This window comes from Streptomyces sp. 135 (assembly GCF_020026305.1).
GTDB lineage: Bacteria > Actinomycetota > Actinomycetes > Streptomycetales > Streptomycetaceae > Streptomyces.
Genome location: NZ_CP075691.1, coordinates 6,650,983 through 6,708,653, shown reverse-complemented (window position 1 = coordinate 6,708,653; position 57,671 = coordinate 6,650,983). Strand labels below are relative to the sequence as shown.

Annotated in this window: 45 protein-coding genes and 5 pseudogenes (2 of these 50 only partly in view); 15 read left to right on the top strand and 35 right to left on the bottom strand. The window is 71.5% G+C overall.

Translation table 11 applies throughout. The features are described from left to right. The 11 genes and pseudogenes from KKZ08_RS30185 to KKZ08_RS30140 form a co-directional block, all read right to left on the bottom strand. Window positions 1-2,146: the 5' portion of a CHAT domain-containing protein gene (locus KKZ08_RS30185; RefSeq protein ID WP_223777430.1), read on the bottom strand. Its footprint begins 1,028 nt before the window's first position; the window shows 2,146 of its 3,174 coding nt (coding positions 1-2,146); its start codon is at window positions 2,144-2,146; the stop codon falls past the left edge of the window. A 796-nt stretch (window positions 2,147-2,942) separates the two neighbouring features. Next, a complete protein-coding gene (locus KKZ08_RS30180; RefSeq protein ID WP_223777429.1) occupies window positions 2,943-3,431 on the bottom strand; it encodes a hypothetical protein in 489 nt (162 codons plus the stop codon). Window positions 3,432-3,487: 56 nt separating this feature from the next. Beyond that, window positions 3,488-4,369: a carbohydrate ABC transporter permease gene (locus KKZ08_RS30175; RefSeq protein WP_223777428.1), complete on the bottom strand. Its 882-nt coding sequence runs from the start codon at window positions 4,367-4,369 to the stop codon at window positions 3,488-3,490. Further along, window positions 4,369-5,247: a sugar ABC transporter permease gene (locus KKZ08_RS30170; RefSeq protein WP_223777427.1), complete on the bottom strand. Its 879-nt coding sequence runs from the start codon at window positions 5,245-5,247 to the stop codon at window positions 4,369-4,371. The genes KKZ08_RS30175 and KKZ08_RS30170 overlap by 1 nt, the downstream gene beginning before the upstream one ends. 113 nt (window positions 5,248-5,360) lie before the next feature. Next, window positions 5,361-6,368, bottom strand: coding sequence for an extracellular solute-binding protein (locus KKZ08_RS30165; RefSeq protein ID WP_223777426.1), 1,008 nt, complete (start codon window positions 6,366-6,368; stop codon window positions 5,361-5,363). 373 nt (window positions 6,369-6,741) lie between these two features. Further along, window positions 6,742-6,876: a hypothetical protein gene (locus KKZ08_RS38745; protein ID WP_263303366.1), complete on the bottom strand. Its 135-nt coding sequence runs from the start codon at window positions 6,874-6,876 to the stop codon at window positions 6,742-6,744. A gap of 91 nt (window positions 6,877-6,967) precedes the next feature. Further along, window positions 6,968-7,252 (bottom strand): hypothetical protein, encoded by a 285-nt coding sequence (locus KKZ08_RS30160; RefSeq protein WP_223777425.1) that lies wholly within the window; start codon window positions 7,250-7,252, stop codon window positions 6,968-6,970. A 96-nt stretch (window positions 7,253-7,348) separates the two neighbouring features. After that, a complete protein-coding gene (locus KKZ08_RS30155) occupies window positions 7,349-8,233 on the bottom strand; it encodes an ABC transporter substrate-binding protein (protein WP_223777424.1) in 885 nt (294 codons plus the stop codon). 148 nt (window positions 8,234-8,381) lie between these two features. After that, window positions 8,382-9,275 carry a carbohydrate ABC transporter permease gene (locus KKZ08_RS30150; RefSeq protein WP_223777423.1) on the bottom strand — a complete coding sequence of 298 codons (894 nt, stop codon included), beginning with the start codon at window positions 9,273-9,275 and terminating at the stop codon, window positions 8,382-8,384. A gap of 21 nt (window positions 9,276-9,296) precedes the next feature. Next, window positions 9,297-10,238, bottom strand: a complete 942-nt coding sequence (locus KKZ08_RS30145) for a sugar ABC transporter permease (RefSeq protein WP_223779247.1) — start codon at window positions 10,236-10,238, stop codon at window positions 9,297-9,299. Between the two features lie 564 nt (window positions 10,239-10,802). Continuing rightward, window positions 10,803-12,263, bottom strand: a pseudogene (locus KKZ08_RS30140) (ribonuclease J); the annotation flags it as partial. Window positions 12,264-12,545: 282 nt separating this feature from the next. Here KKZ08_RS30140 and KKZ08_RS30135 point away from each other — a divergent pair. Next, complete coding sequence (locus tag KKZ08_RS30135; protein WP_223779246.1) at window positions 12,546-16,364, top strand: GH92 family glycosyl hydrolase; 3,819 nt, start codon at window positions 12,546-12,548, stop codon at window positions 16,362-16,364. An 82-nt stretch (window positions 16,365-16,446) separates the two neighbouring features. On the opposite strand, the gene KKZ08_RS30130 is transcribed toward KKZ08_RS30135, so the two are convergent. Then, complete coding sequence (locus KKZ08_RS30130) at window positions 16,447-16,875, bottom strand: ATP-binding protein (protein ID WP_223777422.1); 429 nt, start codon at window positions 16,873-16,875, stop codon at window positions 16,447-16,449. 111 nt (window positions 16,876-16,986) lie between these two features. On the opposite strand from KKZ08_RS30130, the gene KKZ08_RS30125 reads away from it, so the two are divergent. Next, the gene (locus KKZ08_RS30125) at window positions 16,987-17,814 is read left to right on the top strand and encodes a helix-turn-helix transcriptional regulator (protein WP_223777421.1); all 828 of its coding nucleotides are present in this window, start codon (window positions 16,987-16,989) and stop codon (window positions 17,812-17,814) included. Beyond that, window positions 17,811-18,065, top strand: coding sequence for a DUF397 domain-containing protein (locus KKZ08_RS30120; RefSeq protein ID WP_223777420.1), 255 nt, complete (start codon window positions 17,811-17,813; stop codon window positions 18,063-18,065). Before KKZ08_RS30125 ends, KKZ08_RS30120 begins: the two co-directional genes overlap by 4 nt. A gap of 10 nt (window positions 18,066-18,075) precedes the next feature. Here the strand turns inward: KKZ08_RS30120 and KKZ08_RS30115 are convergent, their stop codons facing one another. Further along, window positions 18,076-19,227, bottom strand: a complete 1,152-nt coding sequence (locus KKZ08_RS30115; RefSeq protein WP_223777419.1) for a S1 family peptidase — start codon at window positions 19,225-19,227, stop codon at window positions 18,076-18,078. Window positions 19,228-19,433: 206 nt separating this feature from the next. On the opposite strand from KKZ08_RS30115, the gene KKZ08_RS30110 reads away from it, so the two are divergent. Continuing rightward, window positions 19,434-20,393, top strand: a complete 960-nt coding sequence (locus KKZ08_RS30110; protein WP_223777418.1) for an EamA family transporter — start codon at window positions 19,434-19,436, stop codon at window positions 20,391-20,393. A gap of 32 nt (window positions 20,394-20,425) precedes the next feature. Beyond that, a complete protein-coding gene (locus KKZ08_RS30105; RefSeq protein WP_223777417.1) occupies window positions 20,426-21,292 on the top strand; it encodes an NmrA/HSCARG family protein in 867 nt (288 codons plus the stop codon). Here KKZ08_RS30105 and KKZ08_RS30100 read toward each other — a convergent pair whose 3' ends face one another. Then, complete coding sequence (locus KKZ08_RS30100; protein ID WP_263303411.1) at window positions 21,293-22,606, bottom strand: MFS transporter; 1,314 nt, start codon at window positions 22,604-22,606, stop codon at window positions 21,293-21,295. It lies immediately after the preceding gene. 250 nt (window positions 22,607-22,856) lie between these two features. Here KKZ08_RS30100 and KKZ08_RS30095 point away from each other — a divergent pair, with 250 nt between their 5' ends. The 4 genes from KKZ08_RS30095 (at window position 22,857) to KKZ08_RS30080 (ending at window position 26,109) form a co-directional block, all read left to right on the top strand. Then, a complete protein-coding gene (locus KKZ08_RS30095; protein WP_223777415.1) occupies window positions 22,857-23,165 on the top strand; it encodes a helix-turn-helix domain-containing protein in 309 nt (102 codons plus the stop codon). A 162-nt stretch (window positions 23,166-23,327) separates the two neighbouring features. Beyond that, complete coding sequence (locus KKZ08_RS30090; protein WP_223777414.1) at window positions 23,328-24,677, top strand: MFS transporter; 1,350 nt, start codon at window positions 23,328-23,330, stop codon at window positions 24,675-24,677. Window positions 24,678-24,786: 109 nt separating this feature from the next. Then, entirely contained in the window at window positions 24,787-25,167 is a 381-nt protein-coding gene (locus KKZ08_RS30085) for a VOC family protein (protein WP_223777413.1), read from the top strand. A 75-nt stretch (window positions 25,168-25,242) separates the two neighbouring features. Next, window positions 25,243-26,109, top strand: coding sequence for a GNAT family N-acetyltransferase (locus KKZ08_RS30080; protein WP_223777412.1), 867 nt, complete (start codon window positions 25,243-25,245; stop codon window positions 26,107-26,109). A 136-nt stretch (window positions 26,110-26,245) separates the two neighbouring features. Here KKZ08_RS30080 and acnA read toward each other — a convergent pair whose 3' ends face one another. Then, complete coding sequence (gene acnA / locus KKZ08_RS30075; protein ID WP_223777411.1) at window positions 26,246-28,960, bottom strand: aconitate hydratase AcnA; 2,715 nt, start codon at window positions 28,958-28,960, stop codon at window positions 26,246-26,248. Between the two features lie 149 nt (window positions 28,961-29,109). After that, window positions 29,110-30,111 (bottom strand): sigma-70 family RNA polymerase sigma factor, encoded by a 1,002-nt coding sequence (locus tag KKZ08_RS30070; RefSeq protein ID WP_223777410.1) that lies wholly within the window; start codon window positions 30,109-30,111, stop codon window positions 29,110-29,112. An 86-nt stretch (window positions 30,112-30,197) separates the two neighbouring features. Here KKZ08_RS30070 and KKZ08_RS30065 point away from each other — a divergent pair, with 86 nt between their 5' ends. Both KKZ08_RS30065 and KKZ08_RS30060 read left to right on the top strand, forming a co-directional pair. Next, a complete protein-coding gene (locus KKZ08_RS30065) occupies window positions 30,198-31,304 on the top strand; it encodes an alkene reductase (protein WP_223777409.1) in 1,107 nt (368 codons plus the stop codon). A 250-nt stretch (window positions 31,305-31,554) separates the two neighbouring features. Then, window positions 31,555-33,084: a UDP-N-acetylglucosamine 1-carboxyvinyltransferase gene (locus tag KKZ08_RS30060; RefSeq protein ID WP_223777408.1), complete on the top strand. Its 1,530-nt coding sequence runs from the start codon at window positions 31,555-31,557 to the stop codon at window positions 33,082-33,084. Window positions 33,085-33,380: 296 nt separating this feature from the next. Here KKZ08_RS30060 and KKZ08_RS30055 read toward each other — a convergent pair whose 3' ends face one another. From KKZ08_RS30055 to KKZ08_RS30045, 3 genes are all read right to left on the bottom strand, one after another. Next, complete coding sequence (locus tag KKZ08_RS30055) at window positions 33,381-34,127, bottom strand: hypothetical protein (RefSeq protein WP_223777407.1); 747 nt, start codon at window positions 34,125-34,127, stop codon at window positions 33,381-33,383. A 116-nt stretch (window positions 34,128-34,243) separates the two neighbouring features. Continuing rightward, window positions 34,244-34,642 (bottom strand): RidA family protein, encoded by a 399-nt coding sequence (locus tag KKZ08_RS30050; RefSeq protein WP_223777406.1) that lies wholly within the window; start codon window positions 34,640-34,642, stop codon window positions 34,244-34,246. Window positions 34,643-34,681: 39 nt separating this feature from the next. Continuing rightward, a complete protein-coding gene (locus KKZ08_RS30045) occupies window positions 34,682-35,815 on the bottom strand; it encodes an acyl-CoA dehydrogenase family protein (protein ID WP_263303365.1) in 1,134 nt (377 codons plus the stop codon). Here KKZ08_RS30045 and KKZ08_RS30040 point away from each other — a divergent pair. Together KKZ08_RS30040 and KKZ08_RS30035 are read left to right on the top strand one after the other, a co-directional pair. Beyond that, window positions 35,789-37,228 (top strand): annotated as a pseudogene (locus KKZ08_RS30040) (AMP-binding protein); the annotation flags it as partial. The gene KKZ08_RS30045 and the pseudogene KKZ08_RS30040 overlap by 27 nt on opposite strands. Before the next feature lie 4 nt (window positions 37,229-37,232). Beyond that, window positions 37,233-38,060, top strand: a complete 828-nt coding sequence (locus KKZ08_RS30035; protein ID WP_223777404.1) for a PaaX family transcriptional regulator C-terminal domain-containing protein — start codon at window positions 37,233-37,235, stop codon at window positions 38,058-38,060. Window positions 38,061-38,080: 20 nt separating this feature from the next. Here KKZ08_RS30035 and KKZ08_RS30030 read toward each other — a convergent pair whose 3' ends face one another. Further along, the gene (locus tag KKZ08_RS30030) at window positions 38,081-40,351 is read right to left on the bottom strand and encodes a bifunctional salicylyl-CoA 5-hydroxylase/oxidoreductase (RefSeq protein ID WP_223779245.1); all 2,271 of its coding nucleotides are present in this window, start codon (window positions 40,349-40,351) and stop codon (window positions 38,081-38,083) included. Window positions 40,352-41,076: 725 nt separating this feature from the next. Further along, window positions 41,077-41,904 (bottom strand): enoyl-CoA hydratase family protein, encoded by an 828-nt coding sequence (locus KKZ08_RS30025; RefSeq protein ID WP_223777403.1) that lies wholly within the window; start codon window positions 41,902-41,904, stop codon window positions 41,077-41,079. A 237-nt stretch (window positions 41,905-42,141) separates the two neighbouring features. Here KKZ08_RS30025 and KKZ08_RS30020 point away from each other — a divergent pair, with 237 nt between their 5' ends. After that, on the top strand, window positions 42,142-42,576 hold the full coding sequence (locus KKZ08_RS30020) for an ATP-binding protein (protein WP_223777402.1): 435 nt from the start codon (window positions 42,142-42,144) through the stop codon (window positions 42,574-42,576). Here KKZ08_RS30020 and KKZ08_RS30015 read toward each other — a convergent pair. The 14 genes and pseudogenes from KKZ08_RS30015 to KKZ08_RS29950 form a co-directional block, all read right to left on the bottom strand. Beyond that, a complete protein-coding gene (locus KKZ08_RS30015; RefSeq protein ID WP_223777401.1) occupies window positions 42,570-43,805 on the bottom strand; it encodes a lytic transglycosylase domain-containing protein in 1,236 nt (411 codons plus the stop codon). The genes KKZ08_RS30020 and KKZ08_RS30015 overlap by 7 nt on opposite strands. Window positions 43,806-44,472: 667 nt before the next feature. Then, window positions 44,473-45,183, bottom strand: a complete 711-nt coding sequence (locus KKZ08_RS30010) for a hypothetical protein (RefSeq protein ID WP_223777400.1) — start codon at window positions 45,181-45,183, stop codon at window positions 44,473-44,475. 48 nt (window positions 45,184-45,231) lie between these two features. Beyond that, on the bottom strand, window positions 45,232-45,780 hold the full coding sequence (locus KKZ08_RS30005; protein ID WP_223777399.1) for a hypothetical protein: 549 nt from the start codon (window positions 45,778-45,780) through the stop codon (window positions 45,232-45,234). Between the two features lie 26 nt (window positions 45,781-45,806). Further along, window positions 45,807-46,469, bottom strand: a complete 663-nt coding sequence (locus KKZ08_RS30000; protein ID WP_223777398.1) for a hypothetical protein — start codon at window positions 46,467-46,469, stop codon at window positions 45,807-45,809. Next, window positions 46,466-46,984 carry a hypothetical protein gene (locus KKZ08_RS29995; RefSeq protein WP_223777397.1) on the bottom strand — a complete coding sequence of 173 codons (519 nt, stop codon included), beginning with the start codon at window positions 46,982-46,984 and terminating at the stop codon, window positions 46,466-46,468. The genes KKZ08_RS30000 and KKZ08_RS29995 overlap by 4 nt, the downstream gene beginning before the upstream one ends. Next, window positions 46,981-48,272 (bottom strand): annotated as a pseudogene (locus KKZ08_RS29990) (MlaD family protein). The gene KKZ08_RS29995 and the pseudogene KKZ08_RS29990 overlap by 4 nt, the downstream one beginning before the upstream one ends. Then, window positions 48,269-49,480, bottom strand: a complete 1,212-nt coding sequence (locus KKZ08_RS29985) for an MCE family protein (RefSeq protein WP_223777396.1) — start codon at window positions 49,478-49,480, stop codon at window positions 48,269-48,271. Before KKZ08_RS29985 ends, KKZ08_RS29990 begins: the two are co-directional and overlap by 4 nt. Beyond that, the gene (locus KKZ08_RS29980; protein ID WP_223777395.1) at window positions 49,477-50,556 is read right to left on the bottom strand and encodes an MCE family protein; all 1,080 of its coding nucleotides are present in this window, start codon (window positions 50,554-50,556) and stop codon (window positions 49,477-49,479) included. Before KKZ08_RS29980 ends, KKZ08_RS29985 begins: the two co-directional genes overlap by 4 nt. Window positions 50,557-50,672: 116 nt before the next feature. Continuing rightward, on the bottom strand, window positions 50,673-51,776 hold the full coding sequence (locus KKZ08_RS29975) for an MCE family protein (protein ID WP_223777394.1): 1,104 nt from the start codon (window positions 51,774-51,776) through the stop codon (window positions 50,673-50,675). Then, entirely contained in the window at window positions 51,773-52,849 is a 1,077-nt protein-coding gene (locus KKZ08_RS29970; protein ID WP_223777393.1) for an MCE family protein, read from the bottom strand. The genes KKZ08_RS29975 and KKZ08_RS29970 overlap by 4 nt, the downstream gene beginning before the upstream one ends. Then, complete coding sequence (locus tag KKZ08_RS29965; protein WP_223779244.1) at window positions 52,846-54,099, bottom strand: MCE family protein; 1,254 nt, start codon at window positions 54,097-54,099, stop codon at window positions 52,846-52,848. Before KKZ08_RS29965 ends, KKZ08_RS29970 begins: the two co-directional genes overlap by 4 nt. 10 nt (window positions 54,100-54,109) lie before the next feature. Then, window positions 54,110-54,916, bottom strand: a complete 807-nt coding sequence (locus tag KKZ08_RS29960; RefSeq protein ID WP_223779243.1) for an ABC transporter permease — start codon at window positions 54,914-54,916, stop codon at window positions 54,110-54,112. Between the two features lie 5 nt (window positions 54,917-54,921). Then, window positions 54,922-55,792 (bottom strand): annotated as a pseudogene (locus KKZ08_RS29955) (ABC transporter permease). Between the two features lie 34 nt (window positions 55,793-55,826). Next, window positions 55,827-56,168 (bottom strand): annotated as a pseudogene (locus KKZ08_RS29950) (ABC transporter ATP-binding protein); the annotation flags it as partial. A 214-nt stretch (window positions 56,169-56,382) separates the two neighbouring features. Here KKZ08_RS29950 and KKZ08_RS29945 point away from each other — a divergent pair. After that, on the top strand, window positions 56,383-57,671 hold the 5' portion of the coding sequence (locus tag KKZ08_RS29945; RefSeq protein WP_223777392.1) for a DUF6801 domain-containing protein. 238 nt of this gene lie beyond the right edge of the window; the window shows 1,289 of its 1,527 coding nt (coding positions 1-1,289); the start codon lies at window positions 56,383-56,385; its stop codon lies beyond the right edge, outside the window.

Below are 57,671 nucleotides of genomic sequence, written 5' to 3'. Positions count from 1 at the left end.
CGGGGACGTGCACGGCCCGCACCGCGGGTTCGGCGCCGGTGACCACGAGGACGTAGCTGCCCCAGGGCGCGTTGACCAGGTACGCGAGCGGTCTGCCGCCCGCGGCCTTGACGATGTCGCGCAGTTCGGTGGTGCGCAGGAAGTCCTCGAAGCCGGGGATGGCGCGGATCTCCTCGACCACGGTGCGCAGGGCGCGTTCGGCGTCCGCCTGTGCGCGCGTCGCGGAGGCGGGGCCGCCGGGTGCCGTCGCGGTCGGTTCCGTGGCGCGGGCGCTGTAGCGGGCCCGTGCGGTGCGGTAGCGGCGGGCGACGACGGGGTCGACGCGGTCGAGTTCCGCGAGGTCGGCCGCTCCCCGCCCCGCCACCACCGAGAGCTCGCAGGCGAGGCCGCGTTCCAGCGCTTCCACCGCGCGCTCGGGCCGGCCCGCGCGGGCCAGCAGGAAGGCGGTCCAGCGGGCGAGCCGGTCCACCTGCACCAGGACGCCCCGGCGGCTCTCGACGGTCACTTGGGCGTCGTACAGCACGTTCACGGCGGTCAGCATGCCGGACGCGATGTCGGCCGCCTCCTCCCAATGTCCGGCGTCCGCGCATCTGTCGACCAGCTCGCGGGCGATGCCGAGGTGCAGGGAGGGCGCCAGGGCGGGTGGTACGGCGGCCAGGGCCGCGCGGCGCAACCGGAGGCTCTGGGCACTGTCCGGCCCGTCGATGAGGTCACTGGACCGGGCCAGCAGCCAGGTGACGCGGCCGGTGTCGAGAGGGCCGGGGTGCTCCGTGGCCAGGTCGAGCACGGCCGAGGCGGCGGCCCGGGCGCCGTACGGGTCCGGGGGGTCGCGGGTGAGGAGCAGGTCGGCGAGGTTGTACTGGGCCTGTGCCCAGAGGGCGGGGTCGTCGCCTGGTGCGAGGTGGCTCAGGGTGTCCCGGTAGCAGCGTTCGGCCTCGCCCAGGTCGTCCGGCTCGGCGCGGCGCTGGAGGAGCAGGCCGAGATTGACCATGGAGTAGGCCCAGTTGACGGTGGAGCGCTCCGGGGAGCGTTCTTCGAGACCGGCCCTGATGTGGCGGATGCCGAGGCCGAGGTCCGTGGCGTCGCCGCCCGGCCGCTCCGACAGGAGCAGGCCGTAGTTGGTCTGGATGCGCGCCCAGAACTCGGGGTGTGCGCGCCGGTCGAGCTCGCCGGCGCGGGCGAGCAGGTCGCAGGCGGTCAGCCAGACCTCCAGGCGGTCGCCGTCGTCGCGCGCGTAGTGGGCGCTGGCGAGGTTGTTCGCCGTGTGCACCCACTCCAGGCTGCCTTCGGGGAGCCGGGCCAGGGCGTGTTCGAGCAGCGTGACCGCTTCGGACAGGTCGGCGTCGGGCCCGGCGTGGGCGGCGGCCACCAGGCGCTCGCCGAGCAGGGCGGCGATCTCGGCCTCCAGCTCCTCTTCGCCGAGGTCGGCGGCGAGGGCCAGCGCCTCGCGGGCCGGTGCGATGGACGCGGTTCCCTCGGCGGTGCGGGCCGTCTCGTACAGCGCGTACAGCTGTTCCCGCAGGTCGCCGCCGAGGGCGCGCAGGGAGTCGAAGTAGCGCTGGAGCGCCTCCTCCTGCGGGGTACGGCCGTCGCTGAGGTCTTCCAGGAGCCGCTGGCGCCGGCGCAGATCCGGTTCGAACGGGGCGCCCGCGGCCGCCTCCAGTTCCGCGCGCCCGGCGTCTCGCACCTTTGTGTCGCGGGTCAACTCCGGCCGCGTACGCAGGAGTTCTCTCAGCTGGTCCGGGAGGCTGGTCAGTACGGCGTACAGCAGGCCGTTCACCTCGGTCTGCTCCCGGTCCTCCGCGAGGTAGTGCAGGAAGGTCGCGTAGTTGTCGACCGTCGGCTCCCCCTGCGGCGCCAGCTCGGCGCGGGCCGCCGCCGGGTCGGCCAGGTCCCGGTCGAGGTCACGGGTGAGGACGACCGGCAGCAGCCTGCGGGGCAGCGGGATCACCTGCCCGTGGAAGACGGTGTCGCGGAAGGCTCCGGCCCGCCCGGCCTCCCCGAGCAGGACGGGCGCGGACGGCAGGGCCCCCGACCGGAGCTCCGTGAGGGAGAGCGCGAGCAACAGGGGTGCCGTCACGCCCGGCCGCAGGACGAGCAGCGGCGCGTCGATGGCCGTCCGCGCACCGCATCCGGGACAGTCCACCCACGCCAGGCCGGGGCTCTCCCCGCTCAGGGCATCGGCGCGCTCACGAGCATCGAGGACACGCCAGACGACGGCCGCACTCTCCCGCTCACACCCCTCGCACCGCCACGAGTAGGTTCCCCTCGCCGAGACCGCCATCCTGCCTCCGTAGGTATGCCTGCCGGGCCTGGGGGTTGCCGGGCCTGGGTGCCGGGCTTTGCGCCCGGGCCTGGCCGCCGAGCCTGGGTGCCGGATCTGGCCATCGGACGGACCTGACCGCCGGGCCTGAGTCTCGGGCCTGACCGCCGGGCCTGGGCGCGGGACCTGGTCACCGCGCCCGGGCGCCGGATCTGGGTCCCGGACCTGACCGCCCGACCTGGCCGGCGAGCCCGGGTGCCGGACCCTGCCACCGGACCCCAACACCGGGACCTCACCACCGAACCCGACCACTGGGCCCGGGTGCCGGGCCTGGCTGCCGGACCCTGCCACCGGACCCCAACACCGGGACCTCACCACCGAACCCGACCACTGGGCCCGGGTGCCGGGCCTGGCTGCCGGACCCTGCCACCGGACCCCAACACCGGGGCCGCACCACCGAACCCGACCACCGAACCCGGGTGCCGGACCCTGCCACCGGACCCCAACACCGGGACCTCACCACCGAACCCGACCACTGGGCCCGGGTGCCGGATCTGGCCCCCGGACCTGACCACCAGACCTGGATGCCGGACCTGACCACCAGGCCTGCCACCCAACCTGAATGCCGGACCTGGCCACCGGACCTGCCCCCGACCCCGACCGCCAAATCCCGTACCCCCTACTTCCCCCCACTGATCCGCGAAAGCAGCGCCGTGAAGACCCGGCCAAGCGCCGCCTCCTTCATGGCCCGCTTGTGGATGGTCAGGCTCCATTTCCCTTCCGTGTCCCGCCTCACGCGGACCTCGGTCTGGAGGAGGACGACGACGAGCACGGTGACCGAGAGGCCGACGGGGTCGAAGCGCTGCATCGGTGAGCGCGCGTAGTCGACGGCCTCGCCGACCGTGCGTGACAGGTCTCCGCCCTGGGAGGCCGCGTACTCGAGGGTGGCGCGGGCCAGCTCCCCCTCGGTGACCTCGGGCCGGTCCGGCCCCACGTACTCCGCGACGTCCTCGCTCTCCAGCGTCTCGGCCAGCTCCCCGCCGTCCCAGTCGGCGGCGTGGGCCCGGGGCAGGAGCCCCCGCTCCTCGACCACGGCCGCGAGGGCGCGCACGGCGGCCTCGTCGGAGAGTTCCCGGATGTCCCGCTCCAGTTGTTCTCGCGTCTGCATGTCTCGATTCTCGCCGGAGCGGCGGCCGTTGGGGGGTCGCTTCACCGACCCCGCCGCTACTTCACCGACCCCGCCGTGAGCCCCGACACGACATGCCGCTCGATGAAGGCGAACAGCACGACGACCGGGATGATCGCGACCACCGACGCGGCGAAGAGGTAGTTCCACTGCACCGTGTAGTTGCCGATGAAGTTGCTGATGCCGACCGTCAGCGGCTGCTTGTCCGGTTCCGTGGTGAGGGTCAGGCCCATCACGAACTCGTTCCAGGACGTGATGAAGGTGAAGATCACCGCCGTGACCACGCCCGGCAGCGCCAGCGGCAGCGTCACCTTGATCATGGCGCCGAAGCGGCTGGTGCCGTCCACCATGGCGGCCTCCTCCAGCTCCGGGGGGATGGAGGAGATGTACGCCGTCAGGATCCAGACCGCGAAGGCGAGGTTGAACGCCGCGTTGGTGAGGATCAGGGTCCAGACCGAGTTCAGCATGTCCAGCTGGTGGAACTCACGGTAGAGGCCGACCAGCAGGGCCGTGGGCTGGAACATCTGGGTGACCAGGACCAGGAGCAGGAAGAGCTTGCGGCCCCGGTAGCGCATGCGGGCCGTGTAGTACGCCGCCGGGAGGGAGACCAGGAGGACCAGGAGCGTCGCGCCGCCGGCCACCAGCAGGGTGACCTGGAGGTTCTGGCCGAGTTCGGACTCCTTCCATACGTCGACGAAGTTCGCCCACTCCAGGTTCTGCGGCAGGTAGGTGCGGTCCCGCAGCTCCTCCTTGGGGCGCAGGGCGGTGACGATCATCTCCAGGTACGGCGCGAGGAAGACGGCCGCGAGGAGCCAGGCGCAGGCCGTGATGACCAGGGTGCGGGGCCGGAAGGCACGCCGGGGCTTCTTGCGCCCGCCGGGTCCGGTGGGCGCGGGGCGGGTCGCCGTCGCCGTGGCCATCAGTCCTCCTCGTTCCACCGGCTGACCTTCAGGAAGATCAGCACGAGCACCACGACCATCAGGAAGTTGACGACCGACATGGCCGCGGACTCACCGATGTCGGTCTCCTTCAGCTTGTACATGAACACCATCGACGTGGAGGTGTCGTAACCCGGCCCGCCCTGGGTCATGGCCCAGATGATCGGGAAGGAGTTGAAGACGTTGATGAGGTTGATGACGACGCCGACGAGGAAGGCGGGCCGCAGCATCGGCAGCGTGATGTGGCGGTACGTCTGCCAGGGCCCCGCCCCGTCGATGCGCGAGGCCTCGTAGACCTCCTGGGGGATGGTCTGGAGCCCGGCGAGCAGCGTGTACGTGGTGAAGGGGAGCGAGACGAAGACGGCCACGGCCATCATCCAGGGCCAGGCGGTCTCCGGTCTGCCCAGCCAGTCCTTGGAGCTGTCGATGAGGCCGAGGTCGAGCATCAGGGTGTTGAGGACGCCGGCGGTCTGGTTGAGCATCCACTTGAAGCCGATGGCGGTCATCAGGACGGAGGCGGCCCAGGGGGCGATGAGCGCCCAGCGGGTGATGCGGCGGCCGGGGAACTTCTGGTCGAAGAGCTGCGCGAGGGCCAGGGAGAGCACCATCGTGACGGTGACGACGACGAGCGTCCACACGACGGTCCAGAGCAGGACGGCCCCGAAGTCGCTCTCCTCGAAGAGCTTCTTGAACTTGTCGGTCCCGGCGCTGCCGCGCACCTTGCCGGCGATGGAGATGTTGAGGAACGAGGTGCGGATCAGCTCGATGACGGGCCAGACGACCACGGCGAGGATCAGCAGGATGACGGGCGCTATCCAGGGCAGCGGGCCGAGCCGGGCGATTCCGCCGCGGCGGCTCACCGGCCGGGGTGCGCGCCCGCTCCGTCCCCGGCCGGAGCCGGCCGGGGACGGAGGGGCCTTCAGTGACACAAGGTCTCCTTGCGGACGGGGGGCGGACTAAGGGGAGGGGGCCGCTACTTGGCTTCCGCCGCCGCCGTCTCCGCCTTCTTCTGGAGGTCGCCGAGGACCTGCTTCGGGTCGTCGACGACGGCCTTGCCACCGGTCTTCTTGATCTCGGCGGAGACGAGGTCCCAGGTGGTGTCGCCCAGCGGGTAGAACTTGGCGCTCGGCAGCACCTCGAAGAACGGCTCCAGGTCCTTGTGCTTGCCGTTGGTCTGCATTTCCTCCAGGGCGTCCTGGGTGACCGGCATGAGGTTGTACATCTCGTCGAACGCCAGCATCTTCTTGGAGTACGTGAAGTCCAGGAACTTCTTCACGCCTTCCTTCTCCGCGCCGCCGTCCTTGAACGCCATCATCCAGTCGGCCACGCCGAGGGTGCTCTTCAGCGGGCCTTCCTTGCCGGGGATGGGCGCGACGCCGTAGTCGACCTTGCCGCCCTTGGCCATCTGGATGAGGCTCGGGTGGCCGTTGAGCATGCCGACCTTGCCGGCCGCGAAGTCGGCGAAGGCCGTCTTGCGGTCGGTGGAGGCGGGGTTGGCGTAGGTGAGGCCCGGCTTGACCAGCTCGGTCTTGAGCCACTCGAACGTCTCGACGTTCTGGGGGCTGTCGATGGTGTATTTGCCGTCGCCGTCGGTGTAGCCGCCGCCGTTGCCGAGCTCCCACATCATCGTCTCGCCCTGGGTCTCCTCGGGGCCGAGCGGCAGGGCGTAGGGGGTCTCGGCGGCCTTCTTGTCCTTGATCTTCTTCGCGGCGGCGGCGAGTTCGTCCCAGGTCTTCGGCGGGGCCTTCACGCCGGCCTTCTTGAAGACGTCCTTGTTGTAGAACATGACGCGGCTGGAGGAGACCCAGGGGATGCCGTACTGGGTGCCGTCGACCTCCCCGGCCTCGGCGAAGGTGGGGATGAGGTTGTCGCGGGTCTTGGCGGACATGACCTCGTCCGCCTTGTAGAGGAGGTCGTCGGCGACCTTGTCGGCGTAGCCGCCGGTCTGGAGCAGGTCGGGTTCGTCGCCCGCCTGGATCATGTTCTTGACGGACTTCGTCGATCTCTCCAGTTGGACCGGACGTCGTACCTGTGGCCCTTGTTGGCCTTCTCTGGAGGCGTCTCCTTCTTGCCCAGCCAGTACACCTTGGAGGCGTCGGAGGCCGAGTCGAGCGATCGAGCTTGTCGTCTTGGTCACCGCTGTCTGTCCCCGCCGATGGCGGTCATCCGGAGGCGGCCCAGGCGAGAGCGCCCAGCGGGTGATGCGGCGGCCGATTCTGGTCGAAGAGCTGCGCGAACCCGCACCATCGTGACGGTGAGCGACGACGAGCGTCCACGACGCCGTCAGAGCGGACGGCCCCAGTCGCTCTCCTCGAAGAGCTTCTTGAACTTTCGGTGGCGCTGAAATCACCGCTTCACCAGGCGATGGAGATGTTGAGGAACGAGGTGCGGATCAGCTCGATGACGGGCCAGACGACCACGGCGAGGATCAGCAGGATGACGGGCGCTATCCCGCGGCCGAGCCGGGCGATTCCGCCGCGGCGGCTCACCGGCCTGCGCGCCCGCTCTTCTCCCGGCCGGTTGTAAGCGGGGACGGAGGGGCCTTCAGTGACACAAGGTCTCCTTGCGGACGGGGGCGGACTAAGGGAGGGGCCGCTGCTTGGCTTCCGCCGCCGCCGTCTCCGCCTTCTTCTGGAGGTCGCCGGGACCTGCTTCGGGTCGTCGACGACGGCCTTGCCACCGGTCTTCTTGATCTCGGCGGAGACGAGGTCCCAGGTGGTGAAGGTCGCCCAGCGGGTAGAACTTGGCGCTCGGCAGCACCTCGAAGAACGGCTCCAGGTCCTTGTGCTTGCCGTTGGTCTGCATTTCCTCCAGGGCGTCCTGGGTGACCGGCATGAGGTTGTACATCTCGTCGAACGCCAGCATCTTCTTGGGTACGTGAAGTCCAGGAACTTCTTCACGCCTTCCTTCTGCCGCCGTCCTTGAACGCCATCATCCAGTCAGCCACGCCAGAGGTGCTCTTCAGCGGGCCTTCCTTGCCGGGGATGGGCGCGACGCCGTAGTCGACCTTGCCGCCCTTGGCCATCTGGATGAGGCTCGGGTGGCCGTTGAGCATGCCGACCTTAAGCCGCGAAGTCGGCGAAGGCCGTCTTGCGGTCGGTGGAGGCGGGTTGGCGTAGGTGAGGCCCGGCAGCCAGCTCGGTCTTGAGCCACTCGAACGTCTCGACGTTCTGGGGCTGTCGATGGTGTATTGCCGTCGCCGTCGGTGTAGCCGCCGCCGTTGCCGAGCTCCCACATCATCGTCTCGCCCTGGGTCTCCTCGGGGCCGAGCGGCAGGGCGCGGGGTCTCGGCGGCCTTCTTGTCCTTGATCTTCTTCGCGCGGCGGCGAGTTCGTCCCAGGTCTTCGGCGGGGCCTTCACGTAAGCCTTCTTGAAGACGTCCTTGTTGTAGAACATGACGCGGCTGGAGGAGACCCAGGGGATGCCGTACTGGGTGCCGTCGACCTCCCCGGCCTCGGCGAAGGTGGGGATGAGGTTGTCGCGGGTCTTGGCGGACATGACCTCGTCCGCCTTGTAGAGGAGGTCGTCGGCGACCTTGTCGGCGTAGCCGCCGGTCTGGAGCAGGTCGGGTTCGTCGCCCGCCTGGATCATGTTCTTGACGGACTTGTCGATCTCGTTCCAGTTGATGACCTGGACGTCGACCTCGTAGCCCTTGTTGGCCTTCTCGAATTCCTTCTTGACCTGGTTCCAGTACACCTTGGAGGCGTTGGAGGCCTTGTCGCCGTAGTCGGCGGCGACGAGCTTGATCGTCTTGCCGTCACCGCTGTCGCTGTCCCCGCCGCAGGCGGTAAGTCCGAGCGCCAGGCAGAGCGTTGCCGCACCGGTGGCGACCATTCGATTCCTCATGCTGTTCAACCCTTCGACATCGGTGTCGACTTGAGCGCGTACAGTCGCCCCCCGCGGCGCCGTCGCGCCGACCCTACTCACGTCAGGTTTTGGCCCGACAGGCCTAGACCACTTTCGTGGCCAAGCTGAAATCACCTGCTTCACCAGGTCACTTGAGCGCTCCGGAGGCCAGACCGGCCTGTACCTGTCGCTGGAAGACGGCGTACACGACGAGCACCGGGAGCATGGCGATGGTCAGGCCCGCGAAGAGCGCGCCCCAGTCCCCGCGGTAGCCCTGGGAGACCGCGAGCGAGGCGAGTCCCTGCGGCAGCACGTAGTTCTTCTCCTCCTCGTTGTTGAGCAGCAGCGGAAGCAGGTACTGGTTCCACTGGCCGAGGAAGTTGAAGATGCCGATGCTGACCAGGCCCGGCTTGGCCATCGGGAGCATGATCTGGAAGAACGTGCGGGTGTGCGAGGCCCCGTCGACCATCGCCGCCTCCTGCACGCCGGTCGGCAGCGTGCGGAAGAAGGAGGTCAGGAAGAAGGTGGTGAAGGGCAGCGAGTAGGCGATGTACGCGATCATCAGGCCCGGCCGGGTGTCGAGGAGCCCGAAGTTCTCCATGACGGCGAAGAGCGGGACGAGCGCGAGGATGACCGGGAACATCATGCCGCCCGCGAACAGCATGAAGATGAAGCGGTTGCCGGGGAAGGTGAAGCGGGCGATGACGTAGGCCGCCATGGAGCCGAGCAGCATGGTGCCGGTCAGCGAACCGCAGAGGATGACCAGCGAATTGACGGTGTACCGGCCGATGTCGGCTTTGCTCCAGGCGTTGGTGAAGTTCTCCCAGTGGAACGCGGCCGGCCAGCCCATCGGGTCGCTGAGGATCTCGGCCGAGGGCCGGAACGCGGTGAGCGCGACCCAGATCAGGGGCCCGGCCGCCAGGACCACCCACAGGACGAGGAAGGCGTGCGAGAAGACGTTGAGGGTGCCGCCCGACTCCTTCTCGCCGCGGGGTGCGGCGGCGCTGTCGGGGCGGGGCGCGGCGGTGGCGGTCGTGGTCATGATGCAGTGGCTCCCGCGGTGTCAGTATTCGATCCGGTCGCGGTTCCCGACCCGCATGACGATCAGGGAGAACGCCACGCTCAGGACGAGGAGGACGACGCCGATGGACGTGGCGTAGCCGTACTGGCCGTCACGGAAGCGTTCGTAGAGGAAGACCGGGGTCACCTTGAGGACGTGCGGCGGCACCATCACGAGGCAGATCGCGAAGGTGTCGAGCGCCTGGATGCCCATGTAGATCCAGCCGGTGCGCACCGTGTCCCAGATCAGCGGGAGCGTGACGCCGAAGAAGCTGCGGGCGCGGCCCGCGCCGTCCAGGAGCGCGGCCTCGTGGATGTCCTTGGGGATGGCCCCCATCGCCGCGGAGAACAGCACGACGTAGAAGCCGACGAAGCTCCAGCTGATGACGGTGAGCAGCGCGATCAGGGCGAGGGTCTCGTCGCCGCCGAGCCAGGCGGGCCCGTCGATGCCGGCCTTCTCCAGACCGCCGTTGATCAGGCCGCTGTTGGTGTTGAAGACGCGCCCCCACACCACGGCGATGATGGAGACGGACAGCACCTGCGGGAAGAAGTAGACGACCTTGTAGAAGGACGAGCCGGCGACGCCCGCGATGGCCTTGCCCCTGCGGTGCCGGCCGCCCGCGGTGATCATGTAGGCGAAGAACATGCCGAGTACGAGCGTCAGGAGGGGTGCGACGACCAGCAGGAGCGCGCTGACCTGGAGCGAGTCCCAGAAACGGACGTCGTCCCACATCTTCCGGTAGTTGTCGAACCCGATGAAGTTCGCGACCGGGCCGCCGGACCAGTCGGTGAAGGAGTAGTAGATCGCCTGGAGGAACGGCGAGACGACGAACAGCGCGTAGAAGGCGAGCGGCACGGCCAGGAAGCCCACGATGAAGCGGTACTTGTCGAGCGTGCGGTAGCGCCGGTCGTAGCGGACGCGCCTCGGGGTGAGGCCGGGCGGCAGCAGTACCGTGAACAGCTCGTTGTACCAGCCGACGCACGCTGCTCATGGTCGCCGCTCAGGCCTTCTTGCAGGGGGTCCTTCAGGGCGCCTTCTGCGTCCATCGCTCTTGGGGCCGATCTGGCTGCATCTGTCATCATCCTGGGCTGGACGGCTCGTGCCCCTCGGTCTCATCGACGGCATCAGCGCCCGCCGCTACATCGGCCCGCGGGTGGTGTCGTCGTCCGCTCCGCCTTTCGTTCTGACCGTTGGCGACTCAGGGTCCCTCCGGCCCAGGCCTCGGAGCCCGTTCGCAGGTCGTCCATGAGCCTGCGGGCCGATCTGGCCCTCGCATCGACGTTTCCGACAGGTTGTTGGTCCTCGCGGAGACAGCGTGCCGTCGTCGTGGAACTCGGGCGACTTGTGACGATGTTGCTCCGCCTGTGAACGCCGCCCTTGGACGGCCGCGCTGGGCGCTCGGGACGCGTGTCCCGACGCCTTCAGGCGCGGTCGATGGCGCCTCTCGCACAGGGCCATCCGAGGCCGACCTGCAGGACCAGGGTCGTGGACGAAGCCGCGGGCCAGGGCGCCGGTGTCGGCGTCGACGATCGCCACCACCGTCACCACGCCCTCCTCGGCGAGGGTCCGGCGGTCCTTGAGGGAGGCTTCCGTGGCGCCGCCGACCTCCATGCCGTCCACGTAGACGTAGCCCGCCGGGACCTTCCCGGTGATCTTGGCGCGTCCGTCGAGGAGGTCGACGACGACGCCGTCCTCGGCGATGACCACCCGGTCGGGGTCGACCCCGGTACGGATGGCCAGGTCGGCGTTGGCCTTCAGGTGCTTGAACTCGCCGTGGACCGGCATGACGTTGCGGGGCTTGACGATGTTGTAGCAGTACACGAGTTCGCCGGCGCTGGCGTGCCCGGAGACGTGCACCTTGGCGTTGCCCTTGTGGACGACGTTCGCTCCCCAGCGCGTCAGGCCGTTGATGACGCGGTAGATGGCGCTCTCGTTGCCCGGGATGAGGGAGCTGGCGAGCAGGACCGTGTCGCCCTTGCCGATGCGGATCTGGTGGTCGCGGTTGGCCATCCGGGACAGCGCGGCCATCGGTTCGCCCTGGGAGCCGGTGCACACCAGGGTGACCTTGTGGTCGGGCAGGTTCTCCAGTTCCTTGACGTTGACCACCAGGTTGGCGGGGACCTTCAGGTAGCCGAGGTCACGGGCGATGCCCATGTTGCGGACCATCGAGCGGCCCACGAAGGCGACCTTGCGGCCGTGTTGGTGGGCGGCGTCCAGGATCTGCTGGATACGGTGCACATGGCTGGCGAAGCTGGAGACGATCACGCGGCGCGGCGCGGTCCGCATGACCTGCTCGATCGCGGGGTTCAGCTCCCGCTCGGAGGTGGTGAAGCCGGGCACCTCGGCGTTGGTGGAGTCGGTCAGGAACAGGTCCACGCCCTCCTCGCCGAGCCGGGCGAAGGCGCGCAGGTCGGTGATGCGGTCGTCCAGCGGGAACTGGTCCATCTTGAAGTCCCCGGTGTGCAGGACCAGTCCGGCGCTGGTACGGATCGCGACCGCGAGGCTGTCCGGGATGGAGTGGTTGACCGCCACGAACTCGCATTCGAAGGGACCGAAACCGCGCCGGTCGCCCTCGCGCACGCGCACCGTACGCGGCCGGATGCCGTGCTCCTTGAGCTTGGCCTCCAAGAACGCCAGCGTCAGCTTCGAACCGATGACGGGGATGTCGGACCGCTCGCGCAGCAGGTAGGGCACGCCTCCGATGTGGTCCTCGTGGCCGTGGGTCAGCACGATCGCCGCCACGTCGTCGAGGCGGTCCCGGATGGAGGTGAAGTCCGGCAGGATCACATCCACCCCGGGCTGGGTCTCCTCGGGGAACAGCACACCGCAGTCGACGATCAGCAGCTTGCCCGCATGTTCGAAGACGGTCATGTTGCGGCCGATCTCACCCAGACCGCCGAGGGCGACGATCCTCAGCCCACGCTTGTTCAGTGGAGGGGCGGCTTTCAATTCTGGATGTGGATGACTCATGCCCCGACGCTACCGGAGAGGCGCGCGGGTGATCCTTTACCGGTGCCGGACCCGTTCCGCCGACCACCCGATCTGCCCCGGGGCGTCCCGCCCGGCCTCGTACGTGGCATCAACCCCGCGAATAGCGCCAACAGCCTTGACACCCTCTGTCACTTGACTCCCTACTAGACCTTGCGCAGCGATCGTGACAACGTTGTCCAACTCGCAGGGAGGGGCTCGGGGATGCCACACATGGCACGCAGATCTCGTCATGGACACCATCGTCCGCCGGTGGCCATCGGCATGCTGGCGCTCGCGCTCGTCGTGGCCGCGCAGGGGGCCGCCGTCGCGGGGCCCGAGAAACCGCCGCGCGCCGAGAAGGAGTTCGCATCCTCGTTCGAGGGGGGCGAGGCGCAGCCCGACTGGCTGAACACCGTGGAGACGGCCCCCGGCGGCGGCAAGAAGGCCTCGGGCGTCAACGGCGCGTTCAGTTCCGGCCTGCCCGGCAGCGTGATGGACCACGTCACCGAGGTCCGGGCCAGCGGCGAGAACGCGGGCTCGGGCGAGGTCGCGGAGAACCTCGTCGACGGCGAGGCCACCAGCAAATGGCTGACGTTCGCGACGTCCGGTTGGGTCGAGTTCGACCTGAAGGAGCCGGCCGAGGTGGTGACGTACGCGCTGACGTCCGCCAACGACCACGCCCCGCGCGACCCCAAGGACTGGACCCTGAAGGGCTCCGCCGACGGCAAGGAGTGGAAGGTCCTCGACGAGCGCGAGGGCGAGGCCTTCGACGGCCGGCACAAGACGAAGAAGTACGACTTCGCCAACGCCACGGCGTACCGCCACTACCGCCTGGACGTCACGGCCAACAACGGCGCGCCCGACATAGTGCAACTGGCCGATGTGCAGCTGTCGGTGGGCGGCGCCGAGGCACCCGCCCCCGAGGACATGCTGAGCCTGGTGGACCGGGGCCCCAGCGGTTCGCCCACCGCCAAGTCGCGGGCCGGGTTCACGGGCAGGCACGCGCTGCGCTATGCGGGCACCCACAAGGCCGACGGCCGCGGGTACTCGTACAACAAGGTCTTCGACGTGAACGTGCCGGTGCGGCGGAACACCGAGCTGGGCTACCGCGTCTTCCCCTCGATGGCCGAGGGCGACCTCGACTACGCGGCGACGCACGTCTCCGTGGACCTGGCGTTCACCGACGGCACCTATCTGAGTGACCTCAAGGCCACGGACCAGCACGGCTTCCCGCTGGACCCGCGCGGCCAGGGCGCCGCCAAGGTGCTCTACGTCAACCAGTGGAACAACGTCGTCTCGCGGATCGGCGAGGTCGCGCGCGGCAAGACGGTCGACCGGATCCTCGTCGCGTACGACGCGCCGAAGGGCCCGGCGAAGTTCCGCGGCTGGCTGGACGACGTGTCGTTGAAGGAGAAGGCCCCGCCGAGGCCCAAGGCGCACCCCTCCGACTACGCGGACACCACCCGTGGCACCCACTCCAGCGGCGGCTTCTCGCGCGGCAACACCTTCCCGGCGACGGCGGTCCCGCACGGCTTCAACTTCTGGACGCCGGTGACCAGCGCGGGCTCCCTGAGCTGGCTGTACGACTACGCGCGCGGCAACAACGACGACAACCTGCCGACGATGCAGGCGTTCGGCGCGAGTCACGAGCCTAGCCCGTGGATGGGCGACCGGCAGACGTTCCAGCTGATGCCGTCCGTCGACAAGGACACCCCGAACGCCTCGCGGACCAAGCGGGCGCTGCCCTTCCGGCACGAGAAGGAGACGGCGCGCCCGCACTACTACGGCGTGACGTTCGAGAACGGCCTCAAGGCCGAGATGGCGCCGACCGACCACGCCGCGATGATGCGGTTCACCTATCCGGGTGACGACGCGAGCGTGATCTTCGACAACGTCTCGGAGAAGGGCGGTCTCACCCTCGACAAGGAGAAGGGGATCGTCTCCGGTTTCTCGGACGTCAAGTCCGGCCTGTCGACGGGCGCCACGCGCATGTTCGTGTACGGGACCTTCGACGCGCCGGTCACCGCGGGCGGCAAGCCGGCGGGCGGCGGTGGCGGTGACGTCACCGGCTACCTGCGTTTCGCCCCCGGCAAGGACCGCACGGTCACCCTCCGTCTCGCCACGTCCCTGATCAGTGTGGACCAGGCGAAGGCCAACCTCGGCCAGGAGATCCCCGCGGGCACCTCCTTCGACCGCGTCAAGGACCGCGCCCAGAAGCAGTGGGACGCGATCCTCGGCAAGGTGGAGGTGGAGGGCGCGAGCCAGGGTCAGCTGACGACGCTGTACTCGTCGCTGTACCGGCTGTACCTGTACCCCAACTCGGGCTTCGAGAAGGTCGCTTCAGCGGGCGGCAGGTACACGTACAAGTACGCCTCGCCCTTCTCCCCGCAGACCGGCCCGGACACCCCGACGCACACCGGCGCGAAGATCGTCGAGGGCAAGCCGTACGTCAACAACGGCTTCTGGGACACCTACCGGACGACGTGGCCCGCGTACTCCCTCCTCACGCCGAAGAAGGCGGGCGAGCTGGTCGACGGGTTCGTGCAGCAGTACAAGGACGGCGGCTGGACCTCGCGCTGGTCGTCGCCGGGCTACGCGGACCTGATGACGGGCACCTCCTCGGACGTCGCGTTCGCCGACGCGTACGTCAAGGGCGTGAAGTTCGACGCGAAGGCCGCGTACGAGGCCGCGCTGAAGAACGCGACGGTGGTGCCGCCGAGCGCGGGCGTCGGCCGCAAGGGCATGAAGACCTCGCCGTTCCTCGGCTACACGAGCAGCGAGACGCACGAGGGCCTGTCGTGGGCGCTGGAGGGCTACCTCAACGACTACGGCATCTCCCGCATGGGCGAGGCGCTCTACAAGAAGACGGGCGTCAAGCGCTACAAGGAGGAGTCGCGGTACTTCCTCGACCGCGCCCGGGAGTACGTGAACCTCTTCGACGAGAAGGCGGCGGGCGCCGGCACGGCCCCCGGCTTCTTCCAGGGCAAGGACGCCAAGGGCAAGTGGCGCGTCCCCTCCGACAAGTTCGACCCGCGCGTGTGGGGTCACGACTACACGGAGACCAACGCCTGGGGCTACGCCTTCACGGCCCCGCAGGACTCGCGCGGCCTCGCCAACCTCTACGGCGGCCGCGAGAAGCTGGGCGAGAAGCTGGACACGTACTTCGCGACGCCCGAGACCGGCTCCGCCGAGTTCGCGGGCTCGTACGGGGGCGTCATCCACGAGATGACGGAGGCACGCGACGTCCGCATGGGCATGTACGGCCACTCCAACCAGGTCGCCCACCACGTGGCGTACATGTATGACGCGGCCGGGCAGCCGGCCAAGACGCAGGAGAAGGTCCGCGAGGTCCTCGCCCGCCTCTACACCGGCAGCGAGATCGGCCAGGGCTACCACGGCGACGAGGACAACGGCGAGCAGTCCGCCTGGTACCTCTTCTCCTCGCTCGGCTTCTACCCGCTGGTGATGGGCAGCGGTGAATACGCCGTCGGCTCACCGCAGTTCAAGAAGATGACCGTGCACCTGGACAACGGCCGCGACCTGGTCGTCAAGGCGCCGAGGAACAGCGCGGAGAACGTGTACGTGCAGGGGCTCAAGGTCAACGGCAAGGCCTGGACGTCGACCGCGCTCCCCCACAAGCTGATCGCGCGCGGCGGGGTCCTGGAGTTCGACATGGGCCCGAAGCCGTCGGCGTGGGGTTCCGGCAAGAACGCCCAGCCGGTGTCGATCACCCAGGACGACGAGGTGCCGTCGCCGAGGCGGGACGTCCTCAAGGGCGACGGCGCGCTCTTCGACGACTCCTCGGCCACGGCGGCCTCTTCGGAGTCGGGAGCCGTGGAGCTCCCGGTCGGCAAGGCGACCAAGGCGGTGCAGTACACGCTGACGTCGTCCACCGACAGGGCGAAGGCGCCGCGCGGCTGGGTGCTGGAAGGCTCCGCCGACGGCCGCACGTGGAAGCGGCTGGACGAGCGCTCCGGTGAATCCTTCGCCTGGGACCAGCAGACGCGGGTGTTCACGGTGGCGCGTCCGGGGACGTACGGGCACTACCGGCTGGTGCCGCGCGGCTCCGCGACCCTCGCGGAGGTGGAGCTGCTCAGCTGATCCGCCGACCCGACGGCTCCGTAGCCGGGGGCGTACGGGTACGGGTGGCCGGCGGCGGGCGCCGACGGCATGGCGCACCTGATCAGCAGGAAGCGGCCGAACCCGTACTGATCTCGAACCACACGACCTTGCCCGGGTCGCGCTCCGTCACACCCCACTTGTCCGCGAGCGCGGCCACGAGCAGCAGCCCCCGCCCCGATTCGTCGGTGTCCTTTGCGACACCGCCGCATCGGGGCCAGCCGCCGCCGCTGTCGTGCACCTCGACGCGGACGACGCCGGCGTCGAGGTGGAGGAGCAGCAGAAATCCGCGTCCGGGCGGGACGCCGTGCAGCAGCGCGTTGGTCGCCAACTCGCTGACGCAGAGCGTGATGTCGTCCGCGCGTTCCCGGATTCCCCAGCCGTTGAGGGCTGCCCGGACGAAGGCGCGGGCTTTGGGGATGGACTGGCGTTCGCGCCGGTAGAAGCGTTCGCGCGGCTCCCGCCGGGAGGGGAGAGGAGTTTTCTCGTTCACGTGACGAGAGTCACGCTGCGTGGCCATCATGGAGCAGTACGTGAGGTCGTACGGCCGGGCTGTACGGACTCCCGGGGTAAGAACACGGTTCCTGATGGGGAGTTGTACCGCATGAGCAGCCCACGGCGACGATCACGCAGGAATGCCTCGGCGATGAGGATGGTGGGCGCACTGCTCGCCATCCACCGGGAGGCGGCGGGGTACACACAGAAGTCACTGGCCGAGCGTTTCGTCATCGGCGAGGAGCAGATCGCCTCCATCGAACAGGGACGGCGCCCTCTGAAGATGGACTTGGCGGTGCAGTTGGACGCGCTGCTGGGCACGAACCGGACGCTGGAGACCGCCGTCGACCACATGCCGGAGGTGGATCTGATCCCTCGGTGGGCGGAGGAGTATCTGGACCGGGAGCGGGAGGCGATCGCGATCTCGTCATACGAGAACCAGGTACTGCCTGGGCAGTTGCAGACCCGCGCTTACGCCCAGGCGGTCTTCCGCAGTCGCGTACCGGTCTTCGACGAGGACGAGATCGAGCAGCACGTCGCAAAGCGCATGGAGCGCCAAGAAATCCTCCACCGCAAGGTCCCGCCGACGACCAGCTTCGTGGTCTGGGAGGCGGTCCTGCACGACCGTCTGGGCGGTCAGCAGGTGTACGTCGAGCAGCTGCGCCGCCTGCGTGAGTACGCCGACCTCCCGGGGCTTGCCCTCCAGGTTCTACCGTTCGGGCGCACCACCCATGCAGCTCTCGACGGCCCGTTTGTGCTGCTTGAGACACCAGAACACCAGCGACTCGCCTACACCGAGACCCAGCGCGGAAGTCACCTGATCGCTGATCCGGACGAGGTGGCGATCCTGACGCAGAAATGTGCGATGCTGCGGACACAGGCCCTAAATCCGGAGGACACCAGGGACCTGTTGGACCGTCTTCTAGGAGAGCAATGAGCGGCACCGCGCTTACGTGGTTCAAGTCGACCTACAGCGGAAGCGAGGGCGGCGAATGCCTTGAAGTCGCCTACGCATGGCGTAAGTCGAGCTACAGCGGCAGCGAGGGCGGCAACTGCGTCGAGGTCGCCGCCCACCCCGCCGCCGTACACATCCGCGACTCCAAGAACCCGGACGACGGCCCGCAGCTCACCGTCGCCCCGGACGCCTGGACCGCCTTCCTGTCCCTCCCTCAGGAGCCCCGCGGCTGACGGCGGCGGGTCACGCGGTGTGCAGCCGCAGCCCGTACCGCTGAAGGATCTCGTTCACCGGCTGGAACCACGTCTCGCCGCCACTGGTGCAGTTGCCCCAGCCGCCGGACGTCACGCCCTGGGCCTGGTCACCGCTGATGAACGAGCCGCCCGAGTCACCGCCTTGGGCGCAGACGCTGGTCTTGGTCAGCTGGTGGACGACCGTGCCGTCGGAGTAGTTGACGGTCTCGTTCTTGGCGAGGAGCCGGCCGCAGTGCCATTTGGTGGTGGAACCGGAGCGGCAGATCGACGCCCCGACCGGCGCCTCCGCCGAGCCGCGCACCAGCTGGTCGGGGACGGTGCCCCAGCCGAGTACGACCGGCACGGTCCACCAGCCGTTGCCGACGGACACCCACGCGTAGTCGTTGTCGGGGAACGAGGAGCCCTGGAAGGCGCCGATGGCGGAGCCGTCCCAGCCGCGCACCGCCGCGCCCGCCTTGCCGCAGTGCCCGGCCGTGACGAAGCCGCCGTGCACGGAGAAGCCGATGGAGCAGCGGACGTTACCGGTGTAGTACGGGTCGCCGCCGACGGTTCCGGCGGCGTAGGTGCGCGGTGCCTCGGGGACCGTGTCCACCCGTATGGGCGCGGTGGCGCGGGCGCGCCGCAGGAACGCGGAGACATCGTTGTCGCCGCGGTGACCGGCGACGACATCGACGACGACGCGGTTGGCCCGCGGGTCGACCCGCCAACTCGCCACGCCTGAGGGCGCCTCGACCTTGTCGACGCGGTTCTTCGCCGCGTCAAGGGCGGCGTCGCTGTGCTCGACGAGCCGTACGTCCGCGCCGGTGTCGCGTACGTCGGACACCGCCCGTCGCTCGGTCACGGCGACGGTGAGCCGCCCGCGCCCGGCGTCGAACCAGGCGCCGCCGAACGCCGCACCGGCCGCCTTCCGTGCAGCGCGCTCGGCCTTCACGGCCCGCCGCTCGTCGGCGAGTCGCTCGCGCGCGGCGGCGGGAGTCAGGCCGAGGTCGCGCCGCATGGCGTCGAGGAGCGCGGCGGAGGCGGGCGGGCGGTGTGCGGGGCGGGAGTCGGCGGCCGCGGTGGGAGTGAGGCCCGTGGCGGCGCAGGTGGCCGTCACGAGCAGGGCGGACAGGGCGAGGCGTGCTCCGGTTACGCGTCTCACTGGGGGACCTCTCGTCGTTCCAACGGGGTGGGGGCGGAACAGAGTTACGTTGCTGAGAGCGCTCTCATTCGGTGCGCGGCAGAGCGTAGGGACGGGGCGCGGACAAGTCGATACCTTCGGCCGCGGGCATCGATCTGGAATCGCGATCGGTGGCGTGAAGAACATGTGTTGGACTCATCGATCCGTGCGCGGCGAGACTCCGAGCCATGACAAGTCCAGCGATATCAAGGGTGGTTGGCGGGGCGGGCAGCGGTGTGCCCCGTGGTGACCTGCCGCGCACTTTCCTGACGGCGATCACCCCCGTGGTGTGGGGCACGACGTATGTCGTCACCACCGAGTTCCTTCCGCAGGGGCACCCGCTGTTCGCGGGGCTGCTGCGGGCGCTGCCCGCCGGTCTCATCGCCCTGGCCCTGACCCGGACGCTGCCGCGCGGCACGTGGTGGGGGAAGGCGGCGGTGCTCGGGGTGCTGAACATCGGGCTGTGCTTCCCGCTGCTCTTCGTCGCGGCCGAGCGGCTGCCGGGTGGTGTCGCCGCCACGCTGGCGGCGATCCAGCCGCTCGTCGTCGCCGTCCTGGCGGTGGCGGTGCTGAGCGAGGCCCTGTCCGGGTGGCGCCTCGCCTGGGGCGCGGTGGGTGTCGTGGGCGTCGGTCTGGTGGTGATCGGGCCGGACGCGGCACTCGACATGGTCGGGGTCGTGGCGGGCCTGGCGAGCGCGGCCTCGATGGCGCTCGGGGTGACGCTCACCAAGCGCTGGGGGCGGCCGGCCGAGGCCGGGCCCATGGCGTTCGCCGGGTGGCAGCTCACCGCCGGGGGCCTCTTCCTGGTGCCCGTCACCTTCCTCGCCGAGGGGGCGCCTCCCGCGGTCGACCTGCCCGGCGTGCTCGGTTACCTCTGGCTCGGCCTGGTGGGGGGCCTGATCGCGTACGTCCTGTGGTTCCGCGGCATCACCGCCTTGCCCGTCGCCTCAGTGGCGGTTCTCGTCCTGCTCTCGCCGCTGGTCGCCGCCGTGCTCGGCGCCGTCGTGCTCGGCCAGACGCTCGGCCCGGTCCAGCTCCTGGGGTTCGCGCTGTCCCTCGCCGCGATCGTCGCGGGCCAGCTCCCGGCGCCCGGACGGCTCGTACGGAACCGGCGGGCGCCCGGGCCGGACGACCTGGCGTCCCCGTGACACCGAACATCCCTCCCCGAAAGGACCTCACCATGCCGAACAAGAAGACCGTCCTCGTCACGGGTGCGACCGGCGGCCAGGGCGGCGCCGTCGCCCGCAGGCTGCTCGACGGCGGCTGGGCGGTACGCGCCCTCGTCCGTGACCCGGGGCGGCAGGAGGCCAAGGACCTCAAGGCGCTCGGCGCGGAACTGGCCGTCGGCGACCTGGACGACCCCGCGTCGCTGCTCGCGGCGGGGCGGGGCGCGTACGGCGTCTTCAGCGTGCAGCCCGCCGACCTGACCCGCCCGGACCCCGAAGCCGAGGTGCGGCGGGGCAAGAACGTCGCCGACGCCGCCGAGGCCGTGGGCGCCGCGCACCTGGTGTACAGCTCCGTCGGCGCGGCCGGGCGCGCGTCCGGCGTGGCGCACTTCGAGACCAAGACGGAGATCGAGGCGCACATCGATGCCCTCGGGGTGCCCGCGACGGTGCTGCGGCCGGTGTTCTTCATGGAGAACTGGCCGTACATGCTGCCGCAGGCGGAGCACGGTGAGCGGGTGGGTTCGATTCCGCTGGGCGCGGACACGTCGCTGCAAATGATCGCGCTGAGCGACATCGGCCGGATCGCCGCCGAAGTGTTCGGCGCTCCGGGCGAGTTCATCGGCTCGAAGTTCGAGATCGCCGGGGACCAGCTGACCGTACGGCAGGTCGCGGAGGTGTTCACCAGGGTCGACGGCGTCCCGACCCGCTTCGAGCGGCACCCCCGTCGAGGAGGCCGGGCGGAGGTGCGGGCCGGGGCCGACGACCTGGCGAACATGTTCGTCTGGCTCGACGAGGTGGGGTACGGCGCCGATGTCGCCGCCCTGCGCGAGCGGCACCCGGGGCTGCTGACTCTGGAGGCGTGGCGGCGCGGTAATCGGTGATTACCGGCGGGCGCGGCCGCCGCGCAACAGGGCGAAGACGGCCGCGCCCAGCGCCAGGCAGACCCCGGCCATCCCCCACAGCACCAGGTGGAACGCGTCGTCGTACGACCGTGACACCGTGAGCGTGGTGAGCACCGAGCCGTACAGCGCCACCGCGACCGCCTCGCTGCCGAGCCGCAGCGTGTTGAGGAAGCCCGCGGCCATGCCGGCCTTCGCGGGGTCGACGAGTGCCAGGGCCTGGCCGTCGACGAGGCCCGCGGCCAGGGCCATGCCCGCGCCGGTGACGATCATCGGCAGGGCGACGACGGCGACGGACACGTCCGGCCCGAAGACCGTCAGGGCGGCGTCGCCGACGACCAGGGCGGCCAGGCTGACGTAGATCAGGGTGAGGGCGGGGACGCCGCGGGCCACCAGCTTGGCGGCGAGCAGCGGGAAGACGAGCATCGGCGCGGTGAGCAGGACCATGAGCAGGCCGGCGGCGCCCGTGCCGCGGCCGGTGACCTCCGTCAGGTAACTCGGCAGGTAGGTGAGCATCGTGACGAAGCCGAAGGAGCCGGCGACCGGCACCAGGCACAGGCCCAGGAAGCGGCGGTCGCGCAGCAGGCCCAGGTCCAGCATGGGGTGGGCGCGGCGCTTCTCGACGGCGGCGAAGGCCGCCAGCGCGGCGGCGGCCCCGACGAAGAGCCCGAGCACGCCCGCGCTGCCCCAGCCCCACTGGGAGCCCTGCACGATGGCCGTGGTCAGCAGCACCATGGCGACGACGAAGACCGCGCTGCCGGGTATGTCGACGCGTACGCCGGCCGGGCGGGGCGTGGCCGGGAGCGAGCGCGCGACGGCCGGTACGGCGACCAGCACGGCGGCGAGCGCCACCGCGTGCACGGCGAACACCCAGCGCCAGTCCACGCTCTGGAGCAGCGCCCCGGAGAGCGAGGGGCCGACCGCGACGCCCACGCCCGCGACGGTTCCGAAGAGCGCGAACGCCTTGGCGCGCGCAGGGCCTTCGTACGCCGTGGACAGGATCGCCGAGCCGCAGGAGAAGATCGCCGCGCCGCCGATGCCCGCGAGGGCGCGGGCCGCGTCCAGGAGCAGGACGTCGGAGGCGAGGGCACTGGCGAGCGAGGCGGCGGCGTAGAGGGCCGCGCCGGTGGTGAAGGCCCTGACGCGGCCGACGATGTCGGCGACCGAGCCCCAGACGAGGGTGCAGCAGGCGAAGGCGACGTTGAAGGCGTTGACCACCCACTGGAGCGGGGCCGCCCCGGCGTCCAGGTCGGCGCCGATGCCGGGCAGGGCGACGGCGGTCCCGGAGATGGACATGGGGACGACGAAGACGGCGAGGAGGATCGCGGCGAGCGGCAGCCACGGTGGCCTGGGCGGTGCCGCGTCGGGTGCGGTGGGCGCGAGCGGCGGTGTCTGTGGTCCGGGCATGACGGAAAGACCCCCGAGAGGAGATGACGCAAGGTCACAAGGTTCGGATTTGATCGAACCTGACCTTGGCACGCCCGGAAGGTACGATGCAAGTCGAACCTGTCGAGCTATCGAGGTCGAACCATCGAGGAGGCTTCCCATGCCGGACGACGAGGGGCACCCCTTCCCGGAGGAGATGGACCTGCGCACGGTCCTGCACGCACTCGCCGACCCGCTGCGCTACGGGGTGATCGCCCGCTTCCTGCGCGAACCGGCGGGCGCCGAACGCACCTGCGCCTCCTTCCAGTTGCCCGTCTCGAAGTCCACCACCTCCCACCACTTCAAGGTGATGCGCGAGGCGGGCCTGCTGCGCATGGTCGACCACGGGAACAGCAGGACGGCCGTGTTGCGCAGGGAGGAGCTGGACGAGCGGTTCCCGGGGCTCCTGGACCTGGTGGCCGCCGAATAATCGGATGCGCGCCGACTCGGGATCGGCTACCTTGCCGCCCATGTCCGTGACCAAGTAACTCCAGGTGCCCCACCCGCCCCGCGGGTCCGCGGCACGGAAGCGCCCTGTCTTCCTCAGCCCCCGCCGCACACCGGCCAGGGGCCGACCTGGAGTGCCCTTCACGTGAACACCTTTACCCCGCACGCCTCTTCGCGGCGCACCCCCGTCCTCGCGCTGCTCTCCCTCCTCCAGTTCCTCATCGCCATCGACGTGACCGTGGTCAACGTCGCCCTCCCCGCCATCGGCGCCCGCTTCGAGGCGGAACCGGCCGCCCTGTCGTGGGTCGTCACCGGCTACACCCTCGTCGGCGGCGGCCTTCTGCTGCTCGGCGGGCGGCTCACCGACCTGCTCGGCCGGCGGCGGATGTTCCTGCTCGGCGCCGCGCTCTTCGCCCTCGCCTCGCTGGCGGCCGGGCTCGCGCCGAACCTTCCGACGCTCGTCGCCGCCCGCTTCGCGCAGGGCGCGGGCGAGGCGCTCGCCTCCCCCGCCGCGATGTCGCTCATCGCCCTGCTGTACCCCTGTCCTGAGGAGCGCGCCAAGGCGCTCGGCATCTGGGGGGCGATCTCCGCGAGCGGCCTCGTCGTCGGGGTCCTGCTGTCCGGCGCGCTCGTCCAACTCCTCGACTGGCGCTGGATCTTCGGTGTCAACGTGCCCCTCACCGCGGCGGTGCTCGCCCTGACCCCGGTGCTCGTGCGCCCCGACGGGCCGCGCCCCGCACGGTCCGGCCGTCTCGACCTGCCCGGCGCCGCCCTCCTGACGGCGGGACCACTCGCCCTGGTCTACGGCGTGCTGCGCGGCTCCCCCGCCGCCCTGCTCGCGGGAGCCGTCCTCCTCGCCGCTTTCATCCTCGTCGAGGCACGGTCCAGGAATCCCCTCGTTCCGCTCGCCTTCTTCGCACACCGCGCCCGGGCGCTCGCGAACGCGGTGACGGTGCCGCTCAGCGCCGGGCTCTCCGGCACCTTCTTCCTGGCCACGCTCTACCTCCAGGAGGTCATCGAACTCCCGCCGCTCCAGGCCGGGTTGGCCTACCTGCCGTTCTGCGCCGCGCTCCTGCTCGCGGTCTCCCAGGTGGCCCGGCTGATCGGCGCGCTCGGCGTCACGTACACCGCGCTCCTCGGACTGCTCCTGACGGCGGCCGGCCTCGGCTGGCTCGCCCGGCTCCCCGACCACGGCGGATTCCGGGCGGACGTACTGCCGGGCATGCTGGGTGTCGCGGCCGGCATGGGCATCGGCCTGGTGGCCCTCCAGCACGCGGCGCTCTCCGACGTGACCGAGGACGACGCGGGCACCGCGTCCGGCGTGCAGCGCTCCGTCGACCAGCTCGGCGGCTCGCTCGGCCTCGCCGTCCTGGTGGGCGCGGCACTCGGCGGCGGCACCCCGCAAGGCGCCGACTACCGGGCGGCGTTCGGGTGGGCGGCACTCGGCGTGCTGGCGGCGGCCGTGGCCGTGGCGGCGCTTGGCCGCAGGAAATAGCTCTCGACAGCGCGGAGTCGCCGTGCATAAGATCCACGGCGACATCGCGTGCCGGTCACCGACCGGGTGAGGCATGGAGGTGTCAGGAGATGCCTGTTGGAGGCATTCCTTGTCAGTCGAGCTGAACCACACGATCGTCCACGCCCGGGACAACCGGGAGTCCGCCGAGTTCTTCGCGGACCTCCTCGGCCTCGAAATCACCGCGGAATGGGGCCCGTTCATCGCGGTGGCCCTGAGCAACGGCGTCACCCTGGACTTCGCCACCATCCCCGCCGAACACCTCACCCCGCAGCACTACGCCTTCCTCGTCTCCGACGCGGAGTTCGACGCGGCGTACGACAAGATCCGGGCGCGCGGCATCCAGCACTGGGCGGACCCGCACCAGAAACAGCCGGGCGGGATCAACCGCAACGACGGGGGCAAGGGGGTCTACTTCCTCGACCCGTCGGACCACGCCATGGAACTGATCACGGTGCCGTACGGCGGCTAGGGCGTCTCCCGCCGATCCGACCGGCCGAGCAAAACCAGGTGCGGCCGGTCGCGGCGATGATGTGAGATACGGGGCATGACGATCGTTCTGAACGAGCCCGGCGTCGACGGGCTGACCAGGGTCGTGGACGCCCTCCGCGGATGGCAGGACGACCGCACGCCGCTGCAACTGCATCCAGGAGACCTCGGCTGGGCCTGGGCGCTGGGCGCGGAGAGGCTGGCCGCGGCCGTCCGCACCTGGAGCGTGGACGGACGGATCATCGCCGTCGGGTACCTGGACGCCCCTGATGTGCTGCGCCTGACGACCGCGCCGGACCTGCGACAGGACGGTGACCTGGCGCGCCGGATGCTGGCCGACTTCAACGACCCGGAGCGCGGGGTCCTGCCTCCCGGGAAGGTCGGCCTCGAAATCCCCGACGGCGCCCTGCTCCGCGAGGTCCTCTTGGAGGCGGGCTGGCATCCGGACGAGCCGTGGACGCCGCTGCGCCGCGACCTCTCCGAGCCGGTGAAGGACTCCGGCCTGCGGATCGAGGTAGCCGGTCCGCGGACGGCGGGGGTGCGGACCGCGGTGCACCGCTCGGCGTTCGGCAGCCCGTGGTTCACCGAGGAGGTCTGGCACGTCCTGGCGGCCGGGCCGGTCTACGCCGACGCGCGCTGCCTGATCGGCTACGACGACCAGGACAACGCGGTGGCCGCGGCGACGGTCTGGTCGGCCGGGCCCGGCAGGCCCGGCCTGCTGGAGCCGGTGGGCGTGCACGCCGACCATCGCGGTCGCGGCTACGGGACGGCGATCAGCGTCGCCGCCGCGGCGGTGCTGCGTGAACTGGGCGCGTCAAGCGCACTCGTCTCCACCCCGAGCTCGAACGCCGCCGCCGTCGCCACCTACAGGGCGGCTGGATACGAGCCGTCGTCCGAACGGCTGGACGTCAGCCGAGCCGCCTGAGAATGACCCTGGGCGGGCCCCGTCAGGGGCGCGGGGAACTGCGCGACCAACCCCCACGGCCCGCAGGCGAAAAAAGCGAGGGCCGCACCCCGTACGAAAGGACGGGATGCGGCCCTCGACTACTGCGTACCGAAGCCTACTTACGGATCAGGCTGCGCAGCACGTACTGCATGATGCCGCCGTTGCGGTAGTAGTCGGCCTCACCGGGCGTGTCGATGCGGACGACCGCGTCGAACTCGACACCCGTGTCGGTGGTGACCTTCACCGTGCGCGGCGTCGTGCCGTTGTTCAGCTCGGTCACGCCGGAGAAGGAGAAGGTCTCCTCGCCGGTCAGGCCGAGGGAGGAGGCGGACATGCCCTCCGGGTACTGGAGCGGCAGGACGCCCATGCCGATGAGGTTCGAGCGGTGGATGCGCTCGTACGACTCGGCGATGACGGCCTTGACGCCGAGGAGCGCGGTGCCCTTGGCGGCCCAGTCGCGGGACGAGCCGGAGCCGTACTCCTTGCCCGCGAGGACGACCAGCGGGATGCCCTGGTCGATGTAGTTGCGCGAGGCGTCGTAGATGAAGGAGACGGGGGCGTCTTCCTTCGTGAAGTCGCGGGTGAAGCCGCCCTCGGTGCCCGGCGCGATCTGGTTGCGCAGGCGGATGTTGGCGAACGTACCGCGGATCATGACCTCGTGGTTGCCTCGGCGCGAGCCGTAGGAGTTGAAGTCGCGGCGCTGCACGCCGTGCTCCGTGAGGTACTTGCCGGCCGGGGTGTCGGCCTTGATCGCACCGGCCGGGGAGATGTGGTCGGTGGTGACCGAGTCGCCCAGCTTGGCCAGGACGCGAGCGCCCGTGATGTCGGAGACCGGGGTGGTCTCCATCGTCATGCCCTCGAAGTACGGGGGCTTGCGGACGTACGTCGACTCGGTGTCCCACTCGAAGGTGTCGCCGGTCGGGATGGAGAGGGCCTGCCACTGGGCGTCGCCCGCGAAGACGTCCTGGTAGGACTTGTTGAACATGTCCTCGCCGATGGAGTTGGCGACGACGTCGTTGACCTCGGCCTCGGAGGGCCAGATGTCCTTGAGGTAGACCGGGTTGCCGTCCTGGTCGGTGCCGAGCGCCTCGGTGGTGATGTCGATCTTCATCGAGCCGGCGAGGGCGTACGCGACGACCAGCGGCGGGGACGCCAGGTAGTTCATCTTGACGTCGGGGTTGATGCGGCCCTCGAAGTTCCGGTTGCCGGAGAGGACGGACGTCACGGCCAGGTCGTGGTCGTTGACGGCCTTCGAGACCTCCTCGGGCAGCGGGCCCGAGTTGCCGATGCAGGTGGTGCAGCCGTAGCCGACGAGGTTGAAGCCGACCTTGTCGAGGTAGGGGGTCAGGCCCGCCTTGTCGAAGTAGTCGGTGACGACCTTCGAGCCCGGGGCGAGGGTCGTCTTGACCCACGGCTTGCGGGTCAGGCCCTTCTCGACGGCCTTCTTCGCGACGAGCGCGGCGGCGACCATCACGTACGGGTTCGAGGTGTTGGTGCAGGAGGTGATGGCCGCGACCGTCACCGCGCCGTGGTCCAGCTCGTACGTCGAGCCGTCGGGGGCGGTCACGAGGACCGGGTTCGACGGGACGCCGTTCGTGGTGGCCGGGGCGTCGGAGGCCGGGAAGGACTCCTTGCCCGCCTCGTCCACGGAGTCGACGTAGTTGCGCACGTCGATCTTGAACTGCTCGGCGGCGTTGGCGAGGACGATGCGGTCCTGCGGGCGCTTCGGGCCGGCGATGGAGGGCACGACCGTGGAGAGGTCGAGCTCCAGCTTCTCGGAGAAGTCCGGCTCGGCGGCCGGGTCCAGCCACAGGCCCTGCTCCTTGGCGTACGCCTCGACGAGCGCGACCTGCTGCTCGGAGCGGCCGGTCAGCTTCAGGTACTTCAGGGTCTCGTCGTCGATCGGGAAGATCGCGGCGGTGGAGCCGAACTCCGGCGACATGTTGCCGATGGTGGCGCGGTTGGCGAGGCTCGTGGCCGCCACACCCTCGCCGTAGAACTCGACGAACTTGCCGACGACGCCGTGCTTGCGCAGCATCTCGGTGATGGTGAGGACGAGGTCCGTGGCGGTGGTGCCCGGCTTCAGCTCACCGGTCAGCTTGAAGCCCACGACGCGCGGGATCAGCATGGAGACCGGCTGGCCGAGCATCGCGGCCTCGGCCTCGATGCCGCCGACGCCCCAGCCGAGGACACCCAGGCCGTTGACCATCGTGGTGTGCGAGTCGGTGCCGACGAGCGTGTCGGGGTAGGCCTGGCCGCCCCGGACCATGACCGTGCGGGCCAGGTGCTCGATGTTCACCTGGTGGACGATGCCGGTGCCCGGGGGGACGACCTTGAACTCGTCGAAGGCGGTCTGGCCCCAGCGCAGGAACTGGTAGCGCTCCTTGTTGCGGCCGTACTCCAGCTCGACGTTCTGGCCGAAGGCGTCCGCCGTGCCGAACTTGTCGGCGATCACCGAGTGGTCGATGACCAGCTCGGCCGGGGCCAGCGGGTTGATCTTCGCCGGGTCGCCGCCGAGCTCCTTCACGGCCTCACGCATGGTGGCGAGGTCCACGACGCAGGGCACGCCGGTGAAGTCCTGCATGATCACGCGGGCCGGCGTGAACTGGATCTCCTGCGACGGCTGTGCCTGGGAGTCCCAGTCGCCGAGCGCGCGGATGTGGTCGGCGGTGATGTTCGCGCCGTCCTCGGTACGGAGCAGGTTCTCAAGGAGGACCTTCAGGCTATAGGGCAGCCGTGCGGAGCCCTCGACCTTGTCCAGCTTGAAGATCTCGTACGACTCGTCGCCCACGCGCAGCGTGCTGCGGGCGTCGAAGCTGTTCGCCGACACGACAGTCTCCTTCAGATTTTTCGCGCGTTTCGTCACATCCTGCCGCCACGACTCCTCGTCGATCCGCTAAGGTAAGGCTTAGTTAGGTAACCCTTACCAAGGGGCGGCTTCTGGTGCGCCTCGGCAGATATCTCGATGTCGAGATAACTCTAGTACATGACCCGGCGTGACGACGAGGGGTGTCGCCCTGTGCTGCCCCCGGCCGCCGTGCCGGCACCGGCCGCCGGGAGCACCGCCAGGTCCAGCGCGCGCAGCCGCCGCCGGTCCGCGATCACCTCGTACGCCGCGACCCGGCCGCCCTCGACACGGATCCGCAGCGCGAGGAGCAGCCGCCCGCAGGGGGCCACGACCAGGCCGACGGTGCCGTCGATCAGCGCGGGCTCGGCGAAGCGGGCGTTGCGGCGGAGCAGGACCGTCTCCTCGGCCACGGCCCGGGCGCCCTGGATCCGTGCGGCGCGGCCCCCCGGCAGCGCGGTGAGGTCGGCGTCGCGTACGACATCGGGGGCGAGGACGGTGAGCAGCGCCGCGAGGTCGCCGCTGCGGGCGGCCGCGAGGAAGGCCTCGACGACCCGCCGCTCCTCTTCGAACTCCGGGGCGGCGGCGCGTGGCGCGCCGCGGACCTTGCCGCGCGCACGGCTCGCGAGCTTCTTCGTGGCGACCGGGGTGCGCTCCACGACGGGCGCGATCTGCGCGAACGGCACGGCGAACAGATCGTGCAGCACGAAGGCGACGCGTTCGGCGGGGCCCAGCGTGTCGAGGACGACGAGCAGGGCGCGGCCGACCGACTCGGCGACCAGTGCCTGTTCCTCGGGTTCCTGGGGTTCCTGGGGTTCGCTCCCTCGCCAGGCAGCGCGCCCGCCGAGGTGGTCGGGGAGTGTGCCGCCGACCGCCTCCTCGTGGCGTGCCGCGCCGGAGCGCAGCATGTCGAGGCAGAGGCGGGAGACGACGGTGCGGAGCCAGGCGGCGAGATTCCCGATCTCCTCGGCGTCGGTACGGCTCAGCCGCAGCCAGGCCTCCTGGACGGCGTCGTCGGCGTCACTGAGCGAGCCGAGCATGCGGTGGGCGACGCCGCGCAGCTGCCCCCGGTGGGCCTCGAACCGTTCCGCCAGTGCCTGCTGCACGTCGCCTGCCTGCTGCTGCCCGTCGTCCATCGGTCACCTTTCCGGCTCGTTCCCCGTCACCTTCATGACGCGCGCCATGAGGCGACCGTGACATCGGCCCGCGAAGGAGACACGCCATGACCACCACCACTCCGTCCGCCCTCACCCAGCCCCTGCTCGGCGGCTTCGACCTCGGGGACCTGCGCCTGCCCAACCGCGTGGTGATGGCCCCGCTCACCCGGGCCCGTGCCACGGGTGAGGGCCTCGCGCCGACGGAGCTGCACGCCGCCTACTACGGGCAGCGGGCCGGGGCGGGACTGATCGTGACCGAGGGGACCTGGGTCAGCGAGCGGGCGATCGGCTTCGTCCACGTCCCCGGCGTCTACACGCGGGAGCAGGTCGCCGGCTGGCGGCGCGTCACCGACGTCGTACACGCGCTCGGCGGCCGCATCGTGCAGCAGCTGTGGCACACGGGCGCCGCCTCGCACCCCGACCACCTCGGCGGCGAACTGCCCGCCGGGCCCTCGGCGGTAGACCCGTGCGAGAAGTCCTTCACGGCGAACGGCTTCAAGGAGACGGTCACGCCCCGCGCGATGAGCCTCGCGGCCATCGAGGAGACCGTCGAGGAGTACCGCGTGGCCTCCGAGAACGCCCGGCGCGCCGGGTTCGACGGCGTCGAGATCGGCGCCCTCGGCGTCTTCCTGCTCGCCCAGTTCCTCAACCCGAGGCTCAACCGCCGTACGGACGCCTACGGCGGTGACCGCGCGCGGCGGCGGCGCCTGCTGCTCGACGTCGTCGACGCGACGGCCGCGGCGTGGGGCCGCCGGGGCGTGGGCGTGCGGCTCTCGCCGTGGTGGACCGGTGGCCGCTTCACCGCCGACGCGGCGACGCTCGCGGACTACGACGAGCTCGTGACCGCCCTCAACGACCACCCGGTGGCCTATCTGCACCTGCGCGGCCCGGACCTCACACTCCCCTCGGACACTGCGGACCCCGGGGTGTTCACCCGCCACCGGCGGCGCTTCGACGGCCCGCTCATCGTCAACAACGGCTTCGACCAGGCCGGCGCCAACACGGCCGTGCGGGAGGGCGTCGCGGACGCCGTGTCGTTCGCCCGGCACTTCGTCGCCAACCCGGACCTCGTCAGCCGGTTCGCGCTGGGCCGCGAGTTGGCCGCCGGTGACCCGGCCACGTACTACGAGGGCGGAGCGCGGGGATACGTGGACTATCCGGCGGCGGGGTGACGGGGGGGCCGGAGCGGCGCGCGGTGCTCGCGAGTGGCTCTTGTGGCCGATATCGCTCCCTCGAAGTGCGCCGCACGCGGGGCGGATGCAGAGTGGAACCGACGCACTGTCGTCGGCAGGACGCGCTGCCGCCGCCCGGGTGACGCGGGCGGCGGCAACTCCCTCGCGGGGAGCGGCCCGCGGAGGACCGCTTCCCGAACGGCCCACCCCAGCGCGCGCGTCATCTCATATCTGAGATAGCCTGCGACGCATGGCAGACGACTACCTCGTACGCATCGGCAAGCTCATCCGCGACGCCCGTCAGCACCGGGGCTGGACGCAGACACAGCTCGCCGAAGCGCTCAGCACCAGCCAGAGCGCCGTGAACCGCATCGAGCGCGGCAACCAGAACATCAGCCTTGAGATGATCGCCCGTATCGGTGAGGCGCTCGACAGCGAGATCGTGTCGCTCGGCTACGCCGGGCCGATGCACCTGCGGGTGGTCGGCGGCCGCCGGCTCTCCGGCTCCATCGACGTCAAGACGAGCAAGAACGCGTGCGTGGCGCTGCTCTGCGCGTCGCTGCTCAACAAGGGCCGTACGGTACTGCGCCGGGTGGCCCGCATCGAGGAGGTCTACCGCCTCCTCGAGGTGCTCAACTCCATCGGCGTACGCACCCGTTGGATCAACGACGGCGTCGACCTGGAGATCGTGCCGCCCGCCAAGCTGGAGATGGACGCCATCGACGCGGAGGCCGCGCGCCGCACCCGCTCGATCATCATGTTCCTCGGCCCGCTGCTGCACCGCATGGACCGCTTCAAGCTGCCGTACGCGGGCGGCTGCGACCTGGGCACCCGCACGATCGAGCCACACATGATCGCGCTGCGCCGGTTCGGCCTGGACATCGCGGCGACCGAGGGGCTGTACCACGCCGAGGTCGCGCGGGACGTCTCCCCCGACCGGCCCATCGTCCTCACCGAACGCGGGGACACCGTCACCGAGAACGCGCTGCTGGCCGCCGCCCGCAGCGACGGCACGACGGTCATCCGCAACGCCTCCTCCAACTACATGGTCCAGGACCTGTGCTTCTTCCTGGAGGCGCTCGGCGTCAAGGTCGAGGGCATCGGCACGACGACGCTGACCGTGCACGGCGTGCCGACCATCGACGTCGACGTCGACTACTCCCCCTCCGAGGACCCGGTCGAGGCGATGAGCCTGCTCGCCGCCGCCGTCGTCACGGAGTCCGAGCTGACGGTGTGCCGGGTGCCGATCGAGTTCCTGGAGATCGAGCTGGCGGTCCTGGAGGAGATGGGCCTGGACCACGACCGCTCGGCGGAGTACCCCGCGGACAACGGCCGCACCCGCCTCATCGACCTCACCGTGCGCCCCTCCAAGCTGGAGGCGCCCATCGACAAGATCCACCCGATGCCGTTCCCCGGCCTGAACATCGACAACGTCCCGTTCTTCGCGGCCATCGCGGCGGCGGCGCAGGGCAAGACGCTGATCCACGACTGGGTCTACGACAACCGCGCGATCTACCTCACGGACCTCAACCGCCTCGGTGGCCGCCTCCAACTCCTCGACCCGCACCGGGTCCTGGTGGAGGGCCCGACCCGCTGGCGCGCCGCCGAGATGATGTGCCCGCCCGCGCTGCGCCCCGCCGTGGTCGTCCTGCTCGCCATGATGGCGGCCGAGGGCACGTCGGTGCTGCGCAACGTGTACGTGATCAACCGCGGCTATGAGGACCTGGCGGAGCGGCTGAACTCCGTGGGGGCGCAGATCGAGACGTTCCGGGACATCTGAGGGGCACCGGGCCCGTAAAACACGAAGAGCGGCCCGGGGAGGAATTCCGGCGGGCCGTTCTTCAGGCGTGGGTCACGGAGTTGTTGACGCTTCCTTCATGTCCGCCTGGCTGGGGTCGGCGAGGATACTACAGTCGAACAACTCTTCGAGCAGTCCGTCGTAGGCACGTGGGCCGCACCGAAGCCGGCGAGCCCCATCACCGTTCGATCCGGAAGCCCCGCCCAGCCTCACCTGGTCGTCGGCGCGGCCGAGGCAGTCCAGGGAGCCGTCCGGCGGCCAGCGAGAGCAAGGAGCGATCACCGACCCGCCGCCGCGGCTTCCTTGAGGTCCACCACCTCGCCCTCGGACGGGGTCTTCGGGCGTACGGGCTTGCCGTAGTCGGAGAACGTCGCCTCGTTCGGCTCGTCGCCACCCTTCACGGTGGTGCGCAGGATGTACGGCTCGCCCTCCGTGGCGACGTACATCGTGTGCGTCTCGCCCCCGGACGCCTTCTTCTTCAGGGCGATGGCTTCCTTCCCGCCGACGGTCGTGGTGTCGCCCTTCTTCATGCCTTTACGGGTCGACTTGTCCTCGTCCATCGAGGCGATCAGGCCCTGCTTGTCGCACATGCCGGACGTCGAGGCGTCGTCGGCGGGCATCTTCACCCACTTGTCCACGACCTTGGACATCACCTTGTCGGAACCCGGCTGGTTCTTCAGGCTGTTCTTCCAGTACTGCTCGTCGCCGCGCACGTACAGCGTGCCGTTCATGTGCCGCAGCTCGGCCTTGGCTCCCGCGTTGTCGACGGTCCCCTCGCAGTTCTTCTCCTGGTCCACCACGAGGTCCAGGCTGACCGTCCTGCCGTCCTGCCGCATGTCTCCCTTGAGGCGCATCGAGTCGGCCTTCTTGGTGGCCTCGACCGCCTTGGCGGCGATCTGGTCGGCGCTGTCCTTGGCGAAGGGCTTGTCGGAGCCACCCCCGTCGCCTCCGTCACCGCAGCCCGTCAGCAGAGCGGCCGACAGCCCGACGATCCCGATGACACCCGAAACCTTGCTCGCACGCACGTCTTCACCCCTCCTCGACACCGCGGTCCCGTTGACCGCGGCTGTCTCCGTGTACCCCGCAACTCCGGAGCAACGCGGGTCAGTTGACCGGCGGCACGAGAGGAGGCTGGCGGCCCTCAGTCCAGGACCGCCACCCCGTCGAGCTCGACCAGGGCCTGGCCGTCCCACAGCCGGACGGCGCCCACCACCGCCATCGCGGGATAGTCGCGGCCCGCCAACCGCCGCCAGATGCGGCCCAGTTCGGGCGCGTGCTCACGGTAGTCGGCGACGTCCGTGGCGTACACGGTCACGCGGGCGAGATCGGCGGGGGTGCCGCCCGCGTGGCGCAGGGCGGTCAGGAGGTTGGTGAGCGCCCGCTCGAACTGCGCGGGCAGTCCGGCTCCGACGACCTTGCCGTCGCCGTCCAGGGAGGTCTGCCCGGCGAGGAAGACGAGGCGGGACCCGGTCGCGGTGACGGCGTGCGAGAAGCCGGTGGGCGGGGAGAGTTCGGCGGGGTTCACGCGGTGCAGGGGCATGGTGCGGCTCCAGGGGTGAGGGGGCGAGGGCGGTATCCGTTATCGGTCGTACAGCTCCTTGGCGATGATCGTCCGCTGCACCTCGCTCGCCCCCTCATAGATCCGCGGCGCCCGCACCTCTCGGTAGAGGTGTTCCAGGAGGTGGCCCCGTTGGAGCGCGCGGGCGCCGTGCAGTTGGACCGCCGCGTCGACCACGTACTGCGCGGTCTCCGTGGCGAGCAGCTTCGCCATGGCCGCCCGTCGCGCGATGCCGGGGGCCCTGGCACCCTCCGCGCCCGCCGCCCCCATTTCGTCGTACGCCGCCGCTGCCGCGTAGACCATCAGGCGGGCCGCCTCGGTGCGCGTGGCCATCTCGGCGATCTGGTGGGCGACGGACTGGAGGTCCTTCAACTTGCCGCCGAACGCGTCCCGTTCCGCGGTGTGGGCGAGGCTCGCGTCCAGCGCGGCGGTGGCCATGCCGACCGCGAAGGCGCCGACGCTCGGGCGGAACCGGTTCAGGGTGGTCATCGCCACCTTGAAGCCCCGGTCGACCTCGCCCAGGACGTCGTCGCGGCCGACCCGTACGGAGTCGAAGGCGAGCGCGCCGATCGGGTGCGGGGAGAGCATGTCGAGGGGCGTGCCCGTCAGGCCCGGCCGGTCGGCGGGGACGAGGAAGGCGGTGACGCCGCGCGCCCCTGCGCCCGGGGACGTACGGGCGAAGACGGTGTAGAAGTCCGCTTCGGGGGCGTTGGAGATCCAGCGTTTCCCGCCCGTGAGGCGCCAGCCGCCGGACCCGTCCGGCTCCGCCGTCAGGGACAGGGCCGCCGCGTCGGAGCCGGCGCCCGGTTCGGAGAGCGCGAAGGCGGCGATGGCGCGCCCGGCGCGGGCCTCGGGCAGCCAGCGCTCGCGCTGCGCCGCTGAGCCGTACGCGTGCACGGGGTGGGCGCCGAGCCCCTGGAGCGCGAGGGCGGTCTCGGCCTCCGTGCAGGCGTAGGCGAGGGATTCGCGCATCAGGCAGAGGCCGAGGGCGCCGGACGCGGGGCCCGCTCCCTCCCCCTCCCCCTCCTCGAACAGGCGGTCGAGCAGGCCGAGTTCGCCCAGCGTCTCGACCAGTGGCCGGTTCACAGCTGCTCGCCCGCTGCGGCCCTTCCACTCCCGCCAGAGACCTGGACGTACGGCCGGCTGCGCGGCCACGTCGACCGCATCGCGCACGCGCTGACCTCCGAACTCGACGTCCGGCCCGGCGAGCGGGTGCTGCTGCGCGGACCCACCACGACGTGGCTCGCGGCCTGCTGGCTCGCGGTGATGAAGGCGGGCGCCATAGCCGTGACCGTGCTCGCCCAGCAGCGCGCGCAGGAGCTCGCCACCATGTGCGAGATCGCCGAGGTGCGGCACGCGCTGTGCGACGTCCGCTCGGTGGACGACCTGATCAAGGCCGGTGTGCCGGGCCTGCGCGTCACGACGTACGGCGGTGAGGGCCCCGACGACCTGCTGGCGCGCGCCGCCCGGCAGCCCGGGCGCTATGAGGCCGTGGACACGGCCGCCGACGATGTCGCACTCATCGCCTTCACCTCCGGCACGACGGGCCGCCCCAAGGGCTGTATGCACTTCCACCGCGATGTGCTCGCCGTCGCCGACACCTTCGCGCGGCACGTCCTCAGGCCGGTTCCCGACGACGTGTTCGCGGGCAGCCCGCCGCTCGGCTTCACGTTCGGGCTCGGCGGTCTCGTCATCTTCCCGCTGCGCTTCGGCGCCTCGTCGGTGCTGCTCGAACAGGCGGCCCCCAAGCAGCTGTTGCCCGCGATCGAGCGGCATCGCATCACCGTCCTGTTCACCGCGCCGACCGCGTACCGCACCATGCTGGACCAGCTCGACGGACACGACGTCTCTTCCCTGCGCCGCTGCGTCTCGGCGGGCGAGAACCTGTCGGCGGCCACCTGGCAGGCGTGGCACCGGCACACGGGGCATCGCGTCATCAACGGAATCGGCGCGACGGAACTCCTGCACATCTTCATCTCCGCCGCCGACGACGCGATCCGGCCGGGTACGACGGGGCGGCCCGTGCCGGGCTGGCAGGCGCGCGTCGTGGACGACTCCGGCGCGCCGGTGCCGGACGGCGAACCCGGACTGCTCGCGGTGCGCGGCCCGGTCGGCTGCCGCTATCTCGCCGACGAGCGCCAGCTCCAGTACGTGCGCCACGGCTGGAACATCACCGGCGACACGTACGTCCGCGACGCCGACGGCTACTTCCGCTATGTCGCGCGCGCCGACGACATGATCATCTCGGCGGGGTACAACATCGCGGGGCCCGAGGTCGAGGAGGCGCTGCTGCGGCATCCGGACGTCGCGGAGACGGCTGTCGTGGGGCACCCCGACGAGCTGCGCGGACAGATCGTCGTGGCATATGTGGTGCCGCGCGAGGGCGCGCCGCGGGACGCGGAGCGGCTGCGGGCGTTCGTGAAGGCGGAGCTGGTCCCCTACAAGTGTCCGCGCGAGATCGTCTTCCTGGACGCGCTGCCGAGGACGGCGACGGGCAAGCTCCAGCGGTTCCGGCTGCGTACGCCACCCGCCACGTATCCTGCGGCCGGGCCGGGGCCCGTAGAGTGATCACGTGTCCGAGCAGCACACTCCACGGTCCCTGATCGTCACCTTCTACGGCGCCTACGGGCGGGCAGCGCCCGGCCCGGTGGCGGTCGCCGAGCTGGTGCGCCTCCTCGCGCCGGTCGGCGTCGACGCGCCGTCGGTGCGTTCGTCGGTGTCCCGGCTCAAGCGGCGCGGGCTGCTCGTACCGGCGCGCACCGAGTCGGGTGCGGCGGGGTACGCGCTGTCGCCGGACGCCCGTCAGCTCCTGGAGGACGGCGACCGGCGCATCTACGGCCCGCCGGGCTCGCGGGACGCGCGGGAGGGGGCGGGCTGGGTCCTCGCCGTCTTCTCCGTGCCGGAGGCGGAGCGCCACAAGCGGCACGTGCTGCGTTCGCGCCTGGCGGGGCTCGGCTTCGGTACGGCGGCGCCGGGCGTCTGGATCGCTCCCGCGCATCTCTACGAGGAGACCCGGCACACTCTGGAGCGCCTCCAACTCGCTTCGTACGTCGATCTGTTCCGGGGCGAGCATCTGGGTTTCGCGGCGACGGCGGAGGCGGTGGGCCGGTGGTGGGATCTCGCCTCGCTGGCCAAGCAGCACGAGGCGTTCCTGGACCTCCATGAGCCGGTGCTGCGTTCCTGGGAGGCCCGGGGGGACGCGCCCCCGCCGCCCGAGGAGGCCTACCGCGACTACCTCCTGGCCCTCGACTCCTGGCGCCAACTGCCCTACGCCGACCCTGGGTTGCCCGCCGACCTGCTGCCGGCGGGCTGGCCGGGCGCGCGTTCGGCCGCGGTGTTCGCCGGGCTCGACGGGCTGCTGCGGGAGGCGGGCGCGCGCTTCGTGGCGCCGCAGGAGTGAACCAACCCCTCCCCCTCCCGTCAACTACTCAGCGACAGACGGGGCTTGGGTGCGTCGGTGCGGCCGGTCTGGGGGCGGCGGCTGCCCGCGCGGTACGGGAGCGGCCAGACGGCGCCCGGACCCGCGTACTCCTGCTCGGCCGCCGCGTGCAGGGTCCAGTGGGGGTCGTAGATGTGGGGCCGGGCCAGTGCGCAGAGGTCCGCGCGGCCCGCGAGGAGCAGGGAGTTGATGTCGTCCCAGGAGGAGATGGCGCCGACGGTGATGACGGGGATGCCGGTCCGGTTGCGGATGAGGTCGGCGTAGGGCGTCTGGTAGGAGCGGCCGTACGCGGGGCGTTCGTCCGCGACCACCTGGCCGGTGGAGACGTCGATCGCGTCGGCGCCGTGGGCCGCGAAGGCGCGGGCGATCTCCACGGCGTCCTCGGCGGTGGTGCCGCCGTCGGCCCAGTCGGTGGCCGAGATGCGGACGGTCATGGGCTTCCCGGCCGGCCACACCTCCCGGACGGCGTCGAAGACTTCGAGGGGGAAGCGGAGGCGGGCGGAGAGGGAGCCGCCGTACGCGTCCGTGCGGTGGTTGGTGAGCGGGGAGAGGAAGCCGGAGAGCAAGTAGCCGTGCGCGCAGTGGAGTTCGAGGAGGTCGAAGCCCGCGTCGCATGCGCGGCGGGCCGCCGCGACGAACTGCTCGCGGATCTCCGTGAGCCCGGCGCGGGTGAGCTCGCGGGGGGTCTGGCTGCCGGGCTTGTACGGGAGCGGTGAGGCGGCACGGAGCGGCCAGTTGCCGTCGGGCAGGGGGTCGTCGATGCCTTCCCACATCAGTTTCGTGGAGCCCTTGCGGCCCGAGTGGCCGAGCTGGACGCCGATCGCCGTGCCGGGGGCCTGGGCGTGCGCGAAGTCGGTGACGCGCCGCCAGGCCCGCGCCTGCTCGTCGGTGTAGAGCCCGGCGCAGCCGGGGGTGATGCGGCCGTGTTCGCTGACGCAGACCATCTCGGTCATGACCAGGCCGGCGCCGCCCAGGGCGCGCGCGCCGAGGTGGACGAGGTGGAAGTCGCCGGGGACGCCGTCCACGGCGGAGTACATGTCCATCGGGGAGACCACGACGCGGTTGCGCAGGGTGAGGTCGCGGAGGGTGAAGGGCGTGAACATGGGGGGCGTGCCGTCGGGGCAGCCGAATTCGCGCTCCACGGAGCGGGTGAAGCGGGCGTCGCGCATCCGGAGGTTGTCGTGGGTGACGCGGCGGCTGCGGGTCAGGAGGTTGAACGCGAACTGGCGTGGTGGCTGGTCGAGGTGGTCGGGCAGGCGCTCGAACCACTCCAGGCTGGCGCGGGCGGCGCGTTGCGTGGACTCGACCACGGGGCGGCGTTCCGTCTCGTACGCCTGGAGGGCGCTCGGGATGTCCGGCTGTTCCTGGAGGCAGGCGGCGAGCGCGAGGGCGTCCTCGACGGCGAGCTTCGTGCCGGAGCCGATGGAGAAGTGGGCGGTGTGCGCGGCGTCGCCCAGCAGGACCGTGTTGCCGTGCGACCAGCGGGAGTTGACGACGGTGCGGAAGGTGGTCCAGGCCGATTTGTTGCCGTGCAGGGGGCGGCCGCCGAGGGCCTCCGTGAAGATCTTGGCGCAGCGGTCGGTGGACTCGCGTTCGTCGAGGCCGTCGAAGCCGGCGGCCTCCCAGACCTCCTCGCGCATCTCGACGATGACGGTGGACGCGCCAGGACCGGAGGCGGAGAAGGGGTAGCCGTGGAGCTGCATTACGCCGTGCTCGGTCTCGGCGATCTCGAAGCGGAAGGCGTCGAAGGCGAAGTCGGCGGCGAGCCAGATGTAGCGGCAGCGGTGGGTGGTGATCGTCGGCCGGAACGCTTCGGCGTGCGTCTCGCGGGTGAGGCTGTGCACGCCGTCGGCGGCCACGACCAGGTCGTACGCCGTGGCGAGTGCGGCGGCGGGCGGCGCTTCGGTGCAAAAGCGCAGCTCGACGCCGAGCTCGCGGCAGCGGGTGTGCAGGATCTCCAGGAGCCGCCGCCGCCCGAGCGCGGCGAAGCCGTGGCCGCCGGAGGTGTGGCGCCGGTCGCGGTGCACGATGTCGATGTCGTCCCAGCGTACGAACTCGGCCTGGAGGGCGGCGTAGACGACGGGGTCGGCGTGCTCGATGCCGCCGAGCGTCTCGTCGGAGAGGACGACCCCGAAGCCGAAGGTGTCCTCGGGGGCGTTGCGCTCCCAGACGGTCACTTCACGCGCGGGGTCGAGCCGCTTGAGCAGAGCGGCGGCGTAGAGCCCGCCGGGGCCGCCGCCGATTACGGCGATGCGGTGGGGGGCGGTCTCCGGGGTCGCGGGGCCTTCGGCGGGGGCAGGGACCGCGCGCGCCGAAGCCACGCCATCCCCCGCGCCCCGCCCGGCGGACGCAGCGGCTTCCACCACCGCCGGGCCCTCGCGGCGGACGGGGACCACGGCCTCACCGACAGACGCGGAGCCTTCGGCAGAGGCAGGGACCACGGCCTCGCCGGCGGACGCGGAGCCTTCGGCGGAGGCAGGGACCACGGCCTCGTCGATGGACGCGGAGCCTTCGGTAGAGGCAGGGACCGCGCGCGCCGAAGCCACGCCATCCCCCGCGCCCCGCCCGGCGGACGCAGCGGCTTCCACCACCGCCGGGCCCTCGCGGCGGACGGGGACCACGGCCTCACCGGCGGACGCGGAGCCTTCGGCAGAGGCAGGGACCACGGCCTCGCCGGCGGACGCGGCCCTCCCACCGACCGCGGACTGCCGCGCCAGCGGGGCCCGTCCGTCGGCCGCGGACTGCCCCACCACCTCAGCGCGCCCGTCGGCCGCAGACTGCCCTACCACCGCAGCCCGTCCGTCAGCCGCAGACCGCCCCACCACCCCCGCGGGACCCACCCGCGACGAAGACCCGCCACCCCCGGCACCCGCGCCCCGCGCCGCCACCCCGCTTCCCCGCGGTCCGAGGGGTGGGGTGGGCGTTGCCGTGACGTCCGGCCTGGGGAAGGGGGCGGCGGGCCCCCTCTTCCCCGCCCTCACCGGCCCTGCCACTTCGGCGGCCGCTTCTCCGTGAACGCGGCGTGGAACTCGGCGTAGTCCTCGCCGTTCATCAGCAGTGCCTGGGTCGCCGCGTCCAGTTCCACGGAGGCGGCCAGCGGCATGTCCAGTTCGGAGGTGAGCAGCGCCTTCGTCTGGGCGTAGGCCAGGGCCGGGCCGTCGGCGAGGCGGCGGGCCAGGGTCCGGGCGGCCTCCGCCGCCTTGCCTTCGTCCGTCAGCTCGCTGATCAGGCCGATCCGCTCGGCCTCCGGGGCCCGCACCGCGTCGCCCAGCATCAGCAGCCGCGTGGCGTGGCCGAGGCCGACGACGCGGGGCAGGAGGTAGGCGGCGCCCATGTCGCCGCCGGAGAGCCCGACCCGGGTGAAGAGGAAGGAGAAGCGGGCGCTCGGGTCCGCGACGCGGAAGTCCGCGGCGAGGGCGAGCACGGCGCCGGCGCCCGCGGCGACCCCGTGCACGGCGGCGATCACCGGGAAGGGGCACTCCCTGATGGCCCGCACGACCTGGCCCGTCATGCGGTTGAAGTCGAGGAGCTGGGCGGTGTCCATGGCGAGGGTCGCGCCGATGATCTCGTCGACATCGCCGCCCGAGCAGAATCCGCGCCCCTCACCGCCGAGCACGAGGGCGCGTACGGACTTGTCCCGGGAGAGCTCGGCGAGGAGGTCGCGCAGGTCGGCGTAGGCGCCGAAGGTGAGCGCGTTGAGCCGGTCGGGGCGGGCGAGGGTGACCGTGGCGACCCCGTCGTCGACGGCGAGGAGCAGATGCCGCCACTCGGGGGTGCGGGATGCGGAGCCGGTGAAGGGACTCATCAGGTGCGGCCTCCTCGGCCTGAGGGCTGAGATCGCTTGAGTCTGAGTTCGTGAGTCTGAGTTCGCTAACCCCGAAGCTATCACCGATTCATGACTGTCGTCATGAGTACGCGATACGGTCACAGAGAGCCCAGGGTCGGAGGTCCCGCGCAGGCCCGACCGTCGCCCCTGTCGACGTAGCGCTTAGGATTCGTACGGTTGAACGCAGCACCGCCTGCTGCCCCGAACGGACCCGCCTTGCACGAGCCTGCCTCCCCCGCCTCCTGGCGCATCGCGCTGCCGCACACCGCGGCAGCCGTGCCCGTCGCGCGCGCCCTGGTCCGTACCGCGCTCACCGACATCGAGTCGTCCGCCGACACCGACACCGCCGAACTGCTCACCGCGGAGCTGGTCGCCAACGCCGTCGAGCACACCGTGGGGCGTGACCCCATAGAGCTGGTGATCGAGCTGCTGCCGACCGGCTGCCAGGTCGAGGTGCACGACTCCAGCCCGCTGCCGCCCGGCGACCTCACCGCCCCGGACCCGCCCGGCGCGCCGGACCCCTGGCAGGAGCACGGCCGCGGGCTGCTCCTGATCCGCACCCTCAGCTCGTCCTGCGGCCACCGGCCCACCGGCTCCGGCAAAGCCGTCTGGTTCACCCTCCCCACACGCCGTGGGGCGGACGGTCACTGAGCCGGTCCGCACCGTCCCGCCGCCGCTCCGGCCGCGTCCGGTGAGGGGCTCGCCGAGTCGGAGGGGCAGTCCTGCGGGGTGGACGGGTCAGGGCTCGGCGTGGGCGGGTCGGTGGGGGTCGGCGTCGGCGAGGGGCCGGGAGTGGGAGAGCCGGACGGGGAGGGGCCGGGGTCCGTCGCGGACGGGGACGGGCGTGGCGACGGCGAGGGCGGCACCGGGTGGGAGGAGGAGGGAGACGGAGAGGGGGAGGGGGACGGGGTGTCGGGTCTGCCGGGCTCGGGGCCGATGATGACGCCGCCGTCACCGTCACCCCCCTTGCCCCCGTCACCTCCCTTGCCGCCGCGGCCGCCCTCGTCGGCCGGCTCCGTCGCCGGGGCGTCGCCACCGGCTCCGGGAGACTTCGGGATGACGCCTTCGCCGTCGGGGACGGCGTGCACGCCCCTGCGGTAGAAGTCCAGCCAGTGGCGGACCAGTTCGAGGTAGGACCGCGAGTGGTTGTAGCTGAGGACCGCCCGGTCGAGGTCGGCCGCCCGGCTCAGGTCGCGGTCCCCGGCGCACAGGTAGTGCCCGGCGGCCAGCGCCGCGTCGAAGATGTTGTCGGGGTCCCCGCGGCCGTCCCCGTTGCCGTCCGCGCCCCAGCGCGCCCACGTCGACGGCAGGAACTGCATCGGCCCCACCGCCCGGTCGTACACCGTGTCGCCGTCGTGGACGCCGTCGTCGCTGTCCAGGATCAGGGCGAAGTTCCGGCCGTCGAGTGCCGGGCCGGTGATCCGGCCGAGCGTGGTGCCGTGCCGGTCGACCGCGCCGCCGCGTGCCTGCCCGGACTCCACCTTGCCGATGGCGGCGAGCAGTTCCCAGGGCAGCGCGCACCCGGGGTCCGTGCGGCCGACGGACCGCTCCGCGGCACGGTAGGCGCGCAGCACGGTGCCGGGGATACCGGACTGGGCACGTACCGGGGCGGCCTGTGCGGCGCGCGGCGGGGCGTCCGGGGACACCAGGGGCGGGAGTTCGGTGTGGTACGAACCGTCGTGGGGCGGGGCGAGTTCGGCGTACGGAAGGTCCGCGGCCGGGGCGGGCCGGCCGTCGGCGGCCGGGCGGGCACCCTCCTTCCGCGGTAGTCCGGGGGCCTGGGAGGCGGTGAGCGCCGCCACCGCGGCCACGGCGACAGCGGTGGCCCGCAGGCCCTGCCGGGTCCGGACGGGCAGGCGTGGGGCGCGGTGTTCGGGCATGGTCGGTTCACTCCCTGGTGGTGAGGGGCGGGCGGGTTCTCCCCGGGAGGGGTTCCGGGGCGAGGGGCGCTTCCCGAGGCGAGGGCGGCTTGTCCTTGAGCGAAGGTCGCGGGTCTCCCTGGGGCGAGGGGCGGCGCGTCGTCCCGGTGGCGAGGGGCGGGCGCGACCCCCCGGCGGGGACGGGCAGGCGCTTCCTCCCGGTGGCGACGGGCCGGCACGGCCCCCTCGGCGGCGAGAGGCAGGCACGTCCCCCCGGCGGCGACGAGCAGGCACGACCCCCGTGGCCAGAGGCAGGCACAGCGGTGGCGACGGGCAGGCACGTCCCCCCGGCGGCGAGAGACAGGCACGGCCCCCGATGGCAACGGAAGGGCACGGCCTCCCGATGACGACGGGCGGGCACGCCCCCCCCGGCGGCGAGAGACAGGCACGGCCCCCCGGCGGCAAGAGACAGGCACGACCCCCGATGGCAACGGAAGGCCACGGCCTCCCGATGACGACGGGCGGGCACGCCCCCCTCGGCGGCAAGAGGCAAGCGCGTCCCCCCGGCGGCAAGAGACAGGCACGCCCCCTCGGCGGCAAGAGACAGGCACCTCCCCCCGGCGGCGACGAGCAGGCACCCCCCGGCGGCAACGGGCAAGCACACCCCCGTCGCGAGAGGCAGGCACCTTCAGCGGCTGAACGTGTCGATGGCCGAGACGAGCCAACGGCCGTCGCGCCGCTCGACGTCGACCGCGAACATCGCCCCGGCGTAGGTGCCGTCGTCATCGGCCTTCTTGTCGCCGGCCGTGCTGACGCTGCTCTGATCGGCGTAGACCAGGACACGGGCCCGGTCGCCGTCGATGCGCTCGACCGCGCTGTCGGTGACCGTGGTCGTGATCACCGCCTTCTGCTTGTCGGCCCGCGTGCGGATGTCGCCGAGCAGGTCCCGGTGCTGGGCGACGGCGCGTCCCGTGAGCCATGTGCTCGCGGCCTTGTCGAGGGCGCCGCGGTCGGCGTGGTCGTACGAGAAGAGCGCGCCGACGGCCTTGGTCGACTGACCCTTGATCTCGCTGGTGCGGGCGGTGTCGGACAGGGCGGTGTTGCGTGCGGCCGGGGCGTCGCGGATCGCCTCCGCGCGGGCGTGCGCCCAGCCGGCGAAGCCGCCGAGTACGAGGGTGAGCAGGCAGAGGATCAGGAGGGTGCGGGTGCTGCGGGGCGGGGGCCCAGGCGTTTCGGGAGCCGCCGTTCCGTCTCGGGTCGTGTGCCGCGTGCGGGTCGGTCGTGGCTGGTCGCGCGGTTCCCCGCGCCCTTTGGCGGCGGTGCTCGTGACCGGGGGGTGGAGGGCCTCCCGGGCCTGGCGGCGGCGTGCGTTGTTCAGGTGATGGCGGGTCGCCGGCATCGTGTTCGTCCTCTCCTGCGGCCGGTCGGCGGTCAGCTGGTCGGCCGGTCAGCCTGCTGACGTGCCGCCGACCGGGGCCTGCCCCAGGGCGCTGAGTTTCCAGTGGCCGTCGGTGCGGGTCAGTTCGCCGAGCATGCGGCTGTCCTTGTCGGTGCTCGCGTCGCCGGGGGCTTTCACCGTCACCCGCAGGGCGACAAGGACGCGGGCCCGGCCGGCCCGGTCGTCGAGTTCGGTGAGCGCGCCGGAGAGCACCTTCGCCGTGGTCACGGTCTTCGCGGTCCGCACCTTCGCGGCGAACTCCTCGCGCCCGGCCGCCAGTTGCTCGTGCAGCTCGCCGGTGGTGGAGGACTCCCAGAGGTCCAGGCCGCGGCTGACGCTGCGGTGGTCGAGGGTGTTGAGGTTCTGGACGGCCTGTTCACCGGCGGCGAGGGCCGCGTCGCGCTGCTCGGCGTAGCCCGCGGTGTCGTCGTGGGCCGCGGCGTACCAGTCCCAGCCCGCCCATGTGCCGAAGCCTGCCGCGGTCAGGGCGAGGGCCACGGCGAGGGCCGTGAGCGGCGGTGCCCCGAGCCTGGCCGGTCCCCCGGTCCCGTGTCTCATCCGTCTTCCCTTCTCCTCGCGCCCGCTCAGCGGGGCTTCATGTCGACGATTCGCCACTGGTCGTCCTCCCATCGCGCGGTCACCGTGAGCTGGGCCGCCGCGGAGGTGGTGCGGGCCTTTCCGCGGTGCGAGAGCTGATCGAGGAAGACGAGCAACCGTGCGCTGTCGCCGTCGAGTTCGATCACTCCGATACGTACGGCCTGGGTGCTGAGGGTGACGCGCTGCGCGGCGAGGTCCGCGCGCATCCGGCCCATCAGCTCCGTGTACTGGCGCTCCGCCCGCCCCGCGAGGACGGACCGCGCGGCACGCTCGGTGGCGTCCAGACCGCCCGGTGTGTACGAGAAGACGCGCGCGAGGGCGTTGCCGACGTCACCGGCGACGCGGCTGGTCGCCTCGGCGTCGGTCAGCGCGTGGTTGCCGGCGGACGGGGCGGACCTCAGCTGATGGGCGCCGTAGAAGAAGCCTCCGCCGGCGAGGACGAGCAGCACGGCGCACACCGCGGGGACGAGGCGCCGGACGAGGACACGCGAACGCCGGCCGCCACCGCGACCGTCCACCGGCTCGGCCTGCGGCGCCTCTTGGCCGGACGCGGCGTCAGTGCCGCCGCCGGGGTGGGGGGCGTCCTCTTCCCGTCCTGCGGGTGGGGCGGTGGGGGTCCGGGGGCGTCCGAGGTGCCGTAGCGGTGTCATCGGCTCTCGTCCTCCTTCGCCGTCCGCGCGAGCGGTACCGCGCTCAGTGCCTTGACCTTCCACTCGCCTTCGCCCGTGCGGGCAAGGACCGCCTCCAGACGCTTGCGGTCCGCGGTCGGCGTCTTCGCCCCCGTGGGCGTGACCTCGACGCGCACGGTGGCGACGAGCTTCGCGGTGCCCGCGCGCGTGTCGAGGGCGGTGAGTGCGGCCTCGGTGACCGTGCCCCGCGCCGAGGGACCCTTTCCGGGGGCGGTGGCGCCCAGTTCCTGCCGCAGCGGACCGGTCGCGGCGGCACGCCAGTCCTCGATGCCCGCCCGCGCCCGCTGCCGGGACGAGGCGTCGAGGGTGTTGAGGACGGCGAGCCGCTCGCGCCCGTCGCTCAGCGCCTCGTCGCGCTCACGGCCGTACGCGAGGGAGTCGTCGCCCCGCGCCTGGGCGTACGTCCACGCCCCGGCGCCGCAGAACGCCAGCGCCAGTACCAGTCCCGCCCCGGCGACGGCCCGCGTCCGCCTCATCGGCCCGCCTCCGGGTCCGCGCCGAGCAGCCCCGCCAGCCCCGCCGCCCCGGTGCCGCCCGTGCCCGGGAGGCCAGCGCGCCCGGCGCCGAAGCGGTACCGCCCGCGCGCCCCTTGTTGCCCGTGCTGCCCGTGCTGCCCGAGGGCAGGGAGCCGGGCCTGGCCGGTTCGGGCAGCGCTCCGCCCCGGGGGGCGTTGGCGGACCCACGTACGTTGACCCCGCTCGCGGCCGGTGCCGTGCAGGCGGCGCCGGTGTTGAGGGCGGGGGCGGTACCGAGGTCCAGGCCGGTGCGGTACCGGGTGCCGCCGTAGCCGTCGGTGCAGGGCAGGGGCTTGAAGAAGGTGACGGCCAGGCCGAGCCGCAGCTTTCCTCCGTCGACGGCGGTGGCACCGGCCGAGACGGCCGCCGGGTACTTCACGAGGAGTTCCTCGACGCCGCGCTGCCGGGTGACGGCGATCTCGGAGGTGGTGACCAGGTTGGCGAGGACCACGCCGAGGCTGGGGTCGAGGTCCCGGAGCAACCCGCTGACCTGCGTGGCGGCGTCCGGCGTGACGGTGAGGAGCCGGCGTAGATCGGTGTCGGAACCCTTGAGGGTGCGGGCGAGTTCCGTCGCACCGTCGGCGAAGCCGCGGATGGCCTTCGCCTCCTCGGCCTGGGTGCGCAGCACGGTCTCGCCGTCGACGAGCAGGCGGCTGGTCGAGGGCAGATCACGGTCGGCGGCCTCGATGAAGGCACTGCCGCTGTCGAGGAGCACCCGCAGGTCGTCGCCGTGCCCCTCGAAGGTCTTGCCGAACTCGTCGACCACCGTGCGCAGTTCCTTCAGCGGCACGGACCGGGTGAGGTCGTTCACGCTGGTGAGGACGTCGGTGACGGGCACGGGCACCTCGGTGTCGGGCCGTTCGATCCGGGTGCCGTCGGCGAGGTGGGGGCCGGTGTCGCTCTCCGGCCGCAGGTCGATGTACTGCTCGCCCACCGCGGAGAGTCCGGCCACCACGGCCCGCGTGTCGGCGGGGATGCGGGGGGCGGACTTCTTGATGCGCAGCTCCGCGACCACGCCGTCCGCGGTCAGCTCGATCGGGCCGACCCGGCCCACCGACACGCCTCGGTAGGTGACGTCGGAGTGGGTGAAGAGCCCGCCCGTCCGGGCGAGTTCGACCTTGACCGTGTAGTGGTCGGCGACGCCGACGTAGCGGCCGAGGTCCGCGTAACGGATGCCGAGGAAGCCGAGGACGAGGACGGCGATGACGAGGAAGGCGAGGTTCTTCAGGCGTACGGCGAGGGTGATCATCCTGGCGTGCCTCCGTCCTCGGGACTTCGGGTGGGTTCCGGTGGTACGGACGGCAGGGGCAGCGGCGCCGAGGGGGAGGCCGTGGTCTTGGCGCCGGACCGCTTCTTGGGCGCGGCGGTGGGCGAAGGGGTGCCGCGCGGCACCAGAGGAGGGATCACCTGGGTGCCGGGGACGGCGGTCATCTTCAGGTAGACGTTGAGGTAGTCGCCCTTGACGCCGTTCAGCACCTCGTCGGTGAACGGGTAGGTGAGCAGCACCTGGAGGGAGTCCGGCAGGTCGGTCCCCGCGTCGGCGAGGGCCTTGAGGGTGGGGGCGAGGGCCTTGAGGTCGGCGACCATGTCGTCCTTGCTCGCTTCGACGGTGGAGACGGCGACACCGGACAGCCTGTCCAGGGAGCGCAGCATGGTCAGCAGGGAGCCGCGCTGCTCCTCCAGGGTCTTCAGACCGGGTGAGAGACCGGTCAGGACGGTGCGTACGTCGTCCTTGCGGCCGGCGAGGGTCGTGGCGAGCCGGTTGACGCCGTCGAGGGCGTCGGTGATGTCACCGCGGTGGTCGTCGAGGTTCCCCACGAGTTCCTCGACCCGTTTCAGCATGGAGCGGACCTCGGGTTCACGTCCGCCGAGGGCCTTGTTGAGTTCCCGTGTGATGGTCTTGAGCTGGTTGACGCCGCCACCGTTGAGCAGCAGGGACAGCGCGCCGAACACCTCTTCGACCTCGGTGTTGCGGCCGGTGCGGGAGAGGGGGATGACGGCGCCGTCGCCGAGCCGTGCCGCCGGTCCTGCCGACTTGGCGGGCGCGATGAGGCTGACGTACTTCTCGCCGAGCAGGCTTGACTGTTCCAGGCGGGCGCCCGCGTCGCGGGGCAGCCGGACGTCGCCGTTGATCTCCATCGTGACGCGGGCCGACCACTTGTCGCCGTCGAGGCGGACGGAGGTGACCCGGCCGACGGCGACGTCGTTGACCTTGACCGCGGCGTGCGGCACCAGGCTGAGGGCGTCGGCCAGTTCGGCGGTGACGGTGTAGGGGTGCGGGCCGAGGTCGGCGCCGCCCGGCAGGGGCAGGTCCTCGATGCCGTCGAAGCGGGGGGCGGTGACGGAGAAGGCGCCGAGGGCGAGCGCGAAGCCGAGGCCGAGGGCGAGCAGTCCGCCGAGACCGGCACCGGTGGCGGCTCCGGTGGTGAGCGCCCGCCGTCGTACGACGCGCTTCACCGCGCACCTTCCCTCGTGGGTGGGACCGAGGGCGAGGACGAGGGTGTGGACGAGGGCGAGGGTGAGCCGGAAGGCCCGGTACCGCCCGTCACCGGCAGCGGCAGCAGCGGGCCGCCCATGCTGATCTCGTTGAGGTTGGCGCGGCCGTCGATCCTGCCGGTGCCGGTGTCGTAGGCGCCGACGAGGTTGTCCGCGGCGAGCGGGGCGACGTCCAGGGCCTCGGCCAGCGAGGTGCGGTTGCGGGCCAGGGCCCGGGTGATCGGGACGAGCCGTTCGACGTTCTTCTCCAGCTCGCCCCGGTTGTCCTTGACGAAGGTCTTCACCTGGCCGAGTGCGGTGCCGAGTTCCTTCAGCGCGCCCGCGAGGTCGTCCTTGTTGTCGGCGAAGTAGCCGACGACGGTGTCCAGCCGCTCCTGTGCCGTGCGTACGTCGGTGTCCTTGTCCTTCAGCATGGTGGTGAAGGTCTGGAGGCTGCGGAGGGTGGCGAACAGGTCGTCGCTGGAGCCGTCGAGGGTCTTGGTGGCCTTGCCGAACTCCTCGATGCCGCTGCCGATGGCCTCGCCGTTGCCGTCGAGGTTGGCGGCACCCGTCCTCAGCAGCTCGGACAGGGCCCCGGAGGAGTTGGCCCCGTCCGGCCCGAGCGCCTCGCTCAGGTCGGTGATCGAGGCGTACAGCTGGTCGATCTCGACCGGGGTGCGGTTGCGGGAGGCGGGCAGTACGGCGCCGTCGGCGAGGGCGGGCCCTGAACGGTAGGCCGGGGTGAGCTGCACGTAGCGGTCGGCGACGACGCTGGGCGCGACCACCAGGGCCCGTGCCGACTTCGGTACGCGTATGCCGTCGTCCAGCGCCAGCTCGACCCGCACGCGGGTGCCCTGGGGGTGGACCGACTCCACCTCGCCGACCCTGACGCCGAGGACGCGCAGGTCGGAACCGGCGTAGATGCCGACGGCACGGTCGAAGTAGGCGGTGACGCGGGTGCCGGTGGAGTCCAGGGCGCGCACCGTGACGAGTCCGGCGGCGACGACGGCGAGGGCGATCGCGGCCGCGAGGAGTTTCCTGCGGGAGGAGAAGGGCATGCCGCGCGCCGCAAGGCGATTGCCTCGCGTCGCAGGGCGTTTGCTCCGCGCCGTAAGGCGTTTGCCGCGCGCCGCGAGAAGCTTTCCGCGCGCCGCCACGAAAGATCTGCGCTTGCTCATCGTTCACCGCTCCCCCGGGCCGCCGCCGACTGCTTGGGCGGCATGCACGACGTCTTGGGCTGGGACCGCGCGGGCAGGTAGTCGCGGGGCACCACCCCGCACAGATAGCTGTCGAACCAGCGGCCGTTGCCGAGGGTGTTGCCGACGAGCCGGTAATAGGGGCCGACCAGGGCAAGCGTCCGGTCGAGCCGGGTGCTGTTCTCCTTCAGGACGGTCGTGACGCGGCCGAGCGCCTTCAGGGTGGGGCCGAGCTGCTTCTCGTTGTCGTCCACCAGGCCGCTCAGTTCCGTTCCGAGGGCGCGGCTGCCCTTCAGCAGGGCGGTGATGGCTTTGCGCCGGTCCTGGAGTTCGCCGAGCAGCGGGCCCGCGTCCTGGATGAGGGTCTCGAAGCTGGACTTCTTCTCCTTCAGCGTCTTGGTGAACTTGGCGCTGCCCTTGAGGAGTTCGGACAGTTCGCGGTCGCGCTTGGAGACCGAACGCGACAGGTCCGACAGTCCGGTGGCGGCCTTGCGGACGTGCGGCGGCGAGTTCTCGAAGGTGTCCGAGATCGTCTCGAAGCTCTTGGCGAGCTGCTCGGTGTCGATGGCGTCGGCGGTGGAACCGAGGTCCTGGAACGCCTGGGTGACGTCGTACGGTGAGGTGGTCCGCGTCCGCGGGATGCGGTCGCCGGGGTCCTGCTCCCCCGTGCCGAGCGGATCGAGCGCCAGGTACTTGTCGCCGAGCAGGGTCTTGATGGCGATGGCGGCGGTGGTCCGGTCGCCGATCCAGGCCTTCTCGACCTCGAAGGTGACCTTCACCCGGCCCCTGTCGAGGCTCACGCCGGTGACCTCGCCGACCTTGACGCCCGCGACGCGCACCTCGTCGCCCTCGTCCAGGCCCGCCGCCTCGGTGAAGTCGGCGCTGTAGGTGGTGCCTTTGCCGGTGAGGGGCAGCCGGTCGGCGTTGTAGGCGAAGGCGGTGAGCAGCGCCAGCAGGAGCAGCCCGACGAGGGCCACGGCGATCGGGTCGCGGTCCTTGACCGGCTTCAGGCGCGGCGGGCGGAAGCGGCGGGGCGCGGGAGCGGGGGTGTCGTGGCGTTCGGGCCGCAGCAGCAGGGTCATGCACCGCACCTCGCTTCGGTGACCGCGATGCCGGTGGGCGGCTCGGCACCGGTGGAGGTGGTCACGCCGTCCACGCGGGCCTCGCAGAGGTAGAGGTTGAACCAGGAGCCGTAGGACGACAGGCGGCCCAGGGCGGTCAGCTTGGCGGGGGTCCGCTCCAGGAAGTCCTCGATCTGCGGGGTGGCGTCGCCGAGGTTGTCCGAGAGGCGGCCCAACTGGCGGATGTCCTTCTTCAAGGGGGCGCGTCCCTCGTCGATGAGGTCGGCGGTCACGGTGGTCAGGTCGCCCATGGCCGTGACGGCCTTGCCAAGGGGCTTGCGGTCGGCGTTGAAGCCGGTGACGAGTTTCTGGAGGGTGTCCACGAGGCCGTCGAAGTCGGCCTCGCGGTCGTTGAGGGTGGTCAGGACGGTGTTGAGGTTCTTGACCACCTTGCCGATGACCTTGTCCTTGGCGGCGACCGTCGTACTGAGGGAGCCGACGTGCCGGATGAGGCTGTCGACGGTGCCGCCCTCGCCCTGGAGGACCTGCACGATGGAGCCGGCGAGTTCGTTGACGTCCTTCGGGGAGAGGCCCTCGAAGAGCGGCTTGAAGCCGTTGAAGAGCAGGGTCAGGTCCAGGGCGGGGGCGGTCCGGCCGAGCGGGATGGTGTCGCCGGCGTCGAGGGTGCCGGTGAGGCCGCCGCTGCCCCGGTCCAGGGCGATGTAGCGCTGCCCGACCATGTTGAGGTACTTCACGGCGGCGGTGGCCGACGCGGGCAGGGTGCGGTCGTCGCGGACGGTGAAGGTGACCTGGGCGGTGCGCCGGCCGACGACGCGGACGTCGGTGACCCGGCCGACCTCGACCCCGGAGATGCGGACGCTGTCGCCGTCGGTGACTCCGGTGGCGTCGGTGAACAGCGCCTTGTAGGAGAGGCTGTCGTCGCCGACGCCGGTGCCGGAGACGCTCAGCCCGAGGACGGCCGTGGCCAGCGCGGTGACCACCAGGAAGGCGAGGGACTTGAGCACCGGGCCGGTCAGCGGACGGCGCCGGGTGGGGGCGGTGCGCCGGGTGTCGGCGGTGCGCCGGAGCATCATCGCAGGGCCACCTCCGTGCCGCGCAGTGCCGGGCCCGCGAGCAGGGTGCTCCACTCCGGGAGGTCGGCGGCGGCCTTGCCTGCGGCCGGTGCGAGGAGTTCGTTGACGAGGTCGTTCTCCTGTGGGGAGTTGGCGGGACCGAGGTCCTGCCCGGCCCCCGCGGGGGCCCGCACGGCCGGTTTCGCGGCGACGCCGAGGTAGGGCACGGGGTAGCAGCGGGGGCCGCCGCCCGCGTCGTACGAAGGGGTGTCGCGGCCGGGGCGGTAGGCGCCTCGGGAGGGCACGGTGGTGACGTCGACCCGCAGGCCGGGCCGGTCGGTGCCCTTGCCGAGGGCCTTGTCCATGGCCGGCACGAAGTCGGCGAGGGTGCGCAGGGTGCAGGGGAAGGCCGAGGAGTACTCGGCGAGCAGTTCCAGGGTGGGCCGGGAGGAGGCGGAGAGCCGGATGATGTTGTCCTCGTTCTGCCGCAGGAAGGCGGTCAGGTCCTCGGCCGTCCTGGTGGTGGCGCCGAAGGTGCCGGCCAGTTCGCTCTCCTTCTCGGCCAGGGTGCCGCTGGTGGTGGTGAAGTCGGTGAGGGCCGTGAGGATGTCGGGGGCGGCGTCGGCGTAGACATGGCTGACCTTCACGAGGTGCTTCAAGTCGCGGTTGAGGGTGGGCAGTCGGGGGTTGAACTTCCGCAGGTGGGAGTCGAGGAGGGTGAGGGTGTCCCCGAGCCGGTCGCCGCGTCCCTCCAGGGCCTGGGCGACGGCGGAGAGGGTGGCGGAGAGCTTCTGCGGCTGGACGGCGGTCAGCATGGGCAGCACGTCGTCGAGGACCTGCTGGAGTTCGACGGCGTTCGCGGAGCGGTCCTGCGGGATGACGGCACCCGCGGCCAGGGGCCGCGCGGACGGCGACGCGGGCGGCACGAGCGCGACGAAGCGCTCGCCGAACAGGGTGGTGGGCAGCATCTGGGCGCGTACGTCGGCGGGTATCCGGGCGAGGGTCTCGGGGCGCAGGGCGAGGGTGAGCCGGGCGCCGTCGTCGGTGGCGTCGATCTCGCGGACCTCGCCGACGACGACGCCGCGCAGTTTCACCTCGGCGCCCAGGTGCATCTCGTTGCCGACGCTGCCGGTCTCCACGACCACCGGGGCGGAGTCGGTGAACCGCTTGCCGTAGACGGCGACCGCGAGCCACACCAGCAGGGCGGGGACCACCAGGAAGACCACTCCGGCGAGCCGGCGGCGCACGGTCGCGCCCCGCGCCGGGTTCACTGCGACCATGTCAGCCCGCCACCTTCACGGTCGTGGTGGCGCCCCACAGGGCCAGCGACAGGAAGAAGTCGGTGACGCTGATCAGCACGATGGCGTTGCGCACCGACCGGCCGACGGCGACGCCCACTCCGGCCGGGCCGCCGGAGGCGCGGTAGCCGTAGTAGCAGTGGGCGACGATCACCATCACGCTGAAGATGAGCACCTTCAGGACGGAGAGCAGCACGTCCGTGGGGGAGAGGAAGAGATTGAAGTAGTGGTCGTACGTTCCCCGGGACTGGCCGTTGAAGAGGACCGTGACGTAGCGGGATGCCAGGTAGGAGGAGAGCAGCCCGATCGCGTAGAGCGGGATGATGGCGACGACGCCGGCGATGATGCGGGTGGTGACCAGGTAGGGAAGGGAGCGGATGCCCATGCCTTCGAGGGCGTCGACCTCCTCGTTGATGCGCATGGCGCCGAGCTGGGCGGTGAAGCCGGCGCCGACGGTCGCGGAGAGGGCGAGGCCGGCGACCAGCGGGGCGATCTCACGGGTGTTGAAGTACGCGGAGACGAACCCGGTGAAGGCGGCGGTGCCGATCTGGTCGAGGGCCGCGTATCCCTGAAGGCCCACCACGGTCCCCGTGAACAGGGTCATCGCGATCATCACGCCGATGGTGCCGCCGATGACCCCGAGGCCACCGGTGCCGAAGGCCACCTCGGCGAGGAGGCGCTGCACCTCTTTGAGGTAGCGGCGCAGGGTGCGGGGGATCCAGAGCAGGGAGCGTACGTAGAACAGGAGTTGGTCGCCGGAGCGGTCCAGCCAGGCGAGCGGGGAGGCCACGGGGCTCAGCCTCCCTTCGGCGGCACGAGTTGGAGGTAGACGCCCGTCATCACCATGTTGACGAAGAAGAGCAGCAGGAAGGTGATGACGACGGACTGGTTGACGGCGTCGCCGACGCCCTTGGGGCCGCCGCGCGGGTTCAGGCCGCGGTAGGCGGCGACGACGCCCGCGATGAACCCGAAGACCAGGGCCTTGAGTTCGCTGATGTAGAGGTCGGAGAGCTGGGCGAGGGCGGAGAAGCTGGAGAGGTAGGCGCCGGGGGTGCCGCCCTGGAGGAAGACGTTGAAGGCGTAGCCCCCGACGATGCCGACCACGGAGACCAGGCCGTTGAGCAGGACCGCGACGCCCATGGTGGCCAGGACGCGGGGTACCACCAGGCGTTGCACGGGCGATACGCCCATGACCTCCATGGCGTCCAGTTCCTCGCGGATGGTGCGCGAGCCGAGGTCGGCGCAGATCGCGGAGCCGGCCGCGCCCGCGATGAGCAGGGCGACGATCAGCGGGCTCGCCTGCTGAACGACGGCCAGCACGCTGGCGCCGCCGGTGAAGGACTGGGCGCCGAGCTGCTGGGTGAGCGAGCCGACCTGGAGGGCGATCACGGCGCCGAACGGGATCGCGACCAGGGCGGCGGGCAGGATGGTCACCCCGGCGATGAACCAGAACTGCTCCACGAACTCCCGGAACTGGAACGGCCGCCGGAAGATCGCCCGCGCCACCTCGACGGCAAGCGCGAACAGCCGCCCGGTCTGCCGCAGGGCACCGCCGATCACGCCCCACTCCCGTTGGCCTGCGTCGGGAGGGGGGTGGTGGTGCTGGGGGTGCGGCGGGCGGTGGGCGTGGCCGGGGCGTCGGACACGCTGGACGTGCCGGGCCCACCGGAGGTGCCGTACGCGTCGCCCGACGCATGGATGGCGTACGTATGGGCGATGGCGGTGCGGGCCGCGGGTGGCAGGCGGTCGAGCATGCCGAGGACCCGGTCCTTGCGCCGGGTGACCGCGCGGCGCGGCGGAAGTCCGGGGGACGGCTCCAGTTGCGGGATGATCTCCCGCGGGGCGTCGGCGCCCCTCGCCCCCGCGGCCTCGGCGGCGAGGGTGGCGGCGTCCTTCTCCTCCGACATCCCGATCGGACCTTCGCGGCGGCCGGACAGGAACTGCGCCACGACCGGTTCCTCACTGGTCAGAAGCACCTCGCGCGGGCCGAAGGTGACCAGTTCGCGCCGGAAGAGCATGCCCATGTTGTCGGGAACCGTGGCGCGAGCCGTGAGAGGGACGTCAGCATCGCGGAACGCGGCTCGCGCACGCCCGGCCGGTGGTCCGGCCGGCGTGCGGGCTACCACACGCGGCCGCCGCCGCCATCGGCCATCCGACCCCAGGACGATCCGAGCGGGTGACAGATGACAGGCCCGCACCGCCGCCCGACGGGCGGTCCGCAGCCGTGCGCGCGGCGCGGCGATCGCCGCGTTCGTCGTGCTGGCCGCCACCGTGCCCGCGGCGGCCGGGGCGTCCGGTACGCAGCAGATCGACGTCGCGCTGCCCTACGTATGCCTGTTTCCCTCCGGAGAGCACCCCGCGGCGGTACGGATCTCGGCGGCCTTCCCCGAGCGGGTGGCGGCCGGTGAGCCGATCGAACCCGCGGACGTGACCACGACCGTCGAGCTGCCGAAGCCTGCGGTGGCGGACCTCGCGGCGCTCGGCGCGGCCGGCGTGCGCGCGGCGACCCGGCTCGAGGTCGGCGTCACACAGGACGAGGCCACCGCCGAGGCGACCTGGCGCGGCAGCACGGAACCCACGGCCCTGCCCGCGGACGGGCCGCTGACCCTGACCGCGACGGGAGACGTCCCCTCGGTCACCGGGCAGGGTGCGGGCGAACTGTCCATGACGGCGGGCGGCTTCGGCCTGGACTTCACCCTGACCACCGCCGACGGCGGCGCCCCCGACCCCGCCGAGGTGACCGTCGACTGCGCTCTCGCCGAGGACGCCCCGGACGGGGGCCGGCTGGTCGGCGTCCTGGTCGGCGCGGACGACGACGGCGGCACGGACGGCCCCGGCGGACCGCCCTCCGGATCACCGTCAGGATCGCCCTCCGGCGCGCCGTCCGCCTCCGGCCCACCGGGGCGGTCCGAGGAGGGCCCGCCGGGCCGGCAGGGCGAGCGCGCCCCGAAGGTCGCCGAACCCGGCCAGGGCGGTGCCGCCGCCAAGGCCACGGCGCCGACCTGCAAGTACGACGAGAAATACCCGGCCGGGCCGATGTCGCTCAACGCCTACATCACCGGCTACTCCAACGTGAACAAGCTCGACGGCGCCGCGCTGATCCCGCCGTTCTGCACGCTCATCACCCAGGGCGAGCCCCAGTTCGAGTTCTTCCCGGACTACAGCGGCGCCTGGATCACCCAGCACTCCACCGCCGACCTCTACCACCGGCAGCGCAAGCAGACCCCGCCCTTCGAGGCGACCTTCCTGACCTTCGACTTCACTCCCACGACGGCCACGATGGTGCTGGAGCAGACGGGCCCGATGACCATCGACTCGCACGGCACCACCGACTTCGTGTTCACCAGCACGGACACCCACGTCCGGGCGCCGCTCGTGCTCCGGGTGACGAAGCTGGAGGTCAACGGCACCCCGCTGGACGTCGGGGCGAAGTGCCGGACCAAGACCTCCCTCGCCTCCCCGGAGCCGGAACCGGCGAAGTACCCCGGTGACCACCTGGTCCTGCACGGCCGGGGCGAACAGACCACCGGTGAGCCCGCCACCGG

Excerpts from the sequence above, each read along its gene's own strand:
- KKZ08_RS30180 (WP_223777429.1), bottom strand. The coding sequence starts at position 3,431 with ATGCAGACGCGAGAACAACTGGAGCGGGACATCCGGGAACTCTCCGAC.
- KKZ08_RS30175 (WP_223777428.1), bottom strand. The coding sequence starts at position 4,369 with ATGGCCACGGCGACGGCGACCCGCCCCGCGCCCACCGGACCCGGCGGG.
- KKZ08_RS30165 (WP_223777426.1), bottom strand. The coding sequence starts at position 6,368 with ATGATCCAGGCGGGCGACGAACCCGACCTGCTCCAGACCGGCGGCTAC.
- KKZ08_RS30160 (WP_223777425.1), bottom strand. The coding sequence starts at position 7,252 with ATGCTGGCGTTCGACGAGATGTACAACCTCATGCCGGTCACCCAGGAC.
- KKZ08_RS30155 (WP_223777424.1), bottom strand. The coding sequence starts at position 8,233 with ATGAGGAATCGAATGGTCGCCACCGGTGCGGCAACGCTCTGCCTGGCG.
- KKZ08_RS30150 (WP_223777423.1), bottom strand. The coding sequence starts at position 9,275 with ATGACCACGACCGCCACCGCCGCGCCCCGCCCCGACAGCGCCGCCGCA.
- KKZ08_RS30135 (WP_223779246.1), top strand. The coding sequence starts at position 12,546 with ATGCTGGCGCTCGCGCTCGTCGTGGCCGCGCAGGGGGCCGCCGTCGCG.
- KKZ08_RS30125 (WP_223777421.1), top strand. The coding sequence starts at position 16,987 with ATGAGCAGCCCACGGCGACGATCACGCAGGAATGCCTCGGCGATGAGG.
- KKZ08_RS30120 (WP_223777420.1), top strand. The coding sequence starts at position 17,811 with ATGAGCGGCACCGCGCTTACGTGGTTCAAGTCGACCTACAGCGGAAGC.
- KKZ08_RS30110 (WP_223777418.1), top strand. The coding sequence starts at position 19,434 with ATGACAAGTCCAGCGATATCAAGGGTGGTTGGCGGGGCGGGCAGCGGT.
- KKZ08_RS30105 (WP_223777417.1), top strand. The coding sequence starts at position 20,426 with ATGCCGAACAAGAAGACCGTCCTCGTCACGGGTGCGACCGGCGGCCAG.
- KKZ08_RS30100 (WP_263303411.1), bottom strand. The coding sequence starts at position 22,606 with ATGTCCATCTCCGGGACCGCCGTCGCCCTGCCCGGCATCGGCGCCGAC.
- KKZ08_RS30095 (WP_223777415.1), top strand. The coding sequence starts at position 22,857 with ATGCCGGACGACGAGGGGCACCCCTTCCCGGAGGAGATGGACCTGCGC.
- KKZ08_RS30080 (WP_223777412.1), top strand. The coding sequence starts at position 25,243 with ATGACGATCGTTCTGAACGAGCCCGGCGTCGACGGGCTGACCAGGGTC.
- KKZ08_RS30070 (WP_223777410.1), bottom strand. The coding sequence starts at position 30,111 with ATGGACGACGGGCAGCAGCAGGCAGGCGACGTGCAGCAGGCACTGGCG.
- KKZ08_RS30065 (WP_223777409.1), top strand. The coding sequence starts at position 30,198 with ATGACCACCACCACTCCGTCCGCCCTCACCCAGCCCCTGCTCGGCGGC.
- KKZ08_RS30060 (WP_223777408.1), top strand. The coding sequence starts at position 31,555 with ATGGCAGACGACTACCTCGTACGCATCGGCAAGCTCATCCGCGACGCC.
- KKZ08_RS30050 (WP_223777406.1), bottom strand. The coding sequence starts at position 34,642 with ATGCCCCTGCACCGCGTGAACCCCGCCGAACTCTCCCCGCCCACCGGC.
- KKZ08_RS30025 (WP_223777403.1), bottom strand. The coding sequence starts at position 41,904 with ATGAGTCCCTTCACCGGCTCCGCATCCCGCACCCCCGAGTGGCGGCAT.
- KKZ08_RS30015 (WP_223777401.1), bottom strand. The coding sequence starts at position 43,805 with ATGCCCGAACACCGCGCCCCACGCCTGCCCGTCCGGACCCGGCAGGGC.
- KKZ08_RS30010 (WP_223777400.1), bottom strand. The coding sequence starts at position 45,183 with ATGCCGGCGACCCGCCATCACCTGAACAACGCACGCCGCCGCCAGGCC.
- KKZ08_RS30005 (WP_223777399.1), bottom strand. The coding sequence starts at position 45,780 with ATGAGACACGGGACCGGGGGACCGGCCAGGCTCGGGGCACCGCCGCTC.
- KKZ08_RS30000 (WP_223777398.1), bottom strand. The coding sequence starts at position 46,469 with ATGACACCGCTACGGCACCTCGGACGCCCCCGGACCCCCACCGCCCCA.
- KKZ08_RS29995 (WP_223777397.1), bottom strand. The coding sequence starts at position 46,984 with ATGAGGCGGACGCGGGCCGTCGCCGGGGCGGGACTGGTACTGGCGCTG.
- KKZ08_RS29980 (WP_223777395.1), bottom strand. The coding sequence starts at position 50,556 with ATGCCCTTCTCCTCCCGCAGGAAACTCCTCGCGGCCGCGATCGCCCTC.
- KKZ08_RS29975 (WP_223777394.1), bottom strand. The coding sequence starts at position 51,776 with ATGACCCTGCTGCTGCGGCCCGAACGCCACGACACCCCCGCTCCCGCG.
- KKZ08_RS29970 (WP_223777393.1), bottom strand. The coding sequence starts at position 52,849 with ATGATGCTCCGGCGCACCGCCGACACCCGGCGCACCGCCCCCACCCGG.